53 protein-coding genes, 1 tRNA gene, 1 other RNA gene and 1 riboswitch (1 of these 56 running past the window's edge) are annotated in these 56,294 nt (G+C 59.0%); of the genes, 29 read left to right on the top strand and 26 right to left on the bottom strand.

Features of this window, described 5'->3' with window-relative positions:
• The 4 genes from zwf to ftsY form a co-directional block, all read left to right on the top strand.
• Nucleotides 1–1,314: the 3' portion of a glucose-6-phosphate dehydrogenase gene (gene zwf, locus Q0601_RS16825; RefSeq protein ID WP_305291035.1), read on the top strand. The gene continues 138 nt to the left of window position 1, outside the view; only the last 1,314 of its 1,452 coding nucleotides appear in the window; its start codon lies beyond the left edge, outside the window; its stop codon occupies nucleotides 1,312–1,314.
• 2 nt (nucleotides 1,315–1,316) lie between these two features.
• On the top strand, nucleotides 1,317–1,988 hold the full coding sequence (gene pgl, locus Q0601_RS16820) for a 6-phosphogluconolactonase (RefSeq protein WP_305291082.1): 672 nt from the start codon (nucleotides 1,317–1,319) through the stop codon (nucleotides 1,986–1,988).
• A 9-nt stretch (nucleotides 1,989–1,997) separates the two neighbouring features.
• Nucleotides 1,998–3,608: a glucose-6-phosphate isomerase gene (pgi, locus tag Q0601_RS16815; protein ID WP_305291034.1), complete on the top strand. Its 1,611-nt coding sequence runs from the start codon at nucleotides 1,998–2,000 to the stop codon at nucleotides 3,606–3,608.
• Between the two features lie 150 nt (nucleotides 3,609–3,758).
• Nucleotides 3,759–4,790: a signal recognition particle-docking protein FtsY gene (ftsY, locus tag Q0601_RS16810; RefSeq protein WP_305291033.1), complete on the top strand. Its 1,032-nt coding sequence runs from the start codon at nucleotides 3,759–3,761 to the stop codon at nucleotides 4,788–4,790.
• 89 nt (nucleotides 4,791–4,879) lie between these two features.
• Here the strand turns inward: ftsY and Q0601_RS16805 are convergent, their stop codons facing one another.
• From Q0601_RS16805 to Q0601_RS16790, 4 genes are all read right to left on the bottom strand, one after another.
• The gene (locus Q0601_RS16805) at nucleotides 4,880–6,004 is read right to left on the bottom strand and encodes a TRAP transporter substrate-binding protein (protein ID WP_305291081.1); all 1,125 of its coding nucleotides are present in this window, start codon (nucleotides 6,002–6,004) and stop codon (nucleotides 4,880–4,882) included.
• A gap of 252 nt (nucleotides 6,005–6,256) precedes the next feature.
• Complete coding sequence (gene eno / locus Q0601_RS16800; RefSeq protein ID WP_305291032.1) at nucleotides 6,257–7,531, bottom strand: phosphopyruvate hydratase; 1,275 nt, start codon at nucleotides 7,529–7,531, stop codon at nucleotides 6,257–6,259.
• Nucleotides 7,532–7,600: 69 nt separating this feature from the next.
• Nucleotides 7,601–8,281 carry an endonuclease/exonuclease/phosphatase family protein gene (locus Q0601_RS16795; protein WP_305291031.1) on the bottom strand — a complete coding sequence of 227 codons (681 nt, stop codon included), beginning with the start codon at nucleotides 8,279–8,281 and terminating at the stop codon, nucleotides 7,601–7,603.
• Nucleotides 8,282–8,395: 114 nt separating this feature from the next.
• Entirely contained in the window at nucleotides 8,396–9,799 is a 1,404-nt protein-coding gene (locus Q0601_RS16790; RefSeq protein ID WP_305291030.1) for a protein adenylyltransferase SelO, read from the bottom strand.
• A gap of 103 nt (nucleotides 9,800–9,902) precedes the next feature.
• On the opposite strand from Q0601_RS16790, the gene obgE reads away from it, so the two are divergent.
• From obgE to Q0601_RS16775, 3 genes are all read left to right on the top strand, one after another.
• Nucleotides 9,903–10,934, top strand: coding sequence for a GTPase ObgE (obgE, locus tag Q0601_RS16785; RefSeq protein WP_305291029.1), 1,032 nt, complete (start codon nucleotides 9,903–9,905; stop codon nucleotides 10,932–10,934).
• 33 nt (nucleotides 10,935–10,967) lie between these two features.
• Nucleotides 10,968–12,101 (top strand): glutamate 5-kinase, encoded by a 1,134-nt coding sequence (proB, locus tag Q0601_RS16780; RefSeq protein ID WP_305291028.1) that lies wholly within the window; start codon nucleotides 10,968–10,970, stop codon nucleotides 12,099–12,101.
• 92 nt (nucleotides 12,102–12,193) lie between these two features.
• Nucleotides 12,194–12,463 (top strand): Rdx family protein, encoded by a 270-nt coding sequence (locus tag Q0601_RS16775; protein ID WP_305291027.1) that lies wholly within the window; start codon nucleotides 12,194–12,196, stop codon nucleotides 12,461–12,463.
• A gap of 33 nt (nucleotides 12,464–12,496) precedes the next feature.
• On the opposite strand, the gene Q0601_RS16770 is transcribed toward Q0601_RS16775, so the two are convergent.
• Nucleotides 12,497–13,408, bottom strand: a complete 912-nt coding sequence (locus Q0601_RS16770) for a 1-acyl-sn-glycerol-3-phosphate acyltransferase (protein WP_305291026.1) — start codon at nucleotides 13,406–13,408, stop codon at nucleotides 12,497–12,499.
• Between the two features lie 42 nt (nucleotides 13,409–13,450).
• Nucleotides 13,451–16,024, bottom strand: coding sequence for an aminopeptidase N (gene pepN / locus Q0601_RS16765; protein ID WP_305291025.1), 2,574 nt, complete (start codon nucleotides 16,022–16,024; stop codon nucleotides 13,451–13,453).
• A gap of 183 nt (nucleotides 16,025–16,207) precedes the next feature.
• Here pepN and Q0601_RS16760 point away from each other — a divergent pair, with 183 nt between their 5' ends.
• From Q0601_RS16760 to Q0601_RS16740, 5 genes are all read left to right on the top strand, one after another.
• Entirely contained in the window at nucleotides 16,208–16,933 is a 726-nt protein-coding gene (locus Q0601_RS16760) for a hypothetical protein (RefSeq protein WP_305291024.1), read from the top strand.
• A gap of 231 nt (nucleotides 16,934–17,164) precedes the next feature.
• Entirely contained in the window at nucleotides 17,165–18,739 is a 1,575-nt protein-coding gene (locus tag Q0601_RS16755; protein ID WP_305291079.1) for a Re/Si-specific NAD(P)(+) transhydrogenase subunit alpha, read from the top strand.
• 10 nt (nucleotides 18,740–18,749) lie between these two features.
• Nucleotides 18,750–20,195: an NAD(P)(+) transhydrogenase (Re/Si-specific) subunit beta gene (locus Q0601_RS16750; RefSeq protein ID WP_305291023.1), complete on the top strand. Its 1,446-nt coding sequence runs from the start codon at nucleotides 18,750–18,752 to the stop codon at nucleotides 20,193–20,195.
• A gap of 69 nt (nucleotides 20,196–20,264) precedes the next feature.
• On the top strand, nucleotides 20,265–21,572 hold the full coding sequence (locus tag Q0601_RS16745) for a DUF3422 family protein (protein WP_305291022.1): 1,308 nt from the start codon (nucleotides 20,265–20,267) through the stop codon (nucleotides 21,570–21,572).
• Nucleotides 21,573–21,716: 144 nt separating this feature from the next.
• On the top strand, nucleotides 21,717–22,061 hold the full coding sequence (locus Q0601_RS16740) for an arsenate reductase family protein (RefSeq protein WP_305291021.1): 345 nt from the start codon (nucleotides 21,717–21,719) through the stop codon (nucleotides 22,059–22,061).
• 45 nt (nucleotides 22,062–22,106) lie between these two features.
• Here Q0601_RS16740 and Q0601_RS16735 read toward each other — a convergent pair whose 3' ends face one another.
• The 3 genes from Q0601_RS16735 to Q0601_RS16725 all read right to left on the bottom strand — a co-directional run bounded on the left by Q0601_RS16735 (nucleotide 22,107) and on the right by Q0601_RS16725 (nucleotide 23,897).
• Nucleotides 22,107–22,586 carry a TIGR01244 family sulfur transferase gene (locus Q0601_RS16735; RefSeq protein ID WP_305291020.1) on the bottom strand — a complete coding sequence of 160 codons (480 nt, stop codon included), beginning with the start codon at nucleotides 22,584–22,586 and terminating at the stop codon, nucleotides 22,107–22,109.
• Between the two features lie 76 nt (nucleotides 22,587–22,662).
• Nucleotides 22,663–23,346 (bottom strand): phosphoglycolate phosphatase, encoded by a 684-nt coding sequence (gene gph / locus Q0601_RS16730; RefSeq protein ID WP_305291019.1) that lies wholly within the window; start codon nucleotides 23,344–23,346, stop codon nucleotides 22,663–22,665.
• Nucleotides 23,343–23,897 carry a thioredoxin family protein gene (locus Q0601_RS16725; protein WP_305291018.1) on the bottom strand — a complete coding sequence of 185 codons (555 nt, stop codon included), beginning with the start codon at nucleotides 23,895–23,897 and terminating at the stop codon, nucleotides 23,343–23,345. The genes gph and Q0601_RS16725 overlap by 4 nt, the downstream gene beginning before the upstream one ends.
• Before the next feature lie 301 nt (nucleotides 23,898–24,198).
• On the opposite strand from Q0601_RS16725, the gene Q0601_RS16720 reads away from it, so the two are divergent.
• From Q0601_RS16720 to Q0601_RS16700, 5 genes are all read left to right on the top strand, one after another.
• On the top strand, nucleotides 24,199–24,441 hold the full coding sequence (locus tag Q0601_RS16720) for a BolA/IbaG family iron-sulfur metabolism protein (RefSeq protein WP_119750473.1): 243 nt from the start codon (nucleotides 24,199–24,201) through the stop codon (nucleotides 24,439–24,441).
• 71 nt (nucleotides 24,442–24,512) lie between these two features.
• Nucleotides 24,513–24,875 (top strand): Grx4 family monothiol glutaredoxin, encoded by a 363-nt coding sequence (gene grxD / locus Q0601_RS16715; RefSeq protein WP_305291017.1) that lies wholly within the window; start codon nucleotides 24,513–24,515, stop codon nucleotides 24,873–24,875.
• 151 nt (nucleotides 24,876–25,026) lie between these two features.
• Nucleotides 25,027–25,983, top strand: coding sequence for a TAXI family TRAP transporter solute-binding subunit (locus tag Q0601_RS16710; RefSeq protein ID WP_305291016.1), 957 nt, complete (start codon nucleotides 25,027–25,029; stop codon nucleotides 25,981–25,983).
• A 73-nt stretch (nucleotides 25,984–26,056) separates the two neighbouring features.
• Nucleotides 26,057–28,144 carry a TRAP transporter permease gene (locus Q0601_RS16705; protein ID WP_305291015.1) on the top strand — a complete coding sequence of 696 codons (2,088 nt, stop codon included), beginning with the start codon at nucleotides 26,057–26,059 and terminating at the stop codon, nucleotides 28,142–28,144.
• Complete coding sequence (locus Q0601_RS16700) at nucleotides 28,141–28,500, top strand: DUF1850 domain-containing protein (RefSeq protein WP_305291014.1); 360 nt, start codon at nucleotides 28,141–28,143, stop codon at nucleotides 28,498–28,500. Before Q0601_RS16705 ends, Q0601_RS16700 begins: the two co-directional genes overlap by 4 nt.
• Before the next feature lie 81 nt (nucleotides 28,501–28,581).
• Here the strand turns inward: Q0601_RS16700 and Q0601_RS16695 are convergent.
• Nucleotides 28,582–28,658: transfer RNA gene (locus Q0601_RS16695), tRNA-His, on the bottom strand.
• Between the two features lie 103 nt (nucleotides 28,659–28,761).
• Here Q0601_RS16695 and Q0601_RS16690 point away from each other — a divergent pair.
• Nucleotides 28,762–28,980, top strand: a complete 219-nt coding sequence (locus Q0601_RS16690) for a DUF6324 family protein (protein WP_305291013.1) — start codon at nucleotides 28,762–28,764, stop codon at nucleotides 28,978–28,980.
• On the opposite strand, the gene Q0601_RS16685 is transcribed toward Q0601_RS16690, so the two are convergent.
• Nucleotides 28,961–29,413 carry an MmcB family DNA repair protein gene (locus tag Q0601_RS16685; protein ID WP_305291012.1) on the bottom strand — a complete coding sequence of 151 codons (453 nt, stop codon included), beginning with the start codon at nucleotides 29,411–29,413 and terminating at the stop codon, nucleotides 28,961–28,963. The genes Q0601_RS16690 and Q0601_RS16685 overlap by 20 nt on opposite strands.
• Before the next feature lie 120 nt (nucleotides 29,414–29,533).
• On the opposite strand from Q0601_RS16685, the gene ssrS reads away from it, so the two are divergent.
• A non-coding RNA gene (ssrS, locus tag Q0601_RS24880) (6S RNA) lies at nucleotides 29,534–29,691 on the top strand.
• An 87-nt stretch (nucleotides 29,692–29,778) separates the two neighbouring features.
• Here ssrS and Q0601_RS16680 read toward each other — a convergent pair.
• From Q0601_RS16680 to Q0601_RS16655, 6 genes are all read right to left on the bottom strand, one after another.
• On the bottom strand, nucleotides 29,779–30,687 hold the full coding sequence (locus Q0601_RS16680; protein ID WP_305291011.1) for a DUF481 domain-containing protein: 909 nt from the start codon (nucleotides 30,685–30,687) through the stop codon (nucleotides 29,779–29,781).
• 541 nt (nucleotides 30,688–31,228) lie between these two features.
• Nucleotides 31,229–31,717 carry a transcription antitermination factor NusB gene (nusB, locus tag Q0601_RS16675; RefSeq protein ID WP_305291010.1) on the bottom strand — a complete coding sequence of 163 codons (489 nt, stop codon included), beginning with the start codon at nucleotides 31,715–31,717 and terminating at the stop codon, nucleotides 31,229–31,231.
• Nucleotides 31,718–31,719: 2 nt separating this feature from the next.
• A complete protein-coding gene (locus tag Q0601_RS16670; RefSeq protein ID WP_305291009.1) occupies nucleotides 31,720–32,271 on the bottom strand; it encodes a 6,7-dimethyl-8-ribityllumazine synthase in 552 nt (183 codons plus the stop codon).
• A 5-nt stretch (nucleotides 32,272–32,276) separates the two neighbouring features.
• A complete protein-coding gene (gene ribB, locus Q0601_RS16665; protein ID WP_305291007.1) occupies nucleotides 32,277–33,395 on the bottom strand; it encodes a 3,4-dihydroxy-2-butanone-4-phosphate synthase in 1,119 nt (372 codons plus the stop codon).
• Complete coding sequence (locus Q0601_RS16660; protein WP_305291006.1) at nucleotides 33,385–33,954, bottom strand: hypothetical protein; 570 nt, start codon at nucleotides 33,952–33,954, stop codon at nucleotides 33,385–33,387. Before Q0601_RS16660 ends, ribB begins: the two co-directional genes overlap by 11 nt.
• Nucleotides 33,951–34,550, bottom strand: a complete 600-nt coding sequence (locus tag Q0601_RS16655; RefSeq protein ID WP_305291004.1) for a riboflavin synthase — start codon at nucleotides 34,548–34,550, stop codon at nucleotides 33,951–33,953. Before Q0601_RS16655 ends, Q0601_RS16660 begins: the two co-directional genes overlap by 4 nt.
• A gap of 205 nt (nucleotides 34,551–34,755) precedes the next feature.
• Here Q0601_RS16655 and Q0601_RS16650 point away from each other — a divergent pair, with 205 nt between their 5' ends.
• The 3 genes from Q0601_RS16650 to Q0601_RS16640 all read left to right on the top strand — a co-directional run bounded on the left by Q0601_RS16650 (nucleotide 34,756) and on the right by Q0601_RS16640 (nucleotide 39,359).
• Nucleotides 34,756–36,108 (top strand): capsule biosynthesis protein, encoded by a 1,353-nt coding sequence (locus Q0601_RS16650; protein ID WP_305291003.1) that lies wholly within the window; start codon nucleotides 34,756–34,758, stop codon nucleotides 36,106–36,108.
• Nucleotides 36,109–36,233: 125 nt separating this feature from the next.
• The gene (locus tag Q0601_RS16645) at nucleotides 36,234–37,343 is read left to right on the top strand and encodes a polysaccharide biosynthesis/export family protein (RefSeq protein WP_232845037.1); all 1,110 of its coding nucleotides are present in this window, start codon (nucleotides 36,234–36,236) and stop codon (nucleotides 37,341–37,343) included.
• Nucleotides 37,344–39,359 carry a capsular polysaccharide biosynthesis protein gene (locus Q0601_RS16640; RefSeq protein WP_305291002.1) on the top strand — a complete coding sequence of 672 codons (2,016 nt, stop codon included), beginning with the start codon at nucleotides 37,344–37,346 and terminating at the stop codon, nucleotides 39,357–39,359.
• 8 nt (nucleotides 39,360–39,367) lie between these two features.
• Here the strand turns inward: Q0601_RS16640 and ribD are convergent, their stop codons facing one another.
• The 7 genes from ribD to Q0601_RS16605 all read right to left on the bottom strand — a co-directional run bounded on the left by ribD (nucleotide 39,368) and on the right by Q0601_RS16605 (nucleotide 47,748).
• Nucleotides 39,368–40,345: a bifunctional diaminohydroxyphosphoribosylaminopyrimidine deaminase/5-amino-6-(5-phosphoribosylamino)uracil reductase RibD gene (gene ribD, locus Q0601_RS16635; protein ID WP_305291078.1), complete on the bottom strand. Its 978-nt coding sequence runs from the start codon at nucleotides 40,343–40,345 to the stop codon at nucleotides 39,368–39,370.
• A gap of 26 nt (nucleotides 40,346–40,371) precedes the next feature.
• Entirely contained in the window at nucleotides 40,372–40,836 is a 465-nt protein-coding gene (nrdR, locus tag Q0601_RS16630) for a transcriptional regulator NrdR (RefSeq protein ID WP_119750497.1), read from the bottom strand.
• Nucleotides 40,837–40,999: 163 nt separating this feature from the next.
• Entirely contained in the window at nucleotides 41,000–41,422 is a 423-nt protein-coding gene (locus tag Q0601_RS16625) for a secondary thiamine-phosphate synthase enzyme YjbQ (protein ID WP_305291001.1), read from the bottom strand.
• A complete protein-coding gene (locus Q0601_RS16620) occupies nucleotides 41,419–42,918 on the bottom strand; it encodes a DNA recombination protein RmuC (protein ID WP_305291000.1) in 1,500 nt (499 codons plus the stop codon). Before Q0601_RS16620 ends, Q0601_RS16625 begins: the two co-directional genes overlap by 4 nt.
• Nucleotides 42,919–43,046: 128 nt before the next feature.
• Nucleotides 43,047–45,029, bottom strand: a complete 1,983-nt coding sequence (gene rpoD / locus Q0601_RS16615; protein ID WP_305290999.1) for an RNA polymerase sigma factor RpoD — start codon at nucleotides 45,027–45,029, stop codon at nucleotides 43,047–43,049.
• Nucleotides 45,030–45,174: 145 nt separating this feature from the next.
• Complete coding sequence (gene dnaG, locus Q0601_RS16610; protein ID WP_305290998.1) at nucleotides 45,175–47,082, bottom strand: DNA primase; 1,908 nt, start codon at nucleotides 47,080–47,082, stop codon at nucleotides 45,175–45,177.
• Nucleotides 47,083–47,151: 69 nt separating this feature from the next.
• Nucleotides 47,152–47,748, bottom strand: coding sequence for a TetR/AcrR family transcriptional regulator (locus Q0601_RS16605; RefSeq protein ID WP_305290997.1), 597 nt, complete (start codon nucleotides 47,746–47,748; stop codon nucleotides 47,152–47,154).
• 85 nt (nucleotides 47,749–47,833) lie between these two features.
• Between Q0601_RS16605 and Q0601_RS16600 the strand changes: the two genes are divergently transcribed.
• From Q0601_RS16600 to gluQRS, 5 genes are all read left to right on the top strand, one after another.
• Complete coding sequence (locus Q0601_RS16600; RefSeq protein ID WP_305290996.1) at nucleotides 47,834–48,097, top strand: hypothetical protein; 264 nt, start codon at nucleotides 47,834–47,836, stop codon at nucleotides 48,095–48,097.
• Nucleotides 48,098–48,153: 56 nt separating this feature from the next.
• Nucleotides 48,154–49,320, top strand: a complete 1,167-nt coding sequence (locus Q0601_RS16595) for an alpha-hydroxy acid oxidase (RefSeq protein ID WP_305290994.1) — start codon at nucleotides 48,154–48,156, stop codon at nucleotides 49,318–49,320.
• 196 nt (nucleotides 49,321–49,516) lie between these two features.
• Nucleotides 49,517–50,167, top strand: coding sequence for a 50S ribosomal protein L25/general stress protein Ctc (locus Q0601_RS16590; RefSeq protein ID WP_305290993.1), 651 nt, complete (start codon nucleotides 49,517–49,519; stop codon nucleotides 50,165–50,167).
• A 115-nt stretch (nucleotides 50,168–50,282) separates the two neighbouring features.
• Nucleotides 50,283–51,620 carry a methylenetetrahydrofolate--tRNA-(uracil(54)-C(5))-methyltransferase (FADH(2)-oxidizing) TrmFO gene (gene trmFO / locus Q0601_RS16585; protein ID WP_305290992.1) on the top strand — a complete coding sequence of 446 codons (1,338 nt, stop codon included), beginning with the start codon at nucleotides 50,283–50,285 and terminating at the stop codon, nucleotides 51,618–51,620.
• A complete protein-coding gene (gluQRS, locus tag Q0601_RS16580; protein ID WP_305290991.1) occupies nucleotides 51,602–52,459 on the top strand; it encodes a tRNA glutamyl-Q(34) synthetase GluQRS in 858 nt (285 codons plus the stop codon). Before trmFO ends, gluQRS begins: the two co-directional genes overlap by 19 nt.
• A gap of 9 nt (nucleotides 52,460–52,468) precedes the next feature.
• Here the strand turns inward: gluQRS and hisI are convergent, their stop codons facing one another.
• Nucleotides 52,469–52,825, bottom strand: a complete 357-nt coding sequence (hisI, locus tag Q0601_RS16575) for a phosphoribosyl-AMP cyclohydrolase (RefSeq protein WP_305290990.1) — start codon at nucleotides 52,823–52,825, stop codon at nucleotides 52,469–52,471.
• Between the two features lie 62 nt (nucleotides 52,826–52,887).
• Here hisI and Q0601_RS16570 point away from each other — a divergent pair, with 62 nt between their 5' ends.
• Complete coding sequence (locus Q0601_RS16570; protein WP_305290989.1) at nucleotides 52,888–53,331, top strand: iron-sulfur cluster assembly scaffold protein; 444 nt, start codon at nucleotides 52,888–52,890, stop codon at nucleotides 53,329–53,331.
• Nucleotides 53,332–53,622: 291 nt separating this feature from the next.
• Here the strand turns inward: Q0601_RS16570 and thiD are convergent, their stop codons facing one another.
• Nucleotides 53,623–54,423: a bifunctional hydroxymethylpyrimidine kinase/phosphomethylpyrimidine kinase gene (gene thiD / locus Q0601_RS16565; RefSeq protein WP_305290987.1), complete on the bottom strand. Its 801-nt coding sequence runs from the start codon at nucleotides 54,421–54,423 to the stop codon at nucleotides 53,623–53,625.
• 41 nt (nucleotides 54,424–54,464) lie between these two features.
• Nucleotides 54,465–54,553: riboswitch (TPP riboswitch) on the bottom strand.
• Nucleotides 54,554–54,675: 122 nt separating this feature from the next.
• Between thiD and gndA the strand changes: the two genes are divergently transcribed.
• Nucleotides 54,676–56,070 (top strand): NADP-dependent phosphogluconate dehydrogenase, encoded by a 1,395-nt coding sequence (gndA, locus tag Q0601_RS16560; RefSeq protein WP_305290985.1) that lies wholly within the window; start codon nucleotides 54,676–54,678, stop codon nucleotides 56,068–56,070.
• The last annotated feature ends 224 nt before the right edge of the window (nucleotides 56,071–56,294 follow it).

Raw genomic sequence — 56,294 nt, 5'->3', positions numbered from 1 at the left:
ATCGGTGCGGCGAGAACCCGGCAGGACGACAAGGCCTTCCGCAATGAGATCGCCGGGGCGATTGTCGAATTCACAGGAGTGAAGAAAACCGACCCGAACCTGACGAAATTCCTGGAATTGCTGGGTTATACGGCTATCGATGCCAAGGGCACAGACGGTTGGAACGAACTCAAATCCCGGATGCGCAAAGGTGCGATCCATGCCTTTTATTTCTCGGTCGCGCCTTCCTTGTTCGGTGATCTGGCCGAACGGTTGCATAGCCACAAGATTGCCGATGAGGGTAGCCGGATCGTCGTGGAGAAACCCTTTGGCCGCGATCTCGAGTCGGCGCGCGCATTGAACGCGATGCTGGCCCAGCATTTCAGCGAGCAGCAGATTTATCGCATCGACCATTATCTGGGCAAGGAAACGGTGCAGAACCTGATGGTCGTGCGTTTCGCCAATATCCTGTTCGAACCGCTTTGGAACGCACAGTTCATCGACCATGTTCAGATCACAGTTGCCGAGACGGTGGGCGTCAGCGGGCGCGGGGCCTATTACGACAAATCGGGCGCGATGCGGGACATGGTTCAGAACCATATGATGCAGCTTCTTTGCCTGATTGCGATGGAACCGCCTTATCATTTCGATCCCGATGCCGTACGGGATGAGAAACTGAAGGTCATCCGGGCGCTTGAACCGGTGGAACCGGACGATATCGTTCGCGGGCAATATCAGGCGGACGAGGATTCGTCGGGCTATCTTGAGGATGCGGAAGATCCCGAATCCCGTACCGAAAGCTATGTCGCCATGAAGGTGAAAATCTCGAACTGGAGATGGCAGGGCACGCCTTTCTATCTGCGCACCGGCAAGAAACTGCGCGCGCGCACCAGCGAAATCGCGATCACTTTCAAGGAACCGCCGCATTCGATCTTTGACATGTCCAGCGGACCGAAAGCCAATGAACTGGTGATCCGGTTGCAACCGAATGATGGCATGAATCTAAAGGTGATGATAAAAGAGCCCGGACCGGGCGGGATGCGCCTGGTGCAGGTTCCGCTGGATATGACCTTCGCAGAGGCTCTTGGCCCGGAGGGGGGCGATATGCCCGATGCTTACGAGCGACTGATCATGGATGTGATCCGTGGCGACCAGACCCTGTTCATGCGCGGTGACGAGGTCGAGGCCGCATGGGCATGGACTGACCCGATCATAGAGGCATGGGATGATAGCAAGGCGCGCCCTGAACCCTATGACGCGGGTTCAAGCGGGCCCGAGGAATCCCTGCGCCTGATGCATCGCGATAACCGAAGATGGAGGGAGATTCGCGCATGAGCATGGATTTCAAGGAATATCCCGACCGCGAGATGCTTGCGCTGTCATTGGCCGATCGGCTGGCGTCGCAGCTTGGGCAACATCTGCGCAACAGCGAAACAGCCACGCTTTGCGTGCCGGGCGGCACTTCGCCCATTCAGGTTTTCGAGACACTCAGCGGCACCGATCTGGACTGGGACCGGGTGACGGTTTTTCTGGGCGATGAGCGTTGGGTGGATGGCGAGCATAAACGCTCGAACGGTCGCCTGTTGCGGCGGTATCTGCTGAAGGACAAGGCGGCGGCGGCGAATTACATCGATCTCTATACCGGCGATCCGCTGCCCGATGACGCTCTCGGGAAACTTGGTGAATCTCTTGCTCCGCATCTGCCGATCACCGTCGCGCTGCTGGGCATGGGGAACGATATGCATACGGCCAGCCTGTTTCCCGGTTCTGACCGTCTGACCGAGGCTTTGGCCAGCGACGCGCCGCCGTTACTGCCGATCCGCTCGGAAGGCGCGGAAGAGCCGCGCATCACCCTGACCCGGCCGGTCCTGTCGAAGGCATTTCACATTCACGTCTTGATCATGGGTCCGGAAAAACGGGAGGCTCTTGAGCGTGCGCAGAAGCTCGATCCGGCCGAGGCACCGATCCGGGCCTTTCTGGATCAGGCCACGGTGCATTGGGCGGAATAAGAGGTAGACATGCAGGACATCTGGAACCGGCTGAAATCCCATCGCAGGATGCAGGGAGCGACACGTATTCCCGACCTGTTCACTGCCGATCCTGATCGCGCGACGAATTTTTGCACCAAAGCGGATGGCCTGGTTTTCGACTGGTCCAAGACAATGATTGATGCGCAGGCGCGCGATCTGCTGCTGGAACTGACCGCAAGCGCCGGAGTCGAGGCGCGGCGCGAGGCGATGTTCACGGGCCGGAAGATCAACGAGACCGAAGGCAGAGCCGTGCTGCACACCGCCTTGCGCAATCTTGACGGCAGCGTGAATGTAGACGGGCAGGACGTGATGCCCGCCCTGCGCGATACCCACGCACGGATGCAGGCTTTTGCCCGCGATGTCCGCTCGGGCTCTTTCAAGGGGCAGGGCGGCAGGATTACGGATATCGTGAATATCGGCATAGGCGGGTCGGATCTTGGACCCTATATGGCGACCCTTGCCCTTGCGCCGTATCATGATGGCCCGTGGACGCATTTCGTCAGCAATGTGGATGGCGCGGATATCCACGATACCCTGAAGGGGCTGGACCCGGAGACGACGCTGGTGATCGTCGCCTCGAAGACTTTCACCACGATCGAGACGATGACCAATGCCCGCACCGCGCGCGATTGGATGGCGCGTACCGTCGCCGATCCGGCGGCGCAATTCGCCGCGCTGTCCTCGGCCATGGACAAGACGGCGGAGTTCGGGATCGATGAAACCCGCGTTTTCGGTTTCGAGGATTGGGTCGGCGGGCGCTATTCCGTCTGGGGCCCGATCGGCCTGTCATTGATGCTGGCGATCGGGCCAGAGAGGTTCGATGAATTTCTGGCCGGTGGCGCGGCGATGGATGCGCATTTCCGATCTGCTCCGCTTACGCAGAACCTGCCGGTCCTGCTGGCGCTTGTCGGGATCTGGCATCATCAGATCTGCGGCTATCCGACCCGGGCCGTGCTGCCTTATGACAACCGTCTGCTGCGGCTGCCTGCCTATCTGCAACAGCTCGAGATGGAATCGAATGGCAAAGGCGTGGCGATGGACGGCAGCGATCTGGCCATGCCATCCGGTCCTGTGGTCTGGGGCGAACCGGGAACCAACGGTCAGCATGCGTTCTATCAACTGATCCATCAGGGAACATCGACGGTCCCCTGCGAGTTCATTCTTGCCGCGCGCGGGCACGAGGATGAACTGGCCCATCACCATATTCTGCTTGCGGCAAATTGTCTTGCGCAATCCGAAGCATTGATGCGCGGCCGCAGCCTGGATGAGGCGCGCGCCCTGATGGCCGCCAAGGGGCTGGAGGGTACAGAGTTGGAGCGTCAGGCCCGGCATCGCGTCTTTCCCGGAAATCGCCCGTCGACCACGCTGCTGATCGGGCAATTGACGCCTTATGCGCTTGGCCAGATCGTGGCGCTGTATGAGCATCGGGTTTTTGTCGAAGGCGTCATTCTGGGTATCAACAGTTTCGATCAATGGGGCGTCGAACTGGGCAAGGAACTGGCGCTGCAGGTGGAGCCTTTGCTGAAAGGCGAGTCCGCGCCGGGGCATGATGCTTCGACCGAACATCTGGCCGGGCTGTTCCGTGAAATGCGCGACTGAATGAAGGCTGTTCGCCCCAAATCTCATACGGAATTTCCCCCAAGGATATTTTCGTGAATAAGAAGCCGTCCTGGAGTGTCTTCCCGCCGGCACGACCTTTTCGCGGACGACGCAAGGGATTAGGGTCGGGCGGACGGAAAGGATGCGGATATGTCGTTTTTCTCGAAACTGCGTGAGCGGCTGACCCGCTCTTCCTCGAAAATCGGCGAGGGCCTGGACGATATTGTCGGCGAGGAGGTCCCCGGAGATTCGGAAGACGCAGAAGACCGGCAGGTAGAGCCTGCTCCGGCGACGCCGCCGACCGGATTGGTGGGGCGGCTCTTTAACCGGCCGGAAGCGCAGGCGGCAGAACCGCGCCGGGCGCTTGACGACGAGATGCTGGAAGAGCTCGAGGATATGCTGGTTCAGACCGATCTTGGCGTCGAAACCGCCATGCGGATCACTGCCAATATCGCCGAGGGTCGGATGGGGCGCCGCATGTCCTCGACCGAGCTTAAGGAATTGCTGGCCGCCGAAATAACCCGGATCATGACGCCGGTCGCGCGCCCTCTGCCGCTATATTCGAAGAAACCGCAGGTGGTGCTGGTAGTCGGTGTGAACGGCGCGGGAAAAACCACGACGATCGGCAAGCTTGCCAGCCAGTTCAAGGCGGCGGGAAAATCTGTGGTGATTGCCGCAGGGGATACGTTCCGGGCGGCGGCGGTCGAGCAGTTGCAGATCTGGGGAGAACGCGCCGGGGTGCCCGTCATGGTCGCGGCGCAGGGTTCGGATCCGGCAAGCCTTGCGTTCGACGCGATGACGAAGGCCGAAGCCGATGGCGCGGATTTGCTGATGATCGACACGGCGGGACGATTGCAGAACCGTCAGGATCTGATGGAGGAATTGGCCAAGATCGTTCGGGTGATCCGCAAGAAAGATCCGGATGCGCCGCATAATACCCTGCTGGTGCTGGATGCGACGACTGGCCAGAACGCCCTCAATCAGGTCGAGACCTTCCGGAAACTTGCCGATGTTTCGGGACTGGTGATGACCAAGCTGGATGGAACCGCGCGGGGCGGGGTTCTGGTCGCGCTCGCGGATCGTTTCGGGCTGCCGATCCACGCGATTGGCGTCGGCGAACAAATCGAGGATCTGGATGCATTCGAACCGGAAGAATTCGCCCGCGCTTTAGTAGGGCTGTAATCCTTCGATATTGCGTCGGCGCGACAAAGAAAAAGGGCCATCGCGACGGATCGCGGTGGCCCTTTTGTCTATGGTTATCGCGGTATTACTTACTGCTCGCCGCCCGGCTTCAGTTTGCCGTTGCGCTGCTGTACCATCATGAAGGTGTCGAAATTATATTCGGCTGTTTGCGCATAGAGATACCATTCGTCGCGGAATGGCAGCATCGCCTCGTATTGCTTCTTGAACCATTCATTCTCTTCGGAAAGTTCGGCATAGACCTCATTGGAGGCTTCGAAGGCGGCGGCCATGATCTCTTCCGAGAAGGGCCGGAGCTGGGCACCGGAACCGACCAGTTCCCTGAGCGCGGTCGGGTTCTTGATGTCATATTCCGCCAGCATGTTCTGATCGACGGCCTGACAGCAGGTCCGCAAGAGCGATTTATAATTATCGGGCAGTTCTTCGAATTTCGCCTTGTTGAAGAAGAAACTGACGGTCGGCCCGCCTTCCCAGAAACCGGGATAATAATAATAGGGCGCGACCTTCTGGAAGCCCAGCTTGCCGTCATCATAGGGGCCGACCCATTCGGCAGCGTCGATCGTGCCCTTTTCAAGTGCGGGATACACATCACCGCCGGCAACCTGCTGGGGCACCACGCCCAGCTTTTCCACGACGCGGCCGGCCAGGCCCGCAATCCGCATCTTCAGACCTTTCATATCTTCCAGCGTCTTGATTTCCTTGCGATACCATCCGCCCATCTGCACGCCGGTATTGCCGCCGGGGAAAGAGACGAGGCTGTATTGTTCAAGGAATTCGTTGTAATTCTCGATCCCGCCACCATGGTAATTATAGGCTGCCTTGGCGCGGGCACTGAAGGTAAAGGGCAGATCGGCGCCGCAGGCGAAGGCAGGATCCTTGCCCCAGTTGTAATAGCCCACCGAATGCGCCGATTCGACGGTGCCGTCGGTCGCTGCGTTAATCGAGTCGAGCCCCGGGACAATCTCACCTGCAGCGAAAACCTGAATCTTGAACTTGCCGTCCGTCGCTTCATTCAGCCGTTTCGACAATTCATCGCCGCCGCCATAGATGGTATCCAGCGATTTGGGGAAAGACGACGCCATGCGCCAGTTGATCGACGGTGATTCCTGCGCGATGGCAGGAGCGGCGAGTGCCGTTCCGGCAGCCGCCGCCGCACCGCCCACGGATGCGCGCGCCAGGAAAGAGCGGCGGTCCAGATTGCTGGTTTTTTTCATAAACTCTCCTCCGAGTTGGGCGGTCGGGTGTCTGCCCCGGTTTCGCCGCTTTCTTACTGTGCGCAGTTTAACCAGTGGGTGACGGCTGTCGAGAGGGATTGCGGCGTACTTGCGCGAAAAACACATGGTCTTGCGCGGCGGTGATACGCCGGTTTCCTATACCCAAATATTTGGGCGAGAGGTCGTCGCGGGAGGGCGGAGCGCGTTCCCGGTTGGTTCTGACCCGGACGAAGTTTAGCGCAGGACCGACTTGCCCGCGTAAACCGCCGTCGCGCCAAGCATTTCTTCGATGCGGATCAGCTGGTTATATTTGGCGAGCCGGTCCGAGCGGGACAGCGATCCGGTCTTGATCTGGCCGCAATTCGTGGCAACCGCGAGATCGGCAATGGTTGCATCTTCGGTCTCGCCCGAGCGGTGGCTCATGACACTGGTGTAGCGGGCGCGGTCTGCCATGCGCACCGCGTCCAGCGTTTCCGACAAGGTACCGATCTGGTTGACCTTGACCAGCAGGCTGTTGCCGCAGCCCTTCTCGATGCCCTCTGCAAGTCGGGTGGGGTTTGTCACGAACAGATCGTCGCCCACAAGCTGCACAGTTGCGCCCAGCCTGTCGGTCAGCAGCTTCCAGCCTTCCCAGTCATCCTCGGCGCAACCATCCTCGATGGACAGGATCGGGTAATCGGCGCAAAGCGCGGCAAGATAGTCGACATTCTCTTCCGGTGACAGCGATTTGCCTTCACCTTTCATCTCGTATTTGCCGCCGGTGAAATATTCGGTCGAGGCGCAGTCAAGCGCCAGCATGATATCGTCGCCGGGGCTGTAACCTGCCTTTTCGATGGATTTCAAAATGAAATCCAAAGCATCGCGCGAGCTTGACAGATTCGGAGCGAACCCGCCCTCGTCGCCGATTCCGGTTGACTGGCCCGCCGCCGAAAGCTCTTTTTTCAGCGTGTGGAAGACCTCCGAACCCATGCGCACAGCCTCGCGGATATTTCGCGCGCTGACCGGCATGATCATGAATTCCTGAATATCGATCGGATTGTCGGCATGTTCGCCGCCATTGATGATATTCATCATCGGCACAGGCAGAACATGCGCGGCTGCGCCGCCAACATATCGGTAAAGCGGCTGTGCGCAGCTTTCGGCCGCGGCTTTTGCCACCGCCAGCGAGACGCCAAGAATGGCGTTCGCGCCAAGACGGCCCTTGTTCGCCGTGCCGTCGGTTTCGACCATCAATGCATCGATGGCGCGCTGTTCGGTCGCATCCTCGCCCACCAGCATCTCGGCAATTTCGCCATTCACGGCGGCGACGGCCTCCAGCACGCCCTTGCCCAGATAGCGCGAGTTGTCGCCATCGCGCCGCTCGACCGCTTCATGCGCGCCGGTTGACGCGCCGGACGGCACGGCCGCGCGACCCAGCGAGCCATCTTCAAGCGTCACATCGACCTCGACGGTCGGATTGCCGCGGCTATCGAGAATTTCACGGGCGAAAATATCGAAGATGGCGGTCATGAGGTGTCTCCGTTGATCAGCGTTGACGTCTACATAACCGCCAGAGCGTCCGGCTGAAAGCAACAATTGTCATGGCAGCTGGATGTCGATCCAGATCGGCAGATGGTCCGAGGCTTCGGGCGCATATTTTTCCGAGAAGACCCCGCTATCCTTGACCTCAATTCCCGGGGTAACGGCAAATCGATCGAGTTTAAGACGTGGCAGGGGGGCAGGATATGACGGACCCGGAGCGAGAATCCGGAAATCCTCGATCGGCTCGAAGCCCCGGTCATCGCGCCATTCGTTGAAATCGCCCATCATGACCGCATGTTCCGACGGGAGCCGTCTCAGCTTTTCCGATATCCTGGCAAGCTGCGCACGGCGGGAGGATCGGGCAAGGCCCAGATGCAGCCCCACGACTGTGAACCCGGGCAGACGCAACGCAATCGCGCCCCGCGGTTCAAGCCCCGGCAAAGGAAGCCGGCGCAGCGTGGCAGCCCCGGCGAGTTCTGGTCGCATCAGGATGGTTTGACCGTGCCAGCCCAGCGAATTCCCGCCTGTTCCGTTGAAATCCGCCGGAATCAACCCGGTTTCCCGTTCGATCATCGCGCGGGGCAGGGCCTCGGGCCGGGTGCCAAGGCGGAAGTCGGCCTCTTGCAGGGCGATGATATCCGGGGCGAGATCGCGGATAACCGCAAGATTGCGCGCGGGCGCATGCGGTCCGGTCAGGCCGCGGCATTTGTGAAGATTGTAACTGGCCAGTCTTAACACGTGTCGGCCTTCTCTGTACTTAATACTGATTTATCTCGCAAAAGGATTAAAGAGAACCTTGCATGGCGATGCGCGATCAATTCTTCCTCCGGAATTACGCCAATCGCCGCTGCATCAGGTTCCGCAAAAGGTTTGCCTGACGGCCTCGTCCGGGTTTGGGGGCAGGGCAAACTCATCCCATTCGGAACGGGTTTCGCAGGGATGGGTGACCGCATCGCACAGCGTCTCGAACGGTACGTGATCACCTGCCACGGCTGCGGCAATTACCTGCTCGATCCGGTGATTCCGCGGGATACGCGCCGGATTGGCCTTTACCATGAGATCCGGATCCGGATGGCAGGAACGCCAGCTAGTGGCCCATTCGTCAAATGCCGCCGGCTCGGTGAATTCATCGCGTGCGGAAGAGTCGGAAAGGCCGTGGAAAACCCTCGTGAAATCCGCCTTCTGCCTGGCCATGATGGTCAGCAGGCGTTCCGCCAGTTCGCGATCCTTTTCTTCCGGGTCGGCAAGACCCAGTTTTGCGCCGAATTCACGCAGCCACGCGTCTTGATACAATGGCGCGAAGCGGTGAACGGACTGGGTCGCGGCCTCGATGGCCTTGTCGCGACCTCCCATCAGGGGAATCAGGCAGGTGGCGAGCTGCGCAAGATTCCAGACCGCGATCTGCGGCTGGTTCGCCCAGGCATAGCGCCCCATCTGATCTATCGATGAAAACACCGTATCAGGATGATAAATATCCATAAAAGCGCATGGACCGTAATCTATCGTTTCGCCTGAAATCGCCATGTTGTCAGTGTTCATCACGCCATGGATGAACCCCAGCGCCATCCATTTTGCGATCGTTTCCGCCTGCCGTCCAACGACCTGATCCAGCAGTTCCAGGGGTCCCGAGACCTGCGGGTAATGCCGTTTGATGACGTGGTCGGTCAGGGCGCTCAGGGCGCTTTCGTTTCCGCGCACCGCGAAATACTGGAACGTGCCCACGCGGATATGACTGGACGCTACCCGTGTCAGAACCGCGCCCGGCAAACCATCATCGCGCCAGACCGTCTCGCCGGTCGTCACCGCGGCAAGGGCGCGGGTGGTCGGCACATCCATGGCCGCCATGAACTCGCTGACGATATATTCGCGCAGCACCGGCCCCAGCCATGCCCGGCCATCGCCCATCCGGGAGAACGGGGTCTTGCCGCTGCCCTTCAATTGAAGATCGAACCGTGCGCCGTCCGGGGACACCACCTCGCCCAGCAGCACGGCGCGGCCGTCACCAAGCTGCGGCACGAAGCCTCCGAACTGATGCCCGGCATAGGCCTGGGCGATAGGTTCCGCGCCTTCCGGCAGGGAATTCCCGGCCAGCATTGCAATGCCGTCCGGACTGTGCAGCCATGTGACATCAAGCCCCAATCGCTCTGCCAGCTTTTCATTAAGCGCCATAAGCGCCGGTTCCGGTACCGGTGTGGGGTTGATCCGTGCGAAGAAGCCTTGGGGCAGCCGGGCGTAGCTGTTGTCGAAATGAATCATTCGGGTCTCCTGTTCCCTAAAGATAAGAAGCCCGGCCGGATTTGCTATCCCTTGCGTGAGGCCGCCCATCCGCGTATCGCGGAGTTGAAAAGGAGCAGCGCCGATGAAATTCCTCGATCTCGCCAAGGTCTATATCCGCTCGGGCGGCGGCGGTGCGGGCTGTGTGTCGTTCCGGCGCGAGAAATATGTCGAGTTCGGCGGCCCGGATGGCGGCGATGGCGGCAAGGGCGGCGATGTCTGGGCCGAAGCGGTCCCGGGGCTGAACACGCTGATCGATTTCCGCTATCAGCAGCATTTCTTCGCCAAATCCGGCCAGCACGGCATGGGTAGCCAGATGACCGGCAAGGGCGGAACCGACGCTGTGCTGAAGGTGCCGGTCGGAACCGAGATCCTTGACGAGGACGAGGAAACCGTCATCGCCGATCTCACCGAGCCGGGGCAACGCGTGCTTCTAGCGCGTGGCGGTAATGGCGGCTGGGGAAATCTGCATTTTAAATCCTCGACCAATCGTGCGCCGCGAAATGCCAATCCCGGGCAGCCGGGTGTCGAACGCACCATCTGGCTGCGGCTGAAGCTGATCGCGGATGCGGGGCTTGTCGGGCTGCCGAATGCGGGAAAATCGACATTCCTCGCAGCGGTCTCGAATGCCAAGCCCAAGATTGCCGATTATCCGTTTACGACCCTGCATCCCAATCTGGGCGTCGTCGGGGTGGATAACCGAGAATTCGTGATGGCCGATATTCCCGGCCTGATCGAAGGCGCAAGCGAGGGCAGGGGGATCGGCGACCGCTTCCTTGGTCATATCGAACGCTGCGCGATTCTGCTGCATCTGGTCGATGGCACCTCTGAAGATGTCGCCGGCGATGCCCGTACCGTGCTGACCGAGCTGGGCTCTTATTCTCCGGTATTGATGGCAAAGCCGCGGATTACCGCTTTGAACAAGATCGACGCGCTGGACGAGGAAACGATTGCCATGCGCCGGGCCGAGCTTGAAGCTGAAACCGGGGATACGGTTTATCTGATGTCGGGTGTGGCCAGGCAAGGCGTGACCGAGGTGCTGCGGGCGCTTTGGGCCGAGATCGGGCCGACACATGCACCGGATGACCACGCGGATGAAGGACCGTGGCAGCCCTAGCGTCCTGAGGTATTTGAACAAAGAAGAAGTCGGATGCGCGAGAATACCCGGAAAATCGCCAACAAGGCCCCTGCATTGGCGGATGCCCGCCGACTGGTCGTCAAGATCGGCTCGGCCCTGCTTGTCGGTCCCAACGGATTGGCCGGCGAGTGGTTGCGCGGTCTTTGCGACGATGTGGCCATGTGGCGGCAGCGCGGTTGCGACGTCGTTCTTGTTTCGTCGGGGTCCATTGCGCTTGGCCGCCGCGTGCTTGGTCTGCCCGCTGGCGCATTGTCGCTTGAACAGGCGCAGGCGGCGGCGGCGGTGGGGCAGATCCGTCTTGCCCGCGCCTATGAAGAAGCATTGGCGCCGCATGGCGTCACGACGGCGCAGATCCTGCTGACGCTCGAGGACAGCGCCGAACGCCGGCGCTATCTGAACAGCCGGGCGACGATGCAGACGCTGCTGTCTCTGGGCGTCGTTCCGATCGTCAATGAAAACGACACCATCGCCACGGATGAGATCCGTTATGGCGATAATGACCGGCTTGCCGCGCAGATCGCGGTAACCTGCGGCGCCGATCAGCTATTGCTCTTGTCGGATGTAGACGGGCTTTATACCGCCAATCCCAAGACCGATCCCGACGCACGTCACCTTCCCCTCATCGAACATCTGACCCCCGAGATCGAGGCGATGGGCGGTGATCCGGTCTCGGGCCTGTCCAAGGGCGGCATGAAAACGAAACTGCTGGCAGCCCGCACCGCTATCGCCGGCGGTTGTGCAATGGTGATTGCCGAAGGCTCGGTCTTGCGCCCCCTGTCCGCAGTGGCGGGCGGGGCGCGGGCAAGCTGGTTTCTGCCTGACAGCGACCCTCAAACAGCCCGGAAGCGCTGGATCGCGGCGATGAAGCCGAAAGGCGCGGTGACGATCGATCAAGGGGCGGTGAACGCATTGCGGGGAGGCAAGTCGCTGCTGCCCGCGGGCGTCCGGTCTGTTTCGGGCGCATTCGGTCGCGGCGATCCGGTGACGATCTTTGGCCCTTCCGGTGAAACGCTCGCGACCGGATTGACGCGCTATACCGCCGATGAAACGCGCCGGATCAGGGGACATCATTCAGCCGAGATCGAGGCGATATTGGGTTATCCGGGACGCGCGGCCTTGATTCATCGAGACGACATGGCGCTTTGACAGCCCGTCAGAAGCCCTGATATTTAATCTCCTGTCATCCGTTACGAACCGATACGGCAAAATCCTGCGCATTCACCATTCCGGGGGCCGCAATGAGACATCTGACCATCACATATTGCACCGGCTGCAATTGGCTGCTGAGGGCCGGGTGGTATGCTCAGGAATGTCTTTCGACTTTTGGCACGGCATTGCAGGTGACTTTGGTTCCCGACGATAGCGGCGGGGTGTTTCATATCATGCTGGATGGAGAATTTCTGTGGGAGCGGAAAAGGGATGGCGGGTTTCCCGATATCCGGACCCTCAAGCAACGTATCCGGGACGTCATCGAACCAGAGCGATCTCTGGGCCACCTGGACAATTAAAGCCCCAATGGCCCGCCGCGCCGACTGATTTGCTCAGGCCACTTTCTGCCGTGGCCGAACCAGCCTGCCACGCCCCCTTTCATGCATCAGACGGGCTGCGTCCGGTCCCGGGGCGGGCAGGGAAAGAACCGTATCACGCATGACGGCGATCGCTTCGTCGCTGGCACGGGGCAGGGTGGCGGGATCAAGCGGTTTGCCGATCGTGACCCGATAGGGTTGGCCGACCTTGTTCAGCACCTCGTTGAACAGCGTCACGTCGCGCAGGGTCGGATGAATCGCATCCAGCAGGTAGAACAGCAATGAATTGCGCGCGCGGATATTCATGGGAATAACCGGAACGTCGAATTTGCGGGCGATCATGGCGGCGCTGGCCATCCAGGGACGTTCGTGAAGGGTTATCCCGCGCCGCTTCGCCAACCGGCCTGAAGGGAAAATCAGCCCTATTCGACCAGCCTCCAAAGCGCGGCGGGTGTAATCCATCGTCGCCTTGGTCTTGGCATGGCTGCGTTTGTCCGCCCGCCATTCGACCGGCGCAATCAGATCCTCGGTCTGGGGCAGCACCCGGATCATGTCATGATTGGCGTAAATGAAAAGATCATCGCGCAGCGGAGTTATCAACGCATGCATGACAATACCGTCAGCGATCCCCGTCGGGTGGTTGGACACGATCAGGGCGGGTCCCGTCGCGGGCAGGTTCTCCATCCCTTCGACCTGAACATCGCGCACGATCAACTGGGTCATTCTGCGCATGATCTCGGGGGTCGGCAGGTCGCGGAATTCCGCGCTCAGCTCGATGGTGCGGGGGTATTGCAGCAGGCGCATCATGGCCTGCCTGGCGATCCGGTGATGCAGCTTCTGGGAAAAAAGCCACGGTGCCCGCTCGGCGATCAGCGGATCAAGGCGGGCCTGCATTTCGGCCCTCGCATGAAGATTTTGTTCACTCATCTCAGTTATTTTGCCCCGGGGGATCAATATCCACAAGCCAAGTTATTCGCCAGCGGCAATCATCCGCGTGACCATCTCGCGCAGGTTCCTGCTGATCCCTTTCATCGCGGCCATCCGTTCCAGCGCCGCCAGCGCCCTTTTGCGCCGATTTTCGTCATAGCGCGGCCAAGTTTCGAAAGCCGTGGACATCCGCGCCGCGATTTGCGGATTGACCGGATCCATTTTCATCAGCCATTCGGCAAGAAAATCGTAACCCTTACCGTCGGCAGCGTGAAAGCCCGCATGGTTCGCGGCCAGCCCGCCCAGAAGCGCACGGAAGCGATTGGGGTTCTTCCAGTCGAAATCGCGACGCTCGGAGAGCTGCCGGGCAATCGCAATGGCATCGGCGGGAGGAGCCGCCATCGGCTGTACGGTAAACCATTTATCCATCACCAGCCGGTTATCCTTGAACTGGTCATGCAATGCCGAAAGCGCGACGCCGCCGCGACCACGCCGGACGAGGCAGATCAGTGCCGCCATTCTTTCGGTCATATTGCTGGTGATACCAAACAGAACCTCGGCGCGCTCTCCTCCGTCGATTCGGGTCAGCAGCCCAAGCGCGGAAATGCGCAACGCCCGCCGGGCGGCAGAGTCGGCATCGGGCGAATAGGGTCCCGGTACCACCATCTGATCGTAGATCGCGGACAGGAGATTCGCATGAGCCTCTGCCATGCGGCGCGCCAGCCGGTTGCGAGCGTCGTGAATGGCATCGGGATCCGGGATCACCCCCGCGGCGTAAAGGCGGGTGGCAATCTCTTCTTCGCCTGGCAAATTCAGGCACAGGGCGCGGAAGGCGGGATCCGCGTCTTCATCCGCCACGAGTTGCCCGATGGCACCGATATAATCCGCACCGCCATCCTTCCCCTGAGATAGGGCGGTCAGGGCATGAAGCGCCAATTCGCGCCCGGTCTCCCATCGCGCAAAGGGATCGGTATCATGGGCCAGAAGGAAGGCGCGGGTCGCGTCGTCGATGTCCCGTTCAAGAATCACCGGGGCCGAAAAGCCGCGCAGGGCCGACACGACCGGGCGCGCGCCCAGGCCATCGAAGCTGAACTCCTGCTCTGCCTCTGACATTTCGAGCATCCGGGTCGGCTCGATCTCGTCGCCATTCGGACCGATCAGGCCGACGGCGATTGGAATGACGCGCGGGGGTTTGTCATTCTGCCCCGGTGTCGGCGGGGTATGCTGGGTGAAATGCAGGGTAAGGCGGCCGTTCTCCCATGTTTCGCGCATGGTGAGGCGCGGCGTACCTGCATCCGTATACCAGCGCTTGAATTGCGCCAGATTGCGCCCTGTCGCGTCTTCGAAGACCTTCAGCCAATCTTCGATCGTCGCTGCCTCGCCGTCATGACGCTTGAAATAAAGATCGAGTGCGCGGGCATAGCCGTCATCGCCGACCAGCCGTTTCAGCATCCCGATCACCTCTGCGCCCTTTTCATAGACGGTCGCGGTATAGAAATTGTTGATTTCCTCGTATTCCTCAGGCCGGACGGGATGGGCAAGCGGCCCCTGATCCTCGCGGAACTGACGCGCGCGAAGGGCCTGCACATCGCCGATTCTCTTGACGGATGCGCTGCGCATATCGCTGGTGAACTGCTGGTCGCGGAAGACTGTCAGCCCCTCCTTGAGACAAAGCTGGAACCAGTCGCGGCAGGTAATGCGGTTGCCTGTCCAGTTGTGGAAATATTCATGGGCGATGACGCTTTCGATCCGTTCGTAATCCGCATCCGTCGCGGTTTCAGGAGAGGCGAGCACCAGCTTGGAGTTGAAGATATTCAATCCCTTATTTTCCATCGCGCCCATGTTGAAATCATCCACGGCAACGATATTAAAGACATCGAGGTCGTATTCACGCCCATAGACATCCTCATCCCATTTCATCGACTTGATCAGCGATTCCATGGCGAATCCGGCACGATCTTCATCTCCGGGACGAACCCAGACATTCAGGGCGACATCACGGCCTGACGCGGTTGTGAACCGATCCTTGATCGCCACCAGATCGCCGGCGACAAGCGCAAAAAGATAGGCCGGTTTGGGCCAGGGGTCGTGCCACTCGGCCAGTCCCTCCTCCTGTCGGACCGGATTGCCATTCGATAGCAGAACAGGCTGATCGGAATGGATCGTGACCTGGAAAGGCGCCATCACATCCGGGCGGTCGGGATAAAAGGTGATATGCCGGAATCCTTCCGCCTCGCATTGGGTACAGAACATTCCGTTCGAGATATACAGGCCCTCGAAGGCCGTATTCGCAGAGGGGTTGATCTCGACCTCGGTGGAAAGGGTGAACTGCCCGTCGGGCAGGGCAGCGGCGGCAATGACAAGGCGCTCATCGTCGCGGGTGACCTGATCGGCCGCCGGCTCGCGCCCGTCGATGGTCAGCGAGATCAGGTGCAGATCCTTGCCGCCATCCAGCAGCAGATCCTCTGACCCGTTGCGCGGTCTGAATGTCAAATCCGCCCTGACGCGAGTCGCATCGGGCGCGAGAGTGAACTCGAGCCGGGTCTGTTCGAGGATGAAGGGATAGGGTCGATAATCGGCAAGAAATTGCCTATCCGGCGAGTCTGTTCGAGTCATATTCATTACTCCGCCTCAAAAAAGTGCCATTGTTCAGGGAACTGTGCACCTGTCAAAGTGTTAATCGCCTGTGAACCGGGCCGCAAGCCGGGCATCGCTGGTTGTCGTTTGACAGTTGGACAGCGCTGACGGACAGGTTGGCACACAGACAGGGTGTTAAAGAATTATTTAAGGAGGGCAGCAATGACCTATGATCCAAACGATCCTAACCGTAAGAACGTCGAAGGCGATCCGGCGGCACCGAAAGAAACTTATGTCGAACCGGTCGAGCGCAAATCTTCGCCGCTTCCACTGATCATCGGCGTGCTTGTCGCGCTGGCCGTGGCTTGGTTTGTCCTTCAGAAATTCACTGGAAGCGATGAAGTCACAACCGAAGGCGACAGCGCAACCGTCAGCACGACGGAAGAGCCCGCAGCCGGGGGCGCAGACAGCGAAGCGACCGAAGCCGAGGGCGAAGCTGACAATGCTGCGTCGGAAGCTGAAGCCGCCGCGGATGATGCTGCCGAAGCGACAGAAGACGCTGCCGAAGCAACCGAAGATGCTGCAAGCGACGCAGGCGCAGCAGCAGAAGATGCCGCGAGTGACGCGACTGATGCTGCAAACGATGCTGCCGAGGCAACGGAAGACGCTGCAAGCGATGCTGCTGACGCGACAGAAGACGCTGCGAGTGATGCTGCTGATACAACGGAAGATGCGGCAAGCGATGCGACGGAATCCGGCGAAGACGCCGCCGCCACGACCGATTCGGCTGGCGATGCGCTGCAAGACGCGGGCGATGCTGCGGCTGATGCCGCTTCAGATGCCGCTAATGCCGTCGAAGGTGCCGCTGAGGACGCTGCAGATGCATTGCAGGATGCCATGCCGGGCAGCGACGAGCCCACAACCGAGTCGACGACTCCCAGCAACTGATCTTTCTAATCAGAGCAGCCGACTATCATCAGGCCGTCCGTCACCGGGCGGCCTTTCTTCATGCGCAAAGAGAAGCCGGGAGAGTCGCAATGGCACCGCCGGCAATAACATTGCGCTGCGGCGCTTGTCGTTTCATATCGTCATATGGTCCTTTCGGACCCTTGTGAAAGATTATTGCGCAATGCTATGCATGCGCAAATTCGGACGCATAGAATGGGGGGCATAAACGCCATGAAGATTGGCGCTTTGAAGGAGAGCTATGAGGGTGAAGCGCGGGTGGCGGTAACACCGGCTTCGGCTGCACATCTCCAAAAGCTTGGACATGAGGTTTTTGTCGAATCCGGTGCGGGTGTTCGTGCCGGTTTCTCGAATGAGGATTATGAGAAAGCCGGGGTCACTGTCGCACGAACAGCGGCAGAAGTGATCGGAGCGGTCGATATCGTGGCCAAAGTGCGCCAGCCTTCCGATGGCGAGATCGGGCAGATGCGCGAAGGGCAGACGCTGATCTCGTTCTTCTATCCGGCGCAAAGCCCGGAATTGCTGGAAAAAGCCAAAGAGCAGGGCATCACCGCCATTGCCATGGACATGGTGCCGCGCATCAGCCGGGCACAGAAAATGGACGCTTTGTCCTCGATGGCGAATATTGCCGGCTACCGCTCGGTGATCGAGGCGGCGAATAATTTCGGACGCTTCTTTACCGGACAGGTGACAGCGGCGGGTAAAGTGCCGCCGGCCAAGATCCTCGTGGTCGGCGCAGGGGTTGCAGGTCTTGCCGCGATCGGCACCGCCACCAGTTTGGGCGCGCAGGTCTTCGCGTTCGACGTGCGCCCCGAAGTGGCCGAACAGATCGAATCCATGGGCGCGGAATTTGTGTATCTGGATTTCGAGGAACAGGCACAGGACGGCGCCGCGACGGGTGGCTATGCCGCACCGTCAAGCCCAGAATTCCGCGAGAAACAGCTGGAGAAATTCCGCGAACTTGCGCCTCAGATGGATGTTGTCATCACCACGGCGCTGATTCCGGGCCGCGACGCGCCGGTTCTGTGGACGAAGGACATGGTTGAGGCGATGAAGCCCGGATCAGTCATCGTCGACCTTGCCGCCGAAAAGGGCGGTAATTGCGAACTGACCGTCCCTGATGAGCGGACCGTGACGGAAAACGGTGTGATCATCGTTGGATATACGGATTTCGCCAGCCGCATGGGTGCGCAGGCATCCGAACTTTACGGTAATAATATCAGACATTTCATGACCGATCTTACACCAAGCAAGGATGGTGTGATCGTACATGACATGGAGGACGACGTGATCCGCGGCGCGACCGTGACGCATGATCACGATATCACCTTCCCGCCGCCACCGCCAAAAATCGCGGCAATCGCGGCGCAGAAGCCCAAGGAAAAGCCGAAGCAGCTGACACCCGAAGAAAAGCGGGCACAGGAAATTGCCGCATTCAAGGCAGAAACCAGATCGCAGGTTGGCTTGCTGGCCGGGGGCGGCATTCTGCTGCTGCTGATCGGGTTTCTGGCGCCGGCCAGTTTCATGGCGCATTTCATCGTCTTCGTTCTGGCCTGTTTCGTGGGCTTCAAAGTGATCTGGAATGTCGCGCATTCGCTGCACACGCCGCTGATGGCGATCACCAACGCGATTTCCTCGATCATCATCCTGGGCGCATTGATGCAGATCGGATCGGGTTCGGCATGGGTTTTGATCCTCGCGACGCTGGCCGTGCTGATGGCCGGGATCAATATCTTCGGTGGCTTCCTCGTCACCCGGCGCATGCTCGCCATGTTCCAGAAATCGTAAGGAGGGGATGATGGAGTACGGATTCACCACCGCCGCATATGTGGTTGCCGCGATCCTGTTCATCCTGTCTCTGGGCGGGCTGTCGGGTCAGGAAAGCGCGAAACGTGCCATCTGGTATGGTATCGTCGGGATGGGGCTGGCCGTCGTCGCCACATTGTTCGGCCCCGGGGCAGGCAACTGGCTTCTGTCGGTTATAATGATCGCCATCGGCGGCGCGATCGGCTGGGTCGTCGCCAAGCGCGTCCAGATGACCGAAATGCCGCAACTGGTTGCCGCGATGCATTCGCTGGTCGGTCTGGCGGCCGTGTTCGTGGGTTTTAACGCGCAGATCGAGAATGGCCGCGTTGCCGCCGCGAAAGCCGCTGGCGAAGCAGTCGAGAAGTTCACCGGCTTTGCCGCCATTCTGGCGCATAAGACCCCGGCGGAACTGACGATGCTGCAGATCGAAGTGTTTCTTGGCGTCTTCATCGGTGCCGTGACCTTCACCGGCTCGGTCGTGGCGTTCGGAAAGCTTGCGGGCAAGATCGACGGCAAGCCGAAGAAACTGCCCGGCGGGCATATGCTGAATGCCGGCGCGCTGGCTCTGTCGCTGCTGTTCGGGCTGCTTTACCTGACCGGCGTCGGCCCGGGGATGTTCTGGCTGATCCTGATCATGCTGCTGGCCTTCTTCATCGGCTGGCACCTGATCATGGGGATCGGTGGGGCCGATATGCCGGTCGTCGTCTCGATGCTGAATAGTTATTCGGGTTGGGCCGCTGCGGCCATCGGCTTTACACTCAGCAATGACCTGCTGATCGTGACAGGTGCTCTGGTCGGCTCCTCGGGTGCGATCCTCAGCTATATCATGTGCAAGGCCATGAACCGTAATTTCGTCAGCGTGATCCTTGGCGGATTCGGTGGTGAAACCGGACCTGCTGCCGAGATAGAAGGCGAACAGGTCGCCATCGACGCTGACGGCGTGGCCGCTGCCCTGAATGAGGCCGATAGCGTGATCATCGTGCCGGGCTATGGTATGGCGGTGGCGCAGGCACAGGGCGCGGTCAGCGAGTTGACCCGCAAGCTGCGGGCGGCGGGGAAAGAGGTGCGCTTTGCCATCCACCCGGTCGCCGGCCGCCTGCCAGGGCATATGAACGTGCTGCTGGCCGAAGCCAAGGTGCCTTACGATATCGTTCTGGAAATGGATGAGATCAACGAGGATTTCCCCTCGACCGATGTGGTGATCGTCATCGGCTCCAATGATATCGTGAACCCGGCCGCGCAAGAGGATCCGAACAGCCCCATTGCCGGCATGCCGGTACTGGAGGTCTGGAAGGCCAAGCAGGTCTTCGTGTCGAAGCGGGGGCAGGGCACCGGCTATTCCGGCATCGAGAATCCGCTGTTCTTCAAGGAGAACACAAGGATGTTCTATGGCGATGCCAAAGACTCGGTGAACAAGCTGTTGCCGATGGTCGAATGACCAACCAAAGGGCGGGGGATTTCCTCCGCCCTTTCGCGATGTTTTCACATCTGGGCTAGGAGGCGGCCCGTGAGTTCCGACACTGATCATCCGCAGCGATATGCTTTGGTGAACGAGCTTCACGCCCGGCCTTCCCCTCGATTAAAGGCACCGGCAACCTGCGCTTTCGTCGCCTTCAAGGAGCCCCGCGATGCTGCCAATCGCGACAGGTCGCGGGATGTGGCCCATCTGACCGAGTTGACCGAGCGGCATGGCGGCCAGCGCCCCGATCCCCAGGACAGCCATTATCAGGGCAAGCTGGGGCGGCATGATCTGAAATGGGAAAGCCATACCGAGTTCGTCACTTGCATGGCGATGACTCCGGGTCTGCCCATCCGGCCATTCGATCCAAGTGCCGGGGCTATATTTTCGCAGGAATGGCAGGATGATGCGCCGGGCAAGCGGATCGTGGCGATGCTGGTGCAGATCGACATTCTGCCAGAAGATCCTCAGGACGCATTGAACCGGATCGGCGACTGGTTTGCCCGCGACGGGCTGACCGCTGTCTGGGTGCTGGACGAAATGGCGGTGATCGCGGGTGATTTTCGTATCGATTCGAATGGCTGGATGCGTTTCGCGATATTCGTGCGCCCCGATCTGGGCGAGGGGCGGATCGGCCGGATCCTGCACAGGCTGGTCGAACTGGAAACCTATCGCGCGATCTCCATGCTTGGGCTGGATCGGGCACGGATCCTGAGCCGCCGCCTGAACGAATTGGAGCCGCGCCTTTCGGCCATCGTCGAAGGTATGTCCGATGAAAACCGATCCGCCGAAAATGTCTTGCAGGAATTGCTGACCGTATCCGCCGAGCTGGAATCCCAGGCGGTGCAGCATTCGTTCCGTTTCGGCGCGACCACCGCCTATGAGGCGATCGTCATGGACCGGATCAATGCCTTGCGTGAAACCCGGCTATATGGGCGGCAGATGCTGACGGAATTCATGCGCCGCCGCTACAAACCGGCCATGCGCACGGTGAAATCCGCCGAAGAGCGGTTGCGAAGCATGATCGAACGGGCCAATCGCGCAGGTGAATTGCTGCGCACGCGTGTCGATGTAGAACGGTCTGCCCAAAACCAGCTTCTGCTGGAACGGATGGATCGCCGCGCCGATCTGCAATTGCGCCTGCAACATACGGTCGAGGGCCTGTCGGTCGTCGCCATCAGCTATTATGCGGTGGGGTTGTTATCCTATGCTCTATATCCGCTTGCGGCCCGCATCGGTGTCGATAAAGCCTATCTCGTCGCAGCATTGACCCCGATTGCCGTTCTGACCGTCTGGTGGGGCATGTGGCGTATCAAGCGCCGCCTGCACCAGACTCATGACCGGAACGATTTGTGAGTTGCGCCGCCGCCCCGGTACAAGATAAATCCGGCAAGGATCGAAAAGGATAATATCATGAGACTTCTTGCCGTCATTACCGCTTTGCTGGCCCTGTCCGCCTGCGGTGTACCACTCGTTCCACTTGTGTAAGTAGAGGATCTCATGCCGAAGAATTTGACGCTTTACGGTCTTGCCCATTGCTCGACCTGTCAGAAGGCGCAGGCAGCGCTTGAAGAACATGGCTGGACCGTGGATTTCCGCGATGTCCAGAAAGAGCCTTTGTCCAAGGCGGAGCGCAGCAGCATGGCAACCGAGTGGGGTGAAAAGATCATCAACCGCGCCAGCCTGACCTGGCGCGGCATGTCCGAGGAAGAACGTCGCGCCGATCCGGTCACCATGATGGGAGAGAAACCCAGCGTGATGAAGCGCCCGGCCATCGCAGCGGGCGAACAGCGTCTGCTTGGCTGGACCGCCAATGTCAAACGCGCATTGGGCGTTCCGGCATAACCCGGAAGTGATGCTGCGGGGTCGATCTTCGGGCGGCAGGCGGACCTAATTCCTGCGGTTCGCCAACGAGGCCAGAAGCGGGCGAAGGGTCGACAGGTCATATCCTGCCTTGGCCGCCGTTTCGAGAATCTCGCTTTCCGGTCGTTTTCCAGCCTGTGTCAATGCCCACAGCACCGTGCAGCGGTTGCCCGAGCGGCAATAAGCAATGACCGGAGTCTGTCCGGCGGTAGCGCCGGCAAATTCCGAGATCAGGGCAGGGGTGATTTGCCCCGGGTGGAATGGCATGTAATAATAGGCCATTCCTGCGGCTTCTGCGGCGGCGGCCATGACCTCATGATCGATATCGGGTTCGATCTCGTCATCGGGACGATTATTGATCAGCACCCGGAATCCGGCCGCGGCAAGCTGAGGAATATCCTCGGGCAGAATCTGGGGCGAGACGGCAAGGTCAGGGCTAAGCTGACGCAGATCCATGACGGAGCCTTTCGGTTGCGCGGTTACGCCATGGATTGCCGTTTTTTTCAAGCCGATGTCAAGCACGCTGTCAGCTCAACTCGCGGTGACAAGAGGATATTGACACGAGTCGGGCCAATCGCTCCGATCATGCTACAGATTTTGCAGATTCGATCAGGGCCGGAAGTGCGGTGAAATCGTCAAATTCTGCCGCATGAGGAAGCTCTGTTATCGGTGTTTGCCGGTAGCCACGGCTGAAGATCATGAAGGGCACCGGCACGGCCGCCGCGCAATGCGCATCGAATTCGCTGTCACCGACATAGATCGCCTGAGGGTTTTCAGGATGCGCGCCAAGGCCGGTCAAAGCCGCGCGAAGCGGCGCCGGATCCGGCTTTTTTTCGGGCAGCGAGTCGCCGCCGATGATTTCTCCGAAAAGGTTGCGAATGTCGAAATGGCCCAGAATGGCTTCCGTCGGCTGTAGCGGCTTGTTGGTGCAGATTCCCAGAGGGTGCCCTCTATCGGTCAGAATTTCTAATGTTTCCTTGACGTTAGGAAACAGTCGGGTCAATGCTGTCGCCGTATGATAACGGGTCATGAAGGCCGAAAGCATGTCGCGCATTCTGGCCGGATCGGTATTTGTCGCGCGGATGACCTTCCGCCACAACACTTCGACGCCGCCGCCAATGAAGCTACGCACCTGATCCAGCGTCAATGGCGAAACATGGAATTCGCGCAGCACGGCATTGACGCAGGCATGGATATCCGGCGCACTATCAATCAGGGTGCCGTCAAGGTCGAAGACTATGGGGCAGGGGGTCATACAAACATTCATGCTGTTCTCCACTTGATCGAGCATCCCATCGAAGGTATTTGATCTTTCGGGCCTTTTCCGGTTTCGGCTATCTGTGTCATGGCCTCGAACAATTCGCGGCGGGCATCCGGCGCGGTAGCCTGGCGGCGTGAAGCGTCAAGCCGGCCGCGATATTGCAGCTCGCCATTCGCGTTGTATCCGAAGAAATCCGGTGTGCATTCGGCGCCATATGCCCGCGCAACCAATTGAGTTTCATCATAAAGATACGGAAAGGTAAAGCCGTGTTTCTCGGCCTCGGCCTTCATCTGCTCAGGTCCGTCCTGCGGATATTCCGCGACATCATTGGCAGAGATGGCGACGACGCCGATACCGGCTTGCTGTAATTCACTCGCATCGCGCACGATGCGGTCGATGATCGATTGGACGTAAGGACAGTGATTGCAGATAAACATGACCAGCGTGCCCTTGGGACCGGTGATATCGCCAAGGCTGTAATTCCGACCATCAGTACCGGGCAAGGTAAAGTCGTGCCATGGTGCGCCAAAATCGCAAACGGGGGGTGTGACTGCCATCTAAGCCTCCTTACTTTCTCGAGCTGAATCTTTCGGAACTTGGCCGTAAGAGCAAGATACGCAAAGGTCGCAGCATATTAATGAAAGCCGAATTCTCGTAAGATACGGGACGATATCGCACAGACGATGCCCAGTGATGAGCATTTCAATCCTAACAGTAATGTTCCATAATACTGATTATATGGAAATTAGATATCCATCACGATTTCGGCGTGGACAGTCAGCCATGCGTCCGGTAGCCGCCCTTGCGGCTTATCGGGCCTTCCCCTACATCTGTTAGCAACGACAAAAGGAACTTCAGATGGCGATGGAAGCTCACGAAATCGAAAAGCTCATCAGAGTCGCATTCCCCGACGCGCAGATCACGGTTACCGATCTTGCAGGAGACGGAAATCATTATGCGGCCGAGGTGGTCGATGAAAGTTTCCGCGGTAAGAACCGGGTTCAACAACAACGTGCGGTCTATGCCGCCTTGCAAGGAAAAATGGATGGCCCGGCGGGCGAATTGCATGCGCTTGCCCTGACCACCAAGGCGCCGGAGTAGTGCATGCCCCTGCCCCTGCATTCAGGCGGCAGACGGGAAATTCTGAGAATTATGATCAAAAGGACAGCGCAATGAGCGATGTGAAAACACAAATTCAAGAGACGATTGACACCAATGAGGTCGTGCTCTTCATGAAAGGTACCAAGGAAATGCCGCAATGCGGATTTTCCAGCCGGATCGCCGGTGTGCTGAACTATATGGGTGTCAGCTATCGGGATGTAAACGTGCTTGCGGATGACGGAATTCGCCAGGGAATCAAGGAATTTTCGGATTGGCCGACAATTCCGCAACTTTATGTCAAGGGTGAATTCGTCGGTGGATGCGATATCGTCACCGAGATGACCCTGTCAGGCGAATTGGACCAGCTTTTCGATCAGAAAAACGTTGGCTACGACAAGGAAGCCGCCGACAAAATTCGCGAGGCGAATGCCTGATCCGGCATGCCGCAACCGACAGTATCGATGTTGACGGCCGCATTGCGGATGTGGTTTTTCACTATTGCAAAATTGGCCAAAAAGCAGTCTCTGAAGTAAAACTTCCCTCGGCAGACTGCCGATGGTCATATGGTTATAAGGGAGGAACATCATGATAATTCATAAAAACATCCTTGCCTGCACGGCAGCGCTGGCACTTGGTGCCGCGCCATTGACGGCAGCGGCACAAGATTTCATCAATATTCTGACCGGCGGGACATCCGGCGTCTATTATCCGGTCGGCGGCGCGATGTCGAAGATTTATACGGACGGAATTCCCGACGCCAAGACCCAGGTGCAAGCGACCAAGGCAAGCGTGGAGAATCTGAACCTGCTTCAGCAAGGCAAGGGTGAGATCGGATTTGCGCTTGGCGATTCCGTAAAATTCGCGGTAGAGGGAGATGCCGAAGCCGGCTTTCCTCAACCCCTTGATAAATTGCGTGGAATCTCGGCGATTTACCCGAATTACATCCAGATCGTCGCAACCAAGGATTCCGGCATCGAGACGCTGGAAGATCTGAAAGGCAAGGCATTGTCGGTCGGCGCCCCTAAATCCGGAACCGAGCTTAACGCGCGGGCAATTCTGGAAGCCGCCGGCATGAGCTATGACGATTTGGGCAAGGTCGAGTATCTTCCCTTTGCAGAATCGGTCGAGCTTATGAAGAACCGCCAGCTTGACGCGACGCTGCAATCCGCTGGCCTTGGGGTTGCCTCGCTCAAGGATCTTTCGACTGCGGTCGATATCAAAGTGGTCGCCGTACCGACTGAAATCGCCGAGAAACTTGGCGCACCCTATATTGCCGAAACCATCCCGGCCGAAACCTATGATGGCCAGACAGAGGATGTCGCGACGGTTGCCGTCATCAATTATCTGGTGACCTCCAGCGAGGTCAGCGATGATCTTGCCTATCAGATGACCAAGTTGCTTTACGATAATCTGGATACGTTGAAAGCGTCACATGCGGCAACCGCCGACATGGACGTTCAGAACGCGTTGCAGGGCATGCCGGTGCCTCTCCATCCCGGCGCGCAGCGCTATTACGATGAGGTCGGCGTAAAGGCCGAATAGGCACGGGAAGGTCAGAGCCGGGTTTACCCGGCTCTTTTCTTCATTCGATTCCGATTTCTTCAGGACAGTGGCCATGACCGAAACGATCATATCCGCCCCTGCTGGTCAGGCTGGCGACTCTGGCATTCACGATCCGCTTGAACTGGGCTTTCCTGCAGGTCTGCAGGGCCGGATCCTGTATTGGATCGCAGTTGCGTTCTCACTTTATCAGATCGCCATCGCCGCACATATCGTCAATCTGTCCAGTCAGGTGCAGCGCGCCTTGCATCTGGGCTTCCTGTTGCTTCTGTGCTTTCCGCTGCTTGCCCTGCTGAATAACCGGGGCAAGGCAGGAATTACGCTGTCATGGATCGCAGCCGCGCTTGGTGTTGTTGCTGCAGCCTATCAATGGATCGAATATGTGCCGCTGATGATGCGATCCGGAGCGATCAACCAGGTCGATATCGTGATCGGTATCATTATCCTGATCACGGTATTCGCCGCGGCCTGGGTCGTGATGGGGCCGGCCTTGCCGATCGTGTCCGGGGTATTCCTGATTTATGCGTTGTTCGGGCAATATTTCCCGGGCCCACTCGCGACCCGAGGTTATGATCTTGCTCAGGTCATGGAACAGTTGAGCTTCGGGACCGAAGGGGTATACGGCACGCCGCTCTATGTCTCGGCGACATATATTTTCCTGTTCATCCTGTTCGGTTCATTTCTTGAAAAAGCCGGCATGATCAAGCTGTTCACCGATGTTTCGCTTGGCCTGGTCGGGCATAGGCAAGGTGGTGCAGCGAAAGTGTCCGTTGTCAGTTCGGGCCTCATGGGTACGATATCGGGCTCTGGCGTGGCCAATGTCGTTACCACCGGGCAGTTCACGATTCCGCTGATGAAAAGCTTCGGCTATCGCGCGGCTTTCGCGGGCGGCGTCGAATCGACCGCGTCGATGGGTGGGCAGATCATGCCTCCGGTCATGGGCGCCGTCGCCTTCATCATGGCCGAAACCCTGGGTATCGCCTATGTCGAGGTCGTGCAGGCAGCAATTATTCCCGCGATCCTCTATTTCGCCTCGGCCTTCTGGATGGTGCATCTTGAAGCCGGGCGCACGAATTTGCGCGGTATGCCTGAATCAGAACTTCCTTCGGCCCTCAACGCATTACGCGAAGGCTGGTATCTGATCCTGCCCCTGGCAGTTCTGGTTTACCTGCTGTTCTCGGGTTATACGCCGCTATTTGCCGGCACCGTGGGCCTTGCTTTGACCATGATGCTGATTCTTGGGGCGTCGGCTGCGTTCGGGCTGCCCTCGCAAGTGCTGAAAATCATATTCTGGATCGGTTTGGGACTGGTTGCGTCGAGCTTCATGAAATTCGGCAATAATGCCCTGTGGTTCGGGATCACGGTGCTGCTGATCTGGAACGTGATCAGTCAGGGCGGGCGCGGAACCATCCGGCAGGTTATCGACAGTCTCGCCGACGGAGCCAAGACCGCCCTGCCCGTCGGTATCGCATGCGCTTTGGTTGGCGTGATCATCGGCACCATGACCCTGACGGGCGCGGCGAATACATTTGGCCTTTATATCGTTTCGGTGGGCAAGGGCAGCCTGTTTCTGTCACTGATTCTGACGATGATCACCTGCCTGATACTGGGCATGGGAATTCCCACCATTCCAAATTATATCATCACATCGACAATCGCGGCCCCTGCTCTGCTGGAGTTGGGGGTTCCGCTGATCGTCAGCCATATGTTCGTGTTCTATTTCGGCATTATGGCCGACCTCACCCCGCCGGTGGCTTTGGCCTGCTTTGCCGCAGCGCCGATCGCCAGGGAAAAGGGTCTCAAAATCAGTTTCGAAGCGTTGAAGATCGCGGCCGCGGGTTTTGTCATACCTTTTATGGCTGTCTATACTCCTGCCCTTATGCTGCAAAATGGCGGACCGCTTACCGATGCCATCGGCTTTTTGCCGGCAGTCGCCTATATCGTCGCCAAATGCGTGCTTGTCATTGGACTTTGGGGGCTTTCAGTCATCGGTTGGCTGGATCGGCACCTTACCATATGGGAGCGCCTACTGGCTGCCGCCGCGGCATTCCTTCTGATTGCGGCATATCCGATAGCTGATGCGATGGGCTTCGTGCTGACCGCGCTATTCGTGTTCATCTGGAAACGAAAGCTGCTGGCTTGACGGGCTGCCTTCTGGCCGGGGCGACGATGATTGCATTGAGCAGTGCGGATTTTCGGTTGGAATGGACTCATTCGATTGAACGGCAAGCATGGCGTGAATATTGGCGGATAGAGGAAACCGGCCTGCTTCTGACCAAAGCCGCAGTCAAGGGATCCGGTGCTGGTATGGAGCCGGGCGAAAACGCGGTCAAGCAGGGTGACTGGTGGGTCTGGCGGCCGAATTTGCCGATTCAGGCCGAACTAGTCCTAGCCGCAAGCGGTAAAACCGGCGATGGGTGGCATATCTGCGACAGTGAAACCTGCCATGAGATCGGCACGGATGCGGGCGCACCGATCATAGTTCGCCCCTGTCCGTAATCACCGAAGATCGCGCCTGAAAGATTTCGGACCTGTATGGAATGTGGTGAATCCGAAGCCACTCAACCAATCGATTGATGATGGTACCGCCTCCCCGGCTTGAACGGGGGACCTCTGGATCCACAATCCAGCGCTCTAACCAACTGAGCTAAGGCGGCCCGGAGCCGTTCTGTACCTCTGCTCTGCGAAGGATTCAAGCCCGTCTTGCCCGGAATCTCGTATCGGGATAGAGAAAAACTTCCGAAGAAAAGGGACAGCAAGGTGAGCATCAACAGCCAAAGTGAAATAGCGGCAAATCTTCAGGTCGGGCCGACCGATCAGGGAATGGTGCGTATTTATATCGAAGCCGAAGGCGTGGATCTGCCGTTGGATTTCGATGCCGACGAAGCGACAGAAATTGCGGAAGAACTGCTTGCGGCTGCCGAAACGGTCCGCAGGGCAGGATCGCAGAAGGGTGCGCCTAAAAAACCGCGCCGCTGAATGCCTGTGGGTCGAGACCGGCCTGCAGACGAATTGCGGCGGCGCGCGCGAAGCTTCGGGTGATCCTGCTTCGTCTGGCCCCTGCCAGTCGCGTTTCGGGAGGCATGCGCAGAATTTCCGCGCCATGCGCATCCGCCAGAATCAGACCATGCTCCTCGGGTAGTAATTCCTGTGGAAACGCGCTGTCGACGGCCCAGAAATAGCGATCGCACCATTCCAGATAGCCGTGCCATTTGCGGTCACAGGAAAAATCGGTGCGAGAACTCTTGCACTCGACAATCCAGATATCCCCATCCGGAGCAAGGCTGATCACATCGACGCGCAGGCCGCGTATCGGCGTGAACTCCGTCAGAATCGCATGATCCATCATGCGTAACAGCCGCCCGACGCCCCGCGCCAGTTTTTGACCTGCCGTGCCGGGAATATGTAGCATATTCGAAATCATCACCTCAGACTAGAACAAAGTAGAAACGCCTTGCAAACCGCCCTGCCCAAAAAGCCGGGCTGAAGTGACTTGAAAGCGGCGCGGTTTCAACCTATCTGCGGATCTGGCGGGTTTCTGCTCTTCCCGCGAGCGGCCATTTTTCCACTGGCCTATAATTTTTCCGAGGGAGCTGGCTCTGTCGAGGCTCTGGTCTTGTTATCTGGCGCCCACCTGATTGTTCAGGCTTTCGGGAAATCTCGCGCTGCCGCGGTTGCTGCGGTTCCCGCCACTTACCGAATTCCCGAAACGCAAAAAAGAAGGACGGGTCCAGGACCCGCCCTTCTCAGAGAGACTACTGATCAGAGGGAACGAGATCAGAAGCCGTAAACGACCGCGACACCCAAGGTATTGTCGGTGCGGATGGCCCGCTCGGACTGGTACTCTGTGGTGTAGCTAATACGGGTCGCTAGCTGGTCCGACATCTTGAAGTTGACGCCGAATTCGTTGGCCAGAACGTCACCACCTTCATCCGAGCTAAGGAAATCGGTATCGTTGGTGATGAAGATCATGTCGTTGAAGCGGTGATAGACACGCGAAGACGCGATGTAACCGAGTTCGGTTTCCGAACCTTCGTCGTTCAGGTGCTGCGCACCGGTCAGAGTATAGCGAACACCCAGACCCGCTTGCACGCGCCAAGTCGTCGTATCGGTGTTGATCACGCGGTAACCCGGACCGAAGCCAAGGAAGCCGTCACGACGCAGGTCGTCATCTTCTTCAGGATCACGCAGGCGCTCGTCGGCGTTGTCGAGACCGTCTACGAGACCGTCAATTTTGAAGCGGCCCAGTGCGAAGGCATAGAAACGGTCATTGAAGTAGTACTGCGCGTCATAGATGACGGCGACTTCTTCCTTGTCCTTGTTGCCCGCGTCATCTTCGCCGAATTCGATCGACAGACCGATGCTTTGTGCGAAAGGCGCCTGGTTATGTTGAATACGGCCGGCCAGCGCGAAGTCCTGGTTTTCGACGTTACCGGTGCGGCCCGTATAGGCCAGCGACATGTTCCCGAACAGGCCCTGCCGGCGATCCGACGGACCAAAGCGGTCCGCATCAGCCGAACGATCGAAGCTGTCTTCAACTGCATCTTCGATATCGGTGATGTCGTCGTCGACCCCTGCAACGCCAGTCACATTCGCACCGGTCGCGATTTCGGTCTGTGCGAATGCCGGAATCGACAGCGCCGTCAGGATCGCGGTCGCACCGCTAAGAAGGACAATCTTTTTCATCGCGAAATCCTCATCTGGTTTCAAATTCCTGACCCCGTACGGTGCCAGTGCATCTCTGCTGAAGATGGGATATACTGATGGTGCCCGTGTTCAAAGACCTTGAAAGAAACTCACAAACTATCACAGTCGTGAACAAAATGTGACCGTCAGAGAGGGCAGCGAAATAATGCCGACATATATTCGTGATGCAACGATTCACATGAATGTGAGTAGGGCTAATAAATTCTCGTATATGCGACGCATATTAAAGTTAACCAAACAAAACCGTTTATTTTAATTTGTTAAACTTTCTGCAACATTTCCGTGACTGCCTATTTTGTAATCACTCGAGCGGCAAAATTTAACGCAAAAAACTGTTGCGCAATCGACACTCGAAGGGTGTCTTAGGGCAAATAGGTAAAGCATATATGACTGCGGGGGCTGACATGGTGAGCCGCGACCTTTCCCGAGGCACGACTCACCCAGGTGAACATGCCCCGAAACATGCCGGATAATCCAGGGATGCAACGGCAGTTCCTGTCAATGACGGAACGTAAAGCCTCTATTTTTTCCGGACCTCGCTGACCGGTCCTCCTGCGAAGGCGTCCGGGCGCAAATCTCGCGCAACATGGTCAAGCACCGCATTGACGAATTTGGCCTCCCGACCATCGGGAAAGAATGCTTCCGCAAGGCGCACATATTCGCTGATCACGACTTTCGGAGGCGTTTTCGGAACCACGAGTTCCGCGCCGGCAGCGCGGAAAAGGGCTCGAAGAACCGGATCGATCCGATTGATCGGCCATTTCTCGACAAGTCCGCGATCGGTCGCCTGATCGATCTTGAATTGCCATGTCACCGCATCGTCAATGATCCGCGAGAACAGTCCGTCATCGGCTTCGGGATGCTTGCCCTCATCGTCGCATACGCCGATACGGAAATTCCTGAATTCCCCCATCACGCGATCTGCCGGTTGCCCGGCGGATTCCATCTGAAACAGCGCCTGCACAGCATAAAGACGGGCGGCACTGCTTAATGAGCGCTTGTCGGGCATGGTCATTTCCGTGTCGATCCTTCCAATTCTCCTGCCAGACGTATCACGTCCGTATCGCCGCCCGGCCGCCCCTTGTCGTCCTGCTTGCGCCATTTGCGGGACAAGGCGACCAGATGCAGCGCGGCTGCAGCCGCTCCGCCGCCCTTGTTCTGTCCTGCCGGATCCGCCCGGACCTCGGCCTGTTCCATATTTTCGACCGTCAGGATACCGTTACCGATCACCAGCCCCTGCAATCCCAACAAGGTCAGCCCACGGGAACTATCGTTGCAGACTGTCTCGTAATGGGTCGTTTCACCCCGAACCACGCATCCAAGCGCGACATATCCGTCATAATTCGCCTGACGTCCGGCGATGCCGATGGCTGTCGGGATTTCAAGCGCGCCGGGTACCTCGATCAGATCGATCACGGCCCCTGCCCGTTCGGCCGTCGCGCGTGCTCCGGCAATCAGACCGTCGGCAATCGCTCTGTAATAAGGAGCAACGACGATAAGCAGTCTGACCGGTGCGTCGAAAACCGGCAGGTCAAGCTGATAATGTTGGGTATTCGAAGCCATATACGTCACTCCTCCGGGATGGGGCGGGTGGAATGGATCGAAAGCCCGTAGGCGTCAAGTCCCACCACCTTTACCGGCGCCGAATTGGTCAGCAGAACAAGTTCGGTAAGCCCGAGACTCGAGAGAATCTGAGCGCCCAGACCGTATTGGCGAAGCGTATGCGGCCCTGTCTCGCCCGGTTCGGGCAGGCTGTTACCCAGATCGCGGATCAGCACGATGACGCCCCGCCCCTCGGCAGCAATGGCGCGCATGGCGGCAGGCAGGCTTCCTGCATCCTCACGCCTGATGCCCAGCACGTCATATAACGGATCAAGCGCATGCATCCTGACCAGAACCGGCTCGGCTCCGGTCAGATCGCCCTTGGTCAAAACGATATGCTCGGCGCCCTGCCTTTCATCGGCGAAGACACGCATCATCCAGTCGCCGCCATGAATGGATTGGACCATGCGCTGTTCCCGTTCAGAGATCAGATTATCGTTACGGCGACGATACCGGATCAGATCGCTGATGGTGCCGATCTTCAATCCGTGCAGTTGCGCGAACGCGACCAAATCCGGAAGACGGGCCATGCTGCCGTCCTCGTTCATGATTTCGCAGATCACACCCGAAGGGTTCAGACCCGCAAGGCGAGAGATGTCCACAGCCGCTTCCGTATGGCCGGCACGGACCAGAACCCCACCATTCCGAGCCCGCAGCGGAAAGACATGACCCGGTGTGGCGATATCCGCGGCGCCCTTGGACGGATCAATGGCGACCGCAACGGTACGGGCGCGGTCATGTGCGCTGATTCCGGTGGTCACGCCCTCGCGCGCCTCGATGGACATGGTGAAAGCGGTCTCGTGCCGAGAGGAATTCCTGGGGCTCATCAGCGTCAGCCCCAGCGCGTCAATCCGTTCCCCCGGAAGGGAAAGACAGATCAACCCACGCCCATAAGTCGCCATGAAGTTAATCGCATCGGGTGTGGCCATCTGCGCGGGAATGACCAGATCTCCCTCGTTTTCCCGATCCTCGTGATCGACAAGAATGAACATACGGCCGTTCCGTGCATCCTCGATAATTTCCTCGATCGGGGAGATCGCGTCCGAGAGCTCGTTCTCGACGGGACCGGGCTGTTCATATTGCATGGTTCTCTCCGGTGAAATAATGCGTGCCGGTAATGAACCCGGCCAGACCGCCCGCAGCCATCAATTCCCGTTCGTGATCCGTTTCCCCGATCATCAGAACGGCATTTCCGGGCAGCCCCTGCGCATGCAGCCATGCCTTCGCCTCGTTGCGCATTACAGCCCATTGACTGCCGAAAACAGGCAATGGCCGCGCCGACACAGCCTCGATCCGCAGCCCCAGGGCATGCGCATCCAATCCGGGGCCAACGCCGAGATGGCGATCCAGCGGCAAGATGTCCAGTTTCTCGGCCCTGCCCCGATCCAATGGCTGCCCATCGCGGAATACGCCAAGAGCGTTTGACGAAAACAGAAAGGCAACCAGATCGCGGCCGGTCGTCGCGCGCACTCCGGCATAGGTCTTGTAATCGAGACCCAGAGATTTCGCGCGCCGTACCCGCGTCCGCACGACCTCGACCGGCAGGACCGGAAGCAGATCCGCGCGTGCCCGCCGCCAGCAATGCGCCCGCCACGAGGTTGAAGCAACGGACGGTCCGCCGTTATGCCCGATCCCGGCGGTCATGCCTGATCCGCCTCGGCCAGCCGGGCCACGTATCGGGCCAATGTGTCGATTTCGAGATTCACGGCATCGCCCAGCGTAATATCTCGCCAGTTGGTCACCTGCCGCGTATGGGGAATCAGGTTCACACCAAAGCGGTTTCCCTCGACATCATTCACGGTCAATGAGGTGCCGTTAAGCGCGACCGAGCCTTTCGGAGCGATGAAACGGGCAAGATTCTCCGGGGCGGAAAAGGTTACCCGTGTGCTGTCGCCCTCGTCCCTGATATCGTCGATCAGGGCGACCCCGTCGATATGGCCGCTGACGATATGGCCCCCCAACTCGTCACCTACCTTCAATGCACGTTCGAGATTCAGTCTCTGGCCGGTTGCCCAGCCATTCTTTCCGATATTCGTTTTCGAGATCGTCTCGGCCGAGATATCCACGTCGAACCAGTCATCGCCCTTGGCGATCACCGTCAGGCAAACACCGTCACAGGCGATCGAGGCACCGATATCGACATGTTCCATATCATAATTGCAACCGATCCGCGCCCGCATATCACCGCGCAGTTCGACCTGTCTGACATCGCCGATATCGGTGATAATGCCGGTAAACATCCGTCTCTCCTGACTCTTGCCTATAGTGCAACTAGGATATTGAAATCACCCGCGCAAGATCACCTTAAGGGCGTCATGGCGGCAAAGCTTCGCACATATCTTGACAGCTTGCCAGTTTTTGCTGGCAATGTCGCCGTCACCATGCGATATCGCCGGCGGATAGAGTATAATACTTTCTTTGTAGTCATTTTCTTTCGGAGGCGGGATGTTTCACGCGAATCTGCCGAAATCCCAGTCCGGCGATGCGAACCAGAACAAATGCCTGTTGCCGGACGATACAGCACCTCGCAGTTTCCTGTTGCTTCAGGGGCCGCACGGACCTTTTTTTGACAGGCTGGGGCGGTTATTGCGTGCCTCGGGCGCGAATGTCTGGCGTTGCGGGTTCAATGCAGGGGATGAGTATTTCTGGTCCGACAAGCCAGGCTTTATCCGACATGATGGACCGCTGAATGAATGGCCCGAACATCTTGGGCGGATCCTGACGGAAAAGAAGATCACCGATATCGTGCTGTATGGCGATGTCCGGCCGGTTCACGCCATTGCCCGCGAACGGGCCGAGGAATTAGGGCTGCGCATCCATGTCTTCGAGGAAGGCTATCTGCGCCCCTACTGGGTCAGCTACGAACGCTACGGTTCGAACGGCAATTCAAAATTAATGCAGATTCCGCTTGCCGAGATGCGGACCGCCCTTCGCGACACCCGGAATGAAATCCGCCGCCCACCCGCGCATTGGGGCGATATGCGGCATCACAAATTTTACGGGGCATTTTATCATTTTCTGGTTCTGGTCGCCAACCGCGCCTATCGCCATTATCGCAGCCACCGTACGATTTCGGTAATGCGGGAGTTCCGGCTGAATCTTCGGCGGTTTTTGCTAACCCCGGCACATAACATCGCGACATCACTGCAATGGCGCCGATTCCGTCGCGCAGGCTGGCCCTATTCGCTTGTCCTGATGCAGCTGGAGCATGACTCGAATTTCCTTGGCCATTCACCTTTCGAAAGCAATGCCGATTTTGTCGAGAAGGTCGTGGCAGAATTCGCCCGCAGCGCGCCCCGGCATCATCATCTGGTGTTCAAGGCCCATCCGCTTGAAGATGGGCGGGCGCGAAACCGGACGGCGATCCGCAATGCCGCGATTAAAAGTGGCGTTTTCGAACGTGTGCATTATCTGCGCGGCGGCAAACTGGCGACATTGCTGTCGCAGGCCTGCTCGATCGTTACGGTCAATTCGACCGCCGCGCAGCAGGCGCTTTGGCGCAACCTGCCGGTCATTTCTCTTGGCCGGGCAATCTACAACAAGCCCGGTCTGGTCTCGGATCAGACACTTGAACAATTCTTCATGCAGCCCGATCCACCGGATCCGAATGCCTATCGGATTTTGCGGGATTACCTGCTTCAGACCAGTCAGGTTCCGGGCGGATTCTATTCGGATCGTTCCCGGGCTCATGCATTGCGCATCGTCAGCGATCTGATTCTTGCGCCCGATGATCCATATGAAACGCTGGCCACCGGCCGGTTTCTGGTTCGGCAACAAATAACCGATATGGACAATTAGACCCAAGTTATTGTGGGCAGGAACCAAATTTAACAATACTATGTCAAACACAGCGCCAGTAAGGCGTGACTAGAATAATAACAGGAGCTCAAGAGGTGACAGGACACTCTTTACGCAACCCCGCGATGCGTGTCGTGATGATCGCAGCGCTCGCCTTGCTTACGGCCTGTGGCCTGCCGCGATCTGGCCCGAGCAAGAAAGAGATATATTCCGGCGCAGTCGAGCATGGCGGGAATGCCGCAATTATCTATGTCAACGAACATGTGACTCGCACCGCGAATTTCAGCCCGAGTTACGGGTTCTCGCAAAGTTTCCGCAATTCCAGCGCGATCGGCGCCGATGAAATTCGTCCGGGCGATGTGCTGGGCCTCTCGATCTGGGAAAATGTGGATGACGGGCTGCTGACTTCACTTGGCACCAGTTCGACACAGCTTCAGGAAATTCAGGTCGATAGCGGTGGATATATCTTCGTTCCCTATGCAGGCCGGATTCAGGCTTCCGGAAACACCCCGGACGAGCTTCGCCAGATCATAACCGAGAAACTCAGCGACCAGACACCGGATCCGCAGGTTACCGTCGCCCGGGTGGCCGGTGATGGCGCAACCGTTTCGGTGATGGGGAAAGTTGTCAGTCAGGGCGTCTTCCCGATCGAGCGGCCGACCAGGACCTTGTCCGCTATGCTGGCAAAGGCCGGAGGCGTCGCGATCGAGCCTGAAATCTCGGTCATCACGGTCAAGCGCGGCAGTGAAACCGGCAAGGTCTGGCTAACCGATCTGTATTCGTCCCCCACGAATGATATCGCCCTGCGTCCCGGAGATATCATCCTTGTGGAAGAGGATCAGCGCAGCTTCACCGCACTAGGCGCTTTGGGCGGACAGACTCGCGTGCCGTTGGGCAACGAGATGATCAGCGCGGTCGAAGCGATTGCCATGGTCGGCGGTCTCAGCTCGAATCTCGCGGATCCGACCGGTGTCTTCATCATGCGGGACGAACCGCCATCCGTCGCGTCCAAGGTTCTGGGCAAACAGGTGAATGGCACCCAGCGTATCGCCTATGTTCTGGATCTGACACGGCCGAACGGGCTGTTCCTCGCACGTGATTTCCTGATCCGTGACGAAGACACGGTCTATGTGACCGAAGCGCCCTATGTTCAGTGGCAGAAAACCATCGGCGCGATTACTGGCGGGCTGAACTCGGCCAATACGGTGTCGAACCTCACCGACGGCAATAACTGAATGCAGCCAGCTTCTGGACAACAGGCCGCTGGGGCAAGTTCCCGGCGGCTTTTCGTCTATAATGGCGGTTTCTGGTTCAAGCCACGGCTTAAACGAATACTGGCGCTTGCAGGATGGCAAATATCGACAGGCTTGCCGTCACCGGGCGAATATGTCGGAATCTGGGGCGCGAGCCCGACCGCCTGGCGCGGCCGCAAGATGGCCGCAAAACGAACAGCCCATCTCATCACGGTTGAGGATGCATTCCTGCGCTCGGTCCTGCCGGGACGCACGCGGCATCATCTGGCACGGCGCGGCGCGATCGGCCTGTTGATCGATCCACATGGCCTGCATTTTGACCCGACCCGGCCGTCGCTGATCGAAAAGCTGGTTCCCTCGGCCAGGGCCGGCGAATTGGCCGATGCCGCGATGGAAGGGATTGAACGCCTTCGGCACGCGGATCTGTCGAAATATAACGCGTTTCGCCCGGATGCATCTCCGCCGCCGCCCGGATACGTCCTTGTGATCGATCAGACACGTGGCGACGCATCGCTGATGGGTGCGGGACGGGAAAAGTTTCTTGAGATGCTTCAGACGGCCCGGGATGAAAATCCCGGTGCCCGGATCGTGCTGCGCTCGCATCCCGAAACCTCGTCCGGCCTGCGTCCCGGGCATCTGGCTGCGGAAGATCTGCGTCCCGGTGAAGAGTTCTGCGATGCGCCGGTTTCCCCCTGGAAACTTGTCGAGAATGCCGATGCGGTTTACGCGGTCAGCTCGCAACTCGGCTATGAGGCGTTGTTGTCAGGGCATCGTCCCAAATTATTCGGGCAGCCTTTCTATGCGGGCTGGGGGCTTAGCGACGACCGCAATCCTTTACCGCCCGGCCGCAGAACCCCCGCGACGCGCGAGGCGCTGTTCGCAGCCAGCCATCTGCTTGCCCCGATCTGGTACGACCCGTGCCGTGACAGGCAGACGGATTTCAACGGTGCGGTCGATCAGCTCGAAGCCGAAACCCGGGCATTCCGGCAAGACCGGGACGGCCATCTTGCCTATGGCATGAGGCTGTGGAAACGGCGCGGCATCGCGCGCACTTTCAACAATGGCAAAGGGGTGCGCTTTACCGACAAGCCCAATGCGCAAGTAACCCTTGCCTGGGCGGGAAAAGCCGACCGGGTGCCGCAGGCGATCCGTGTCGAGGATGGTTTTTTGCGGTCTCGCGGATTGGGTGCCGCCCTTGTTCCAGCATTGTCGCTGGTGGCGGATGATCTGGGAATCTATTACGATCCCACCCGTGAAAGCCGCTTGGAACGGATGATCAACCAAGGCGCGACCGTCACGCAAGAAAAGCGCGCCCGCACGTTGATCGACAAGATTTGTGCCGCCGGCCTGTCTAAATACAACCTAAGCGGTTCAGCGACCTCTTTCCCGCGGCCACAGAATCGAAAAGTGATCCTTGTTCCCGGCCAGGTCGAGGATGATGCATCGATCCAGCTGGGTTCTGGCCTGGAGAAATCCAATCTCGACTTACTAAAGCGGGTGCGCGCGGAAAATCCTCGGGCCTTTCTGGTCTATAAGCCGCATCCGGATGTCGAGGCCGGGCTTCGTCCCGGCACGATTGCCCAGTCCGATCTGTCGCAGCTTGCTGACCATATCGCCTATAACGGCGACCCCGTGGCCTTGCTTGGTCAGGTCGATGAGGTCTGGACCATGACCTCAACACTGGGCTTCGAGGCTTTGATCAGGGAGGTTCCGGTCACGGTTCTTGGCGTACCTTTTTATGCGGGATGGGGGCTGACACGCGATCTTGGGCCGGTTCCGCTGCGCAGGCGGGGGCGTCCAAGCCTTGCCACTTTGGCCCATGCCTGCCTGATCGGCTATCCGCGCTATCATGATCCTGTTTCCGGTCTGCCCTGCCCGGTTGAAGTCGCTGTCGACCGTCTGCTGGAGTCGCAGTCGGCCCAAGGTGGCCCTGGTCTTCGGGTTCTGGCCAAAATACAGGGCGCATTGGCCGGACATTCATGGCTATGGCGGCGGTAAACCCGACCTCAGTCACGTCTCCAGCGATGAAACAAATCACCTCCTATCCGGCGGGATTCCACCAGTTGAAAGCGCGGCCCATCGGCAAGCCGCATCAGCTCCAATGCTCCGATTGCTGGCAAACCATCTGCACCGATGGCAAGACCGGCGGTGTAACCGACGATCTGATCCACGAGACCAGCATGCAACAGGCTTGCTGCCAACCGCCCTCCGCCCTCGCAGAAAACACGGGTTATGCCACGAGCGGCAATATCTTTCATCATCTCGTCCGCGGTGCCGGAAATATGCCATAACGGCCCGAAATCCGGTCCTTCACGCGGTAAACCCGGAATTTCCGTTGCCGATGCGATGATGCGCACCGGCTGCTGTACCGTACCCATGCCCCGGACATTCAGTGATGGCCGGTCAGCCCGCGCCGTGGCCCCGCCAACCATGATCGCGTCGTGGTTCATTCGCAGCCCATGCACATGACGACGGGCCGCCTCGCCAGTAATCCACTGGCTTTCGCCGCTGGCGGTCGCGATGCGCCCATCGAAACTTGTGGCAAGTTTCAGCGTCAGAAAGGGTCGACCGCCGGTGATGCGAAGCAGGAAACCTGCCTGCATCATTCGGGCCTCGGTTGCCCGAACGGATTCGGTAACCTCTATCCCGGCATCCCGAAGGATCGCATGACCACGCCCCGCAACACGCGGGTCAGGATCGGTCAGAGCCGTTACGACACGGGTAATTCCCGCCTTGATCAAGGCATCGGCGCAAGGCGCCGTCCGGCCATGATGGGCGCAGGGTTCAAGCGTTACATAGGCTGTCGCACCCCATGCATGTTTCCCAGCTTGCGACAGCGCGACGATCTCGGCATGGGGCCGCCCGCCGGGTTGGGTCCAGCCCCGTCCGACCACCCTGCCCTCGTTGACAAGAATGCAGCCGACAGCGGGATTGGGCCAGACATTCCCAAGCCCGCGCTTTGCAAGACGCAGGGCATGCGCCATATGCAGATCGTCGTCGGGTTGCGGTTTCACTCGCTCAAGGCGTCCGGGCGCAGTTCCGATACGAATTTATCGAAATCATCCGCATCCTGGAAATTCTTGTAAACGCTTGCGAAGCGGACATAGGCAACATTGTCGATCCGCGACAAGGCTTCCATGACGATTTCTCCGATCATTTTCGATGGAATATCGGTTTCACCGCTGCTTTCCAGCCGCCGCACGATGCCTGAGATCATTTGCTCGACCCGTTCCGGCTCGACCGGGCGTTTCTGCATTGCGATTCGGATCGACCGCGCCAGCTTATCACGATCGAAATCCTCGCGCCGGCCATTGGTCTTGACGACGACCAGATCCCGAAGCTGCACACGTTCATAGGTCGTGAATCGCCCGCTACAGGCCGGGCAGAACCGCCTGCGCCTGATTGCAACATGATCCTCTGCCGGGCGTGAATCCTTGACCTGCGTATCGACATTTCCGCAAAACGGACAGCGCATATGATGGTTCCCTCGACCCCAGATTCACATCCACTATAGGGATGGCCACAGGAATTGGGTAGCATTATCCACAGGCTACAAGATACAGATTCACGTAACTGTGACACGAATGCCGCGTTCCGGATTTAAATTGCGTTTGTCGCCGGTGACATGCTCCATGGACTCAGCTTGGCTGAAATATCACCGCAATCTCACGAGAATGCGGGGCATCGCGATGCTCAATCAGATATATCCCCTGCCACTGCCCCAGCATCATCCGCCCTTTCCGGACCGGGATTTGCAGACTGACCGGAAGGATCGCGGCTTTCAGATGGGCAGGCATGTCATCCGGCCCTTCATAGCGATGCGTGATCCAGCCCATTGAGGGATCATCGGCAGGTGGTACAATCCTGTTCAGCCATTCCAGCAGGTCACGCTGAACATCCGGATCGGCGTTTTCCTGTATCAGCAAAGAGCAGGACGTGTGCCGGGTCATCAAAGTCAGGACGCCGTCGCCGGCAGCCATCTCATCCAGCCATGATCGCAATTCATTCGTGAATTCATGGCAGGCGGGACCGTTCGTCCTGATGGAAAAGACCCTGTTCATCCGCCTGCCCCGTTATCCGTGCCGTCGTCCGGATCACGGGACTCCAGCATCGCAGTATCATCGCGATCATGATCGAGACCGATTCTCTTTTGGGTGCGGGCACCAAGTTGACGTAGCATTTCGACCTGCCGGATGACATTTCCTGGGCCGCGCGTCAGGCGATCCAGGGCTTGGCCATGGGCGCGACCGGCCTGATCCAGCGCTTTTCCAACCGTTTCCATCGATTCCACGAAGCCGGCAACCTTGTCGTAAAGCTGCCCCGCGCGGCTGGCGATCTCCATTGCATTGCTTTCTCGCCGTTCGACGGCCCAGATATGTTCCACCGTCCGCAGGGTCAGCATGAGCGTGGTCGGCGTGGTCAGCCCCACACCGCGTTCCATCGCATAGCCCGCCAGTCCGGGATCGCTGCGCAATGCTTCAGAGAATGCGCCTTCTATCGGAATGAACATCAGCACGTAATCCACTGACTGATCATCCATCCGGTGATACCCCTTCTCGCCTAAAGTCGCGATATGGGTGCGTATCGCCGCAACATGGCGGCGAAGAGCAGCCTGCGCCTGGGCCGGATCCTCGTTATTCACGGCCTGTTCGTAATCGTTCAGCGAAACCTTGCTATCGATCACCATGACCTTCTGTCGCGGCATCCTGACCACGACATCCGGTCGCCAGAGCTTTCCATCATCATCGCGCCAGCTTGACTGAATTTCGTAATGGATACGGGCCTCTAACCCGGATTCTTCAAGGATACGCTCAAGGATCATTTCGCCCCAGGCGCCCTGACGCTGCTTTTCGCCCTTGAGGGCGCGGGTCAGGTTCACCGCCTCGCGCGAGATTTCTTCGGACCGTTTATGCAGTGAAGCGATCTGTTCGCGCAGCCTTGCACCTTCTTCATCCAGAACTTTGTTTCTGCTTTGTAATTCTGTTTGGAATCGATGCACCTGATCGCGAAATGGTGTCAGGACAGAACTCAGTTGTTCGGTCTGCGCCTTCTGCATGTCCCGCCCTTGAACACGTAGGGTTTCCGCTGCCAATAGTTTGAATTGTCCAGTCATTTCCTCGCGTAATTCGCGCAGGGTCTTGATTTCCCGTGCAGCAGACTCACGATCCTTGTCGGCGATCAGCCGGGCTTCGGCCAGTTCCGTCCTGATATTGGACAGCTCTTGCCGGGATTGATGCAAGGCATCGGTCAGGCCGTCCCGCTCTTCGGATAATTCCGCCAGCCGGGATTCCTGCCCCGCCAACCGGACATCCTGCTGACCGCTGCGCAGTTCCAATCCGTGGCATCGGTCATTCAGTTCCGATCGCAGTCGTTCCAGTTCAGCAATGCGTTCGCCGTCCTGTCGTGCCGATTGCCGAAACCCCGCCGCTTCGCGTCGCCAGCGAGACGCAAGAACCACAAGCATAAACAAGGTGATAAGCGTTACCGCAAGCAATAACTTCAGCCGTCCCGGATCGCTGAACCAAAGACCAATCTGGGTATCCAGAACTTGCGGCATCATTCCTCCTGCTTGTGAAACCGCAGGCAGTGTTCACTTTTTGTGCCAGTCACGCAACCCGAAGATTGCATAAAATTGAAACGACCGGGAGCATAGTCCCGGCCGTCATGTCATCGCGACAGGAGTCGTTACTGGTCGAGGAATGACCGCAATTTACGGCTGCGCGATGGATGTTTCAGCTTGCGCAGCGCCTTGGCTTCGATCTGGCGGATCCGTTCACGTGTCACGCTGAACTGCTGCCCTACTTCTTCAAGCGTATGGTCGGTATTCATGCCGATCCCGAAGCGCATCCGCAGAACACGCTCTTCGCGGGGAGTCAGGCTGGCCAGCACCCGCGTCGTGGTTTCCTTCAGGTTTTCCTGAATCGCGGAATCCAGTGGCAGAACGGCGTTCTTGTCCTCGATGAAATCGCCAAGCTGGCTGTCTTCCTCATCGCCGATAGGCGTTTCAAGACTGATCGGTTCCTTGGCGATTTTCATCACCTTGCGAACCTTTTCCAGCGGCATCTGCAGCTTTTCGGCCAGTTCTTCCGGTGTCGGTTCGCGGCCGATTTCATGCAGCATCTGACGGCCGGTACGCACCAGCTTGTTGATCGTCTCGATCATATGAACCGGGATACGGATCGTGCGGGCCTGATCGGCAATGCTGCGCGTGATTGCCTGCCGAATCCACCAGGTCGCATAGGTCGAGAACTTGTAGCCGCGACGGTATTCGAACTTATCGACGGCCTTCATCAGGCCGATATTGCCTTCCTGAATAAGATCAAGAAACTGTAGCCCGCGATTGGTGTATTTCTTGGCGATCGAGATCACCAGACGCAGATTGGCCTCGACCATCTCTTTCTTGGCGATCCGCGCCTCTTTCTCGCCGCGTTGAACCTGGCTGACGATGCGGCGGAATTCCTGGATATCGACGCCGACATATTGCCCGACCTCGGCCATATCGTTACGCAGCTTCTCGATCTTGTCCTGCGAACGCTCGAACAGCGCCTGCCAGCCCCGGCCGGCATTCTGAAACATCCGTTCGACCCAGGTTGGATCCAATTCCGAGCCGCGATAGGCGTCGATGAACTCGCGCCGGTTGATCCGTGCGGCATCGGCCAGTTTGACCATGCTGCTGTCAATGGCGACGATGCGGCGGTTGATACCGTAAAGCTGATCGACCAGCGCCTCGATACGGTTGTTATGCAGGTGAAGCGAGTTGACCAGAGTCACAATCTCGCTGCGTAATTTCTGATATCCGGTTTCGGCCGCGGCCGAAAAACTGTCATCCTCGTTCAGTGTGGCGGACATGCGCTGGTCCTGCATGGCGGACAATTGCTCGTAATCACGGGCGATCACCTCCAGGGTCTCCAGAACCTTGGGCTTGAGACTGGCTTCCATCGCGGCAAGCGACAGGTTGGCGCCATCATCATCATCGTCCCCGTCGTCGTCGACGATGGGATTGCCGTCAGCGTCCAGTTCTTCCTGCTGCTTTTTTTCCGGCGGGGAAGCCGCACCGTTGACCTGGCCAAGAACCACTTCGTCCTCGCCATCCTCATCGTCCATCGACTGGCCGAAAGTGGTTTCAAGGTCAATCACGTCGCGCAGAAGGATCTCTTCCTCGAGAAGCTCGTCGCGCCACATCGTGATAGCCTTGAAGGTCAACGGACTTTCGCAAAGGCCCGCGATCATCGTGTTACGACCAGCCTCGATGCGCTTTGCAATCGCGATCTCGCCCTCGCGCGACAGCAGTTCGACCGATCCCATCTCGCGCAGATACATGCGCACGGGGTCATCGGTGCGGTCAAGTTTCTCGGTCTCGGTCTGGGCGACGGCCACTTCCCGCGATCCCGAACCTACCGGGACGATTGCGCCGCCTTCGGCCTCGTCCGCCGATTCCTCGTCTTCGATGATATTGATGCCCATTTCCGAAAGCATCGACATCACGTCTTCGATCTGTTCGCTGCTGACCTGTTCGGGCGGAAGAACCGTGTTCAGTTGATCGTAAGTGATATAGCCACGCTCGCGCGCTTCGGCGATCATCTTCTTGACGGCCGCCTGACTCATATCCAGCGAATGGGCGTTATCGTCCTTGTCTGCCTTGTCTGTTTCTTCGTCCTTGGCGGCCATCCATGGTTCCTTTTCAGGGCGGTCCTTCGCGGGAGGCCCGCGAATCGGGGATAAGAATCGGTTACTTTTATCGCGCTTGCGTCCCGAATCATAGGCGGGGCCGGCAATGATTCGCCAAACCGATTCGACTGATTCGGCGTCCGGGTCAACGGCGGGGCGGTTTGCGCCAGATCTGCTCGTTCACGAACTGCTCCAGCTGAGCCGATAAAGCGCCGCGATCTTCGTCCAGATCGCTTGAATCCTCCAATTCGGGGCGCTCGGCGCGATGCCGGGCGCGGGTGATCTGCTGCATGCGCCATGTCAGACCCTCATCTGCCTCGCCCTGGATTTCGGCTTCGGCACGGGCCAGTTCGGCGCCTGCGGCACGCTGAGCCTCCAGCCGGTCGAAAAGGTTGTTCAGAATCGCCAAGGCATTCTCGGCATCCTGACTTTCGATCAGATGGGGGGTGAGGCCCAGATGGGAATCGGCGCGCAGCGTTTCAAGGGCACGGCGCCCCGCATCGCTGTCATCACCCGTCAGCAAATCATGAAGCAGCGCCGCACGTTCGGAATCCCGGGGCAAAAGCCGCTCCAGCCGCTGTTCGATCACCGGTTGAAGCTCTGCCCGCAGGGCGCAGATCAGCAGGCAGGCCCCTTCCAGAAGCGAATCCGCGGCGCGCGGATCATCATCGGGAATCACCGGGGCAACCGCACGGATTGCGCCACCCGGGCGCCCTGACGACGCGCGACCATCCCTGAACCGTTTGCCGGATTTCCCGCGCTGCCAATCGCTGCCAAAGAGTTCCCGGCGCTTGCGACGGATTTCGTCGTTGTAATGCTGACGGGTCAGTTCATCGGGGATGCGGGCAATCGCCTCTTGCAGGCGGCGATCAAGTGCGGCCTTGCGTTCGGGACTGTCGAAACGATGGCCATCGGTTTCGCGATTCCATAGCAGGTCAACCAAAGGCCGGGCCTGATCCAGCAATGTTTTCATGGCACCGGATCCCGAGGATTTAATCAGATCATCCGGATCCTGCCCCGCCGGAAGCATGACGAAACGTAATGCCTGCCCCGGACCGGTCAGCGGCAGGGCCAGATCGATCAGCCGGTTCGCGGCGCGCTGTCCGGCTGCATCACCGTCAAGTGCGATAACCGGTTCCGGGCTGACGCGCCACATCAGCCGCAACTGATCTTCGGTGATTGCGGTGCCAAGCGGCGCGACGGCCCCTGCAAATCCGGCCTGCGCCAGCGCAATCACATCCATATAGCCCTCGGCGACGATCAGCGGCTGCCCCTTTGAGACCGCCACCCGGGCCGGACCGACATTGTAAAGATTGCGGCCCTTGTCAAAAAGCGGGTTCTCGGGGCTGTTGAGGTATTTCGCCCTCGCATTCGGGTCCATCGCCCTGCCGCCAAAGCCGATGCAGCGGTCGCGCCCATCCCGGATCGGGAAGATGATCCTGCCACGAAAACGAGAATAACTTGCGCCGCCATCATCGGGCTTTGCACCGATTCCCGCCTCGACGATGGCGTTCTCTTCAAAGCCCTTTTCGCGCAATGCCGCGATCAGAGCGGTGCGGCTGTCGGGGGCAAAGCCGATCTCGAACCGGTCCTGAGCGGCCTGATCCAGTCCCCGACGCACCAGATAATCACGCGCCTCGGCGGCGGCTGCGGTCTGAAGCTGCAGGCGGAACCAACGGCAGGCAGCCTCTGTCACCTCCAGCAATTTGCTGCGACGGTCGCTGCGCTGCCGTTCGCCCGGATCCTGTTCCGGCATCGCCATTCCGGCCTCGGCGGCCAGAACCTTGACCGCTTCGATGAATTCCAGACCATCCGCCTCGCGCAGGAAGGTCAGGGCATCGCCCTTGGCCTGGCAGCCAAAGCAGTAATAGAAGCCCTTCTGATCGTCGCAGTGGAAGCTGGCGGATTTTTCCTGATGAAAAGGACATGGCGCCCACCAGTCTCCGCGTGCCTGATTAGACTTGCGTTGATCCCAGATCACCTTCGGCCCGATCACACGACTGATCGGGACACGGGTCCGAAGTTCATCAAGGAAACCGGGCGGCAGACTCATACCGCTGATTATCGTGCCGAGGGCATATATCGGCAAGCGGCGCTGTGCGAAATTTTCCTGCGATGCCTGTCAGCCCTCATTTTCGGCCCTGACAGCGCCCTGCGCCAGGCGCCAATAGATGTCTCCGATCCGCTCCCGATCAAGCCGCCCGCCCTCGCGATACCAATTGGTAACGCCGGTCAGCATCGCGATCAGTGCCATCGTCGCAAGCCGCGAATCGTCGATCTTCATGACCCCTGCCCCCACCCCGTCGCGCAGAATGGCCTCCAGGGCATCTTCGTAACGACCGCGCAAGTCCGCAATCCTCGCGTGATTCTCGGGATCGAGATTCCGCAGTTCCATATAGGACAGAAACACCGCGTCCGAGCGGTCGAGGCTGAAATCGATATGAAAGCGCACGAATTTCTCAAGCCGGTCAAGTGGCATCCCGCCCGGATCGTCCCGCCATGCCGCCAGCAATTCCAGCATATGCTCTTCCAGCAGTTCGAACAGAAGCGTCTGTTTGTCCCTAGTATAGGCATAAAGCGCGCCGGCCTGCACGCCCACTTCCGCCGCGATCTGCCGCATCGACACCGCCGCATATCCCTGCCGCGCAAAAAGGCGGCGGGCCTGTTCGCGGATCAGTGGGCCGGTGATGTCTGCGCGGGAACCTTGGGTGCGGGCCATGCTCCTGTCATACGGCGAAGATCGTGATTGTAAAAGCTTTGATCCAGCCGTTGTGGAGGTCGGCCCGCGGACATAAGCTGCGGGCATGACACGCTTTGCCAGATATGCACTTTGCGCCACCCTGCCCCTGTTGTCGGCTTGCAACGGGCAACCCGGGGATTACCCCTCGCTTCTGCCGATGGATCAGTTGCTGGCCGAACCGGAACTGCCCGCCGCCAACATTGATCCTGCAGTTGCAAGCGACACGGCACGGTCGCGGGCCGATGATCTCGGCGCCCGGGCCGATGCCCTCCGCGGACCGGTGATCGAACCGGATCTGAGACGCAGGATCGAGGGAACCGAAGGCTGATTGCGTGAAGGAACAAAGGTTGGTAAAGAAAATTTACCAGCTATCCGGAGTATCCCATGACCGTCATCACATCTATCGAGGATCTCAAGACCCTGCACCGGTCCCGCACACCGCGCATGTTTTACGATTACGTTGAATCCGGAAGCTATACCGAACAGACCTTCCGCGAGAACACCAGCGATTTCGCGCGTATCCGCCTGCGTCAGAAAGTGGCTGTGGACATGTCGAACCGCAGCACCGCGTCGGAGATGATCGGCTTACCGGTTTCGATGCCGGTCGGGCTTGCGCCAGTCGGGTTAACCGGCATGCAACATGCCGATGGCGAGATTCTGGCCGCGAAGGCCGCCGAGAAATTCGGCGTCCCCTTTACCTTGTCAACCATGTCCATCTGTTCGATCGAGGATGTCGCCGCGCATGTGACGACGCCCTTCATGTTCCAGCTTTACGTGATGAAGGATCAGGAATTCCTGGAGAATGTCATCGAACGCGCCAAAGCTGCGGGCTGTTCCGCAATGGTGCTGACGCTGGATCTGCAAATCCTTGGGCAGCGGCACAAGGATCTGAAAAACGGCTTGTCCGCCCCTCCGAAACTGACCCTGCCCACCATGCTGAACCTTGCCACGAAATGGCGCTGGTGCATGGCGATGGCGCAGACCAAACGCCGCACATTCGGCAATATCGTCGGCCATGCGAAGGGCGTGGGTGATATAAGTTCCCTGCAAAGCTGGACCGCCGAGCAATTCGATGATCGGCTGGATTGGGAAAAGGTCGCGAAAATCCGCGATATGTGGGGCGGCAAGCTGATTCTGAAGGGTATTCTGGATCCCGAGGATGCCCGGATCGCCGCCGATTTCGGCGCCGATGCGATCGTGGTGTCCAATCATGGTGGACGGCAACTGGATGGCGCTTTGTCGTCGATCAGGATGTTGCCGCATATCGTCCAGGCCGTGGGCGACCAGGTCGAGATTCATATGGATAGCGGGATCCGCAGCGGTCAGGATGTGCTGAAGGCGCTTGCGCTTGGCGCAGATGGCACGTGGATCGGTCGGGCCTTCATCCACGGGCTGGGCGCCATGGGCGAGGCCGGAGTGACCAAGGCGCTTGAGGTCATCCGCAGCGAGCTTGACACGACCATGGCGCTTTGCGGCGAACGCAACGTGCGGGATATCGGTCGTGATAACGTCTTGCTACCCGAAGGCTTCCTGAGTGAATACGGGCTGTGAAGAGCGGGGCACCTGCCCCAGCCCGAACTGGCCCAAGATGATGCAAGGATCGGCCTGCGCTTCATCATGATCCAATGACCGTCCCGGCTTCACACATTTCCCCTTCACAACCTGCCCATCCTGCGCTATAGGCCCCACCTTGCCGTCATGCACCCTTGGAGGATGACGGCGTCAACACTTGTTAAGGATGAAAACAATGGCCAAAGAGATCCCGGATCTGGTGGCCGAGGCACGCGTGGGGACAGGCAAGGGGGCCGCCCGCCAGATTCGCCGCGAAGGCAAGGTGCCCGGTATCGTATATGGTGACAACAAGGACCCGCTTCCTGTCGCCTTCAATTTCAACGAACTGCTGACCAAGCTGCGCGCAGGACGTTTCCTGTCCCGGCTGTGGAACCTGAAGGTCGAAGGACAAGAGGACGTCCGCGTCATCTGCCGCGACGTTCAGAAGGATGTGGTCAAGGATCTGCCGATCCATGTCGACTTCATGCGCCTGCGCCGTACGTCGAAGGTGAACCTGTTCATTCCGGTCGAATTCGTCGGCCATGATGATTGTCCCGGCCTGCGCAAGGGCGGTACGATCGTGACGGTACGTTCGGAAGTTGAACTGATCGTAACTGCGGGCGACATTCCCGAGCAGATCACCGTTGACCTGTCCGGCCTGCAAATCGGCGACGGCGTGCATATCGAGGACGTCAAACTGCCCGCCGGAGCCAAGCCAACCATCGATCGTAATTTCGTGATCGCCAATATCGCTGCACCGTCGGCCCTGAAATCTTCGGATGACGAGGAATCGGGCGAAGCTGACGCACCCAAGGAAGAATCCGCCGAAGAGGCTGCCGAGGAATAATCGCCTCCTCCTTCATGGGAATGGTTCAGGGCGGTGCCGTCAGGCGCCGCCCTTTCCTTTTCCTGCTGGTGCTGCTACCCAGCCCCTCTGTCGAACATAGCCCAACGAGGACCGAATGGAGCCCGTCAATATCATCGGCGCAGGTCTTGCCGGTTCCGAGGCCGCATGGCAGATCGCCCGTGCGGGCGTGCCGGTCATCCTGCATGAAATGCGCCCCAAGGTCGCAACCTTCGCGCATAAAACCGGCGACTGCGCCGAGATGGTCTGCTCGAATTCCTTCCGGTCCGATGACGATGTCATGAATGCCGTGGGGCAATTGCATTGGGAAATGCGGGCGGCGGGCGGTTTGATCATGGCCATGGCCGATCGTCACAAATTGCCTGCAGGCGGAGCCCTTGCCGTGGATCGCGAGGCGTTCTCCCGATCGGTTACCGCCGCTCTGCGATCCGAACCGCTGATCGAAATGCGCCCGGCCGAGATTACCGAGCTTCCCGATTCTGGCAACTGGATCGTCGCCACCGGGCCGTTGACATCGGATCGGCTGGCCGCTTCAATCCGCGCAGCCACAGGTACCGAATCCCTAGCTTTTTTCGATGCGATTGCCCCAATTGTCCATGCCGACACGATCGACATGAGCATCGCCTGGGAGCAAAGCCGCTACGACAAGGGCGAAACCGAGGAAGAGCGCCGCGCCTATATCAATTGCCCGATGACGCGTGACCAGTATGAAGCTTTCATCGATGCTCTTCTGGCCGCCGAAAAGGCCGAATTCCACGATGGCGAAACGGCCGGTTATTTCGACGGCTGCCTGCCCATCGAAGTCATGGCCGAGCGTGGTCGCGAAACCTTGCGTCACGGTCCGATGAAGCCGATTGGCCTGACCAATGCCCATAAACCGGACGAAAAAGCTTATGCCGTCGTCCAGCTTCGCCGCGACAACGCATTGGGAACACTCTATAATATCGTTGGTTTCCAGACCAAGATGAAACATGGCGCCCAAACACAGGTCTTCCGGATGATTCCCGGGCTGGAAAATGCCGGTTTCGCCCGTCTTGGCGGCATTCACCGCAATAGTTTCCTGAATTCGCCCACCCTGCTTGACGATCGTATGCGCCTGCGTTCACGCCCAAATCTGCGTTTCGCCGGGCAGGTCACCGGGGTCGAGGGATATGTCGAAAGCGCCGCCATGGGGCTTCTGGCCGGGCGCATGGCAGCGGCGCATGCAAAAGGAAATGATCTGCCGCCACCCGCTTTTACAACAGCAATGGGCGCATTGGTGAATCACATCACCGGCGGAGCGGATGCGAAAACCTTTCAGCCCATGAACGTGAATTTCGGGCTGTTCCCTCCACTCGAGGACATGCGGGGCGGGCGCAGAGGACGCAAGGAACGCTATCCGGCCTATACCGCACGCGCCAAAGAGGATTTCAGATCATGGCTGGCGGCGCAGTAAGGCGCACGCGCTTCGCCCCTTCTCCGACCGGGTTGCTGCATCTGGGACATGCCTATGCGGCCTGCATCGCCGCGCGTTCGGCCAGTCCGGGCGAATTTCTTATTCGGATCGAAGATATCGACCGGGACCGGTGCAAGCCGGAATTCGAGACCGCGATCTATGAGGATCTCGCCTGGCTGGGACTGAACTGGCAGCGCCCGGTCCTGAAGCAATCCGATCGGATGGCGGCTTATGGCAAGGCCCTGAAACAGCTGGATTCCTTATGCTATCCATGCCGCTGCCGTCGCGGCGATATCCGGGCAGCGCTATCGGCCCCGCAAGAGCGCGCATTGCCTGCCGGTCCCGATGGTTTGATCTATCCGGGAACCTGTCGCAGCAGGTCCATGGCCGGGATCGGACCGGAAGATGTCATTCGCCTTGATGTAGCGCGTGCCTTTGATGCGCTTGGCCTTGACCGGCTGACATTCCGCGACGAGACGATCATGCCCGGCCATGATCACAACCTGAACCGGGAAGAGTTTCTGAATGGCATCGGCGATGTCATTCTATCGCGTCGAAGCATGGATACATCCTATCATCTTGCGGTCGTGGTCGATGATGCTTTGCAGCGGATTAATCTCATTACCCGCGGAAAAGACTTGTTTGATTCCACATGGATACATGTTCTTCTTCAGAAATTACTCGATTATCCGACACCGCTTTATCACCATCACCGGCTGATCCGCGACAGCGACGGCAGACGGCTTGCCAAGCGGGACGATGCACGGGCGATCCGCCATTACCGGGAAGAAGGCTTAACGCCTGACGATATCCGTCTCATGATCGGGCTGACGCCGTGATGCGCCGGCTCATATCATCGGTTTCATGATCTCGGTTTCTGCGCCTTCGCGGACAGCGGTGTAGAAGCAGCTGCGGCGGTTGGTATGGCAAGCTGGGCCGGTCTGGCGAACCAGTACCAGCAGACAGTCGCGATCGCAATCAACCCGAAGTTCGACCAGCTCTTGCACGTGACCCGAGCTTTCCCCCTTGATCCAGAAGGATTTCCGCGAACGTGACCAATAGGTGACGCGCCCAGTCTGCAAAGTCTGCGCGACGGCCTCGGCATTCATCCAGGCCATCATCAGCACCTCGTGGCTTTCGGCATCCTGCGCAATTGCTGGGATCAGACCATTCACGTCATATTTAAGGCTGGCCGGATCGAACATCGGGTTTCCTTTCGTTATCGGGACACCTATCTAGGACGGATGGACCGCGCGGAAAAGGACCGATGGGCGACAGCGATGTGATGCAGCTATATTCGCGCCGGATTCTGGCGTTGACGACGAAAATTCCGCATCAGGGCCGCCTGACGGCGCCTCATGGCAGCGCCATGCGCCGGTCGCCGCATTGCGGATCATCGGTGACCGTCGATGTAACGATGAAGGACGGCCGCGTCGCGGAATTTGCACAGGAAGTCCGGGCCTGCGCCCTGGGACAAGCCTCGGCATCCGTGCTGGGCAAGGCCGTGATCGGGCAGACCCGCGATCGTCTTGCAACCGCACGCGATCAGTTGCGGGCGATGCTGAAGCAGGATGGCGCACCGCCCACGGAACCTTTCGAGGAACTTGAAGCTTTGCTGCCTGCGCGGGAATACCCCAATCGTCACGCCTCGATCCTGCTGGCATGGGAGGCGGTGCTGGCTGCAATCGACGAGGCACAGGCAAAAGCCTGACCTGCCCAGCCCCGAAGCGTCAAGAAAAAACCGGCCCACAAGGGGCCGGTCAAGTTATGCGTGACAGGGAGACAGTGACGGCGCACAGGCGAAGGCGCCGGTCTTACACGCGGGGCAGAGAAATCAAGCCTGCAGGATGGCGGGCAACCAAAGAATGACAACTGTAGTCACGGATAGCGCGGCGACACCCAGCAGATCGGAAGCGAATTCGCGATTCATGGCAACAACTCCTTCGTGTTGCTGTTTTGTTCTCATATTGCGACGCCGATGTAAAGAACTTTTCGAGAACATTCAGGGCTGCCGGAACTTCCAGAAATGATCGAGGGGGCCGTGCCCCTGCCCTACACATAGCTGATCGGCACCGGCTATCGCATTGGAAACATATGATTTTGCAGACTTAACAGCCTGTTCCGAATCTTCAGACAGGACCAGCGCAGTCGCTAACGCCGAAGACAGGCTGCAGCCGGTACCATGACTGTTCCGGGTCGCATGACGGGGGCCTTCCAGCCAGATTCTCCGATTCGCGCTCATCAGCAAGTCGGGCGAATCATATCCGCCAAGATGCCCCCCTTTCAGCAGCACCAACCCGGAACCAAGCTCAAGCAACGCCGCCGCCTGTTCCTCCATCTGTGCGCGATCCTGCGCCTCGGGGCAGCCCAGAAGATCCGCGGCTTCCGGCAGATTGGGCGTGATCACCGTGGCGCGTGGGATCAAATGGTCGCGCAGCGCCGCCACCGCCTGCGCGGCAAGCAGGCGATCACCGCTTTTCGCCACCATCACCGGGTCCAGCACAATGGGACAGGCGCAACCATCCAGAGCCTGTGCAACCGCCGCGATCACCGCCTCGTCGCCAAGCATTCCGATCTTCACCGCATCCACGCGAATATCGTCGAAAACCGCCTGAATCTGCGCGGCGATAAAGGCGGGCGGCACCATGTGAATACCGCTGACGCCACATGTATTCTGTGCCGTCAGCCCGGTAAGCGCCGCCATAGCATAGCCGCCATTCGCCGAAATCGCCTTCAGATCGGCCTGTATCCCCGCACCGCCCGAGGGATCGGAACCCGCAATCGACAGGATATTCGGTATCATTTCGCCTCCCGCGGCGCAGCGCGCGCGGCATGGCGAATTTCCATGACAGCAACGCGACTTCCTACGCCAGCATGATCTGGTTCAGGTTCTAAGGGTCCATCTCAGCCCAAGGGCGCCCCCGTCACCGGCTCAGGAAAACAGAATGCGACGGTCTCTACAAGTCCGCCCGGTTCCCGGCATTCATGCCAGGGCGTGACTCTGCCGGGCACAGGCTCTAACCAGTATCCAAAAGTTGTAGGGAAAGGCGAGGCAATGGCAGACGCAGAGATCGGATTGATCGGACTTGGCACCATGGGATCGGCGCTTGCGCTGAATATTGCGGAGAAGGGCTTTCCGGTCGCGGTCTTCAACCGCACCGCGCAGGTCACGCGCGATTTTCACCGCGACGCAGCCGAACTCGCTTCGCGGGTGATCCCGACCGAGAGCCTTGAGGATCTGGTTGCCGCAATCAAACCGCCCCGCGCGATCATCCTGATGGTTCCTGCGGGTGATCCCGTTGATCAGCAGATCAAGGCGCTTGCGCCGCTGCTGGAACCCGAGGATCTGGTGATCGATGCCGGGAACGCGAATTTTCACGACACGAATCGCCGGGCGAATGCGGGATTGCCGGTCCGCTTCCTGGGCATGGGCGTTTCGGGAGGCGAGGATGGCGCGCGTCACGGCCCTTCGATCATGGGCGGCGGCAATCGGGCGGATTGGGACAGGATCGCACCGATCCTGACAGCTATTGCCGCCAAGGCCGAGGATGGCACGCCCTGCGCCACATGGATGGGCGAACAGGGTGCAGGGCATTTCGTCAAGGCAGTGCATAACGGTATTGAATATGCCGATATGCAGATGATTGCCGAGATTTACGGGCTGATGCGCGATGGCATGTCCCTGCCCGCTTTGCGCATTGCCGAAATTTTCGAAGGCTGGAACGAAGGTCCGCTGCAATCCTACCTGATCGAGATTTCGGGCAAGGTCGCCCGCGCCTCTGACCCGCATAGCGGCCAGCCGATGCTGGACGTGATTCTGGATCGTGCCGGCCAGAAAGGCACAGGACGCTGGACCGCGATCGAAGCGCAGCATCTTGCGGCGCCCATCCCGGTGATAGAGGCCGCCGTCATGGCGCGAAACATCTCTGCCCGGCTGGATGAGCGAAAAGAAATTCAGGACCGCTTCGGCCCGGCCCCGCAACCCTGCATCATCGAGGAACCGATACTGGAGCGCGCCCTGATCGCCGGCAAGATCCTGTGCTATGCGCAGGGATTCGCAATGATCTCGGCCGCATCCGAAAAATTCGGCTGGTCTCTTCCATTGCCGGAAATCGCCCGGGTCTGGCGCGCAGGCTGCATCATCCGCTCGTCCATGCTCAATGACATGGCCGAGGCCCTGACCGAACATCCGGACCGCAACCTGATCATGGCTCCGGCCTTTGCGACGCGATTGGAAGACAGCCTGCCCGCATTGCGGCAGGTCGTGGCCGAGGCGACCCGACAGGGCCATCCCCTTCCCGCCCTGGCACAGGGTTTGATCTGGTTCGACATGATGCGCACCGGTCGCGGCACCGCAAATATGATTCAGGCGCAGCGCGATTTCTTCGGCGCACATGGTTTCGAACGCCTTGACGGCCGCAATGAGCCGCATGGTCCCTGGGGAAGCTAGGAAGCAAAATCCGGTCACGGATGGAGTGCGATGACGGCGTTTGGCATCCGCTCCATGCAATCCGCAATCACTCTGTTACCTGCCGGACCCGACCGTTTTTTCCTCTTTCTTCTTTGCAAAAGTACCTCGGGGGTGCCGGGGGCGCGCCCCCCGCCCGGCGGGGGGGGCCAGGGAAAAGTTTGAGGGCACACCAAAAACCCACCACAAATTGGACACCCAAAACC

The organism is Paracoccus wurundjeri (assembly GCF_030678915.1).
GTDB lineage: Bacteria > Pseudomonadota > Alphaproteobacteria > Rhodobacterales > Rhodobacteraceae > Paracoccus > Paracoccus onubensis_A.
Note: the sequence above shows the minus strand (reverse complement) of the source record. Positions and strands in the feature narration are given on the sequence as shown.

What these genes read in the sequence shown, in the direction of transcription:
- thiD (WP_305290987.1), bottom strand. Translation starts at nt 54,423, where the DNA reads ATGATACCGAATATCCTGTCGATTGCGGGTTCCGATCCCTCGGGCGGT.
- Q0601_RS16590 (WP_305290993.1), top strand. Translation starts at nt 49,517, where the DNA reads ATGGCCAAAGAGATCCCGGATCTGGTGGCCGAGGCACGCGTGGGGACA.
- grxD (WP_305291017.1), top strand. Translation starts at nt 24,513, where the DNA reads ATGAGCGATGTGAAAACACAAATTCAAGAGACGATTGACACCAATGAG.
- Q0601_RS16770 (WP_305291026.1), bottom strand. Translation starts at nt 13,408, where the DNA reads ATGAGTGAACAAAATCTTCATGCGAGGGCCGAAATGCAGGCCCGCCTT.
- Q0601_RS16600 (WP_305290996.1), top strand. Translation starts at nt 47,834, where the DNA reads ATGACACGCTTTGCCAGATATGCACTTTGCGCCACCCTGCCCCTGTTG.
- Q0601_RS16725 (WP_305291018.1), bottom strand. Translation starts at nt 23,897, where the DNA reads ATGGCAGTCACACCCCCCGTTTGCGATTTTGGCGCACCATGGCACGAC.
- Q0601_RS16570 (WP_305290989.1), top strand. Translation starts at nt 52,888, where the DNA reads ATGGGCGACAGCGATGTGATGCAGCTATATTCGCGCCGGATTCTGGCG.
- Q0601_RS16660 (WP_305291006.1), bottom strand. Translation starts at nt 33,954, where the DNA reads ATGACCGCCGGGATCGGGCATAACGGCGGACCGTCCGTTGCTTCAACC.
- Q0601_RS16705 (WP_305291015.1), top strand. Translation starts at nt 26,057, where the DNA reads ATGACCGAAACGATCATATCCGCCCCTGCTGGTCAGGCTGGCGACTCT.
- Q0601_RS16645 (WP_232845037.1), top strand. Translation starts at nt 36,234, where the DNA reads ATGCGTGTCGTGATGATCGCAGCGCTCGCCTTGCTTACGGCCTGTGGC.
- pepN (WP_305291025.1), bottom strand. Translation starts at nt 16,024, where the DNA reads ATGACTCGAACAGACTCGCCGGATAGGCAATTTCTTGCCGATTATCGA.
- Q0601_RS16655 (WP_305291004.1), bottom strand. Translation starts at nt 34,550, where the DNA reads ATGTTTACCGGCATTATCACCGATATCGGCGATGTCAGACAGGTCGAA.
- eno (WP_305291032.1), bottom strand. Translation starts at nt 7,531, where the DNA reads ATGACCGCCATCTTCGATATTTTCGCCCGTGAAATTCTCGATAGCCGC.
- Q0601_RS16750 (WP_305291023.1), top strand. Translation starts at nt 18,750, where the DNA reads ATGGAGTACGGATTCACCACCGCCGCATATGTGGTTGCCGCGATCCTG.
- Q0601_RS16620 (WP_305291000.1), bottom strand. Translation starts at nt 42,918, where the DNA reads ATGCCGCAAGTTCTGGATACCCAGATTGGTCTTTGGTTCAGCGATCCG.
- nusB (WP_305291010.1), bottom strand. Translation starts at nt 31,717, where the DNA reads ATGCCCGACAAGCGCTCATTAAGCAGTGCCGCCCGTCTTTATGCTGTG.
- pgi (WP_305291034.1), top strand. Translation starts at nt 1,998, where the DNA reads ATGCAGGACATCTGGAACCGGCTGAAATCCCATCGCAGGATGCAGGGA.
- Q0601_RS16625 (WP_305291001.1), bottom strand. Translation starts at nt 41,422, where the DNA reads ATGAACAGGGTCTTTTCCATCAGGACGAACGGTCCCGCCTGCCATGAA.
- Q0601_RS16740 (WP_305291021.1), top strand. Translation starts at nt 21,717, where the DNA reads ATGCCGAAGAATTTGACGCTTTACGGTCTTGCCCATTGCTCGACCTGT.
- trmFO (WP_305290992.1), top strand. Translation starts at nt 50,283, where the DNA reads ATGGAGCCCGTCAATATCATCGGCGCAGGTCTTGCCGGTTCCGAGGCC.
- Q0601_RS16670 (WP_305291009.1), bottom strand. Translation starts at nt 32,271, where the DNA reads ATGGCTTCGAATACCCAACATTATCAGCTTGACCTGCCGGTTTTCGAC.
- dnaG (WP_305290998.1), bottom strand. Translation starts at nt 47,082, where the DNA reads ATGAGTCTGCCGCCCGGTTTCCTTGATGAACTTCGGACCCGTGTCCCG.
- Q0601_RS16720 (WP_119750473.1), top strand. Translation starts at nt 24,199, where the DNA reads ATGGCGATGGAAGCTCACGAAATCGAAAAGCTCATCAGAGTCGCATTC.
- proB (WP_305291028.1), top strand. Translation starts at nt 10,968, where the DNA reads ATGCGCGAGAATACCCGGAAAATCGCCAACAAGGCCCCTGCATTGGCG.
- rpoD (WP_305290999.1), bottom strand. Translation starts at nt 45,029, where the DNA reads ATGGCCGCCAAGGACGAAGAAACAGACAAGGCAGACAAGGACGATAAC.
- Q0601_RS16755 (WP_305291079.1), top strand. Translation starts at nt 17,165, where the DNA reads ATGAAGATTGGCGCTTTGAAGGAGAGCTATGAGGGTGAAGCGCGGGTG.
- Q0601_RS16685 (WP_305291012.1), bottom strand. Translation starts at nt 29,413, where the DNA reads ATGCTACATATTCCCGGCACGGCAGGTCAAAAACTGGCGCGGGGCGTC.
- Q0601_RS16760 (WP_305291024.1), top strand. Translation starts at nt 16,208, where the DNA reads ATGACCTATGATCCAAACGATCCTAACCGTAAGAACGTCGAAGGCGAT.
- obgE (WP_305291029.1), top strand. Translation starts at nt 9,903, where the DNA reads ATGAAATTCCTCGATCTCGCCAAGGTCTATATCCGCTCGGGCGGCGGC.
- gph (WP_305291019.1), bottom strand. Translation starts at nt 23,346, where the DNA reads ATGAATGTTTGTATGACCCCCTGCCCCATAGTCTTCGACCTTGACGGC.
- Q0601_RS16790 (WP_305291030.1), bottom strand. Translation starts at nt 9,799, where the DNA reads ATGATTCATTTCGACAACAGCTACGCCCGGCTGCCCCAAGGCTTCTTC.
- ribB (WP_305291007.1), bottom strand. Translation starts at nt 33,395, where the DNA reads ATGCAATATGAACAGCCCGGTCCCGTCGAGAACGAGCTCTCGGACGCG.
- Q0601_RS16775 (WP_305291027.1), top strand. Translation starts at nt 12,194, where the DNA reads ATGAGACATCTGACCATCACATATTGCACCGGCTGCAATTGGCTGCTG.
- Q0601_RS16680 (WP_305291011.1), bottom strand. Translation starts at nt 30,687, where the DNA reads ATGAAAAAGATTGTCCTTCTTAGCGGTGCGACCGCGATCCTGACGGCG.
- Q0601_RS16605 (WP_305290997.1), bottom strand. Translation starts at nt 47,748, where the DNA reads ATGGCCCGCACCCAAGGTTCCCGCGCAGACATCACCGGCCCACTGATC.
- Q0601_RS16710 (WP_305291016.1), top strand. Translation starts at nt 25,027, where the DNA reads ATGATAATTCATAAAAACATCCTTGCCTGCACGGCAGCGCTGGCACTT.
- hisI (WP_305290990.1), bottom strand. Translation starts at nt 52,825, where the DNA reads ATGTTCGATCCGGCCAGCCTTAAATATGACGTGAATGGTCTGATCCCA.
- Q0601_RS16650 (WP_305291003.1), top strand. Translation starts at nt 34,756, where the DNA reads ATGTTTCACGCGAATCTGCCGAAATCCCAGTCCGGCGATGCGAACCAG.
- nrdR (WP_119750497.1), bottom strand. Translation starts at nt 40,836, where the DNA reads ATGCGCTGTCCGTTTTGCGGAAATGTCGATACGCAGGTCAAGGATTCA.
- ftsY (WP_305291033.1), top strand. Translation starts at nt 3,759, where the DNA reads ATGTCGTTTTTCTCGAAACTGCGTGAGCGGCTGACCCGCTCTTCCTCG.
- gndA (WP_305290985.1), top strand. Translation starts at nt 54,676, where the DNA reads ATGGCAGACGCAGAGATCGGATTGATCGGACTTGGCACCATGGGATCG.
- pgl (WP_305291082.1), top strand. Translation starts at nt 1,317, where the DNA reads ATGGATTTCAAGGAATATCCCGACCGCGAGATGCTTGCGCTGTCATTG.
- Q0601_RS16595 (WP_305290994.1), top strand. Translation starts at nt 48,154, where the DNA reads ATGACCGTCATCACATCTATCGAGGATCTCAAGACCCTGCACCGGTCC.
- ribD (WP_305291078.1), bottom strand. Translation starts at nt 40,345, where the DNA reads ATGGCGCATGCCCTGCGTCTTGCAAAGCGCGGGCTTGGGAATGTCTGG.
- gluQRS (WP_305290991.1), top strand. Translation starts at nt 51,602, where the DNA reads ATGGCTGGCGGCGCAGTAAGGCGCACGCGCTTCGCCCCTTCTCCGACC.
- Q0601_RS16640 (WP_305291002.1), top strand. Translation starts at nt 37,344, where the DNA reads ATGCAGCCAGCTTCTGGACAACAGGCCGCTGGGGCAAGTTCCCGGCGG.